We start from the raw sequence: 56,222 nt of genomic DNA, 5'->3' as shown, positions 1-56,222 counted from the left end.
TCCTCCAGGTCGCAGTGCCCCTCCTCCAGGGTCAGCGCCCCGGCCTCCGCCCGCGCATGGTCGAGGATCTCGTTGATCAGCTCCAGCACATGCTGGCCGCTGTCGCGGACATTGGCGGCATATTGCCGGTAGGACGGGGTGCCGACCGGCCCCTCCGCCTCGCGGGCGATCAGGTCGGCGAAGCCGATGACGGCGTTCAGCGGCGTGCGCAGCTCGTGGCTCAGCCCGGCCAGGAACTCGCCCTTGGCCCGGTTGGCGGCCTCGGCGGCCTGCCGGGCGCTCTCCGCCATGTCGCGGGCTTGGTTCAGCGCGGCGGCGAGCCGGGCGCTCTCGTCGCGTTCGGCGCTGGTCCGCTCCACCGCGTTCCGCGCCTCGGCCAAGGCGACCTGCGCCTTGCGCTCGCGGTCGAGATAGCGCATTCCCCAGGCCAGCATCCCGAGGACCGCCAGCAGGCCGACCAGGGTCTCCACCACCGTGTGCAGGGTGCGGGTGCGCCACACGGCCATCGCCTCGTCCCGGTCGATGCCGGCCAGCACCACCAGGCCATAGTCGCGCACGGTCCGGTAGGCGGCGATGCGCAGCACCCCGTCCAGCGGCGACAGCGACAGGAACTGCCCCTCCGGCGCTTCGCGCAGCCGGGACTGGAACAGCGTTCCGGCTACGGCCGTGCGGCCGGCCGAGGCTTCGGGCTCCGGGCGGCGGGCAACCACCTCGCCGTTCGGCCGGTAGACGGCGATCAGCGGATCGAATTCCAGGCCCGGAATGCTGTAGAAGTCGGTCAGGTGGTTCACCCGGATCGACACGGACGCCACCCCGACGAAGCGCCCCTCGTCGTCATGCAGTGGGCGGGAAACCGGAAAGACCAGCGGATAGGCCCCGGTGCGGACCGGCTGCGCCGCGCCGATGTGCAGGCGCGTCCCGCCGCGCAGGGCCTCCAGACCGGTCCGGTCGGCAAAATCGGCGATGCGGTTGGGGAAGCTGGCCGATTCGAGCACGGCGCGGCCGTCGGCGTCGTAAATCCAGATGGCATCGGCGCCCTCGACCTGGGCGGCCTGTTCGCGCAGACGGGCCCAATGCTTCAGGTCGCGCAGCTTCTCCAGGCCGCGGGCCTCCGCCACCATGGCCGCTGCCTGGTCGAGCGCCACGTCCGCCGTCCGCACCGTGCGGCGGACATGGTCGTCGACCAGCCGGGCCATGTCCTGCACCAGGGCGAAGCGGCGCTGCTGGGTGTCCTGGTAATCGTAATAGACCCTGTGGGCCGCGTTGCCCGCCAATGCGGCCAGCACGACCACCACCACCAGCGCGCCCCGTAGGAAGCGTCCCACAAATCCCCCTTTTGTGTGCCGATGCGCGATGCGGCCCGCCCGAAACTTTACATCCAAACTATCACGAAACCGGGGGAGCGGCTGTGCTATTCGAGCGGGAGGGGGCTTGGGGTTTGCCCCGATGGCCGGACAGTTTCAGGGGGCTTGCGGGGCCGGAAACGCCCGCCTCATTCAAAAAAATCGCGCCGCCCCTCCTCTTGCGCGGCCTGTCCCATGGACCCAAATGGGCGGGCGTCTGAACCATTGGGGAGGTCGAACGATGGGTCTGTTCGATATGTTCAAGGGCAACGCGCCGCTGGAGATGAATCCGCGCCGTGCGCTGGTGGTGTCGCTGGTCTACTGCATGGGGTCGGATGGCGAGATCGACCCGGAGGAGGTCGGCCATCTGGTTTCCGTCCTCGGCCGCCGCGCCTCGCGGGAGGAGCTGGACGGCTGCCTCAAATATGCGCGCAGCACCCCGCCGGACAGCTTCCTGGCCGAAGTCGCGCCGAAGCTGAACCAGCAGCAGCGGCTGTGCATCCTCTTGAACATGATCGACAGCGCCATGGCCGACGGCGAGGCGGAGCAGGGCGAGCGCGACCTGATCATCCGCTTCCAGCAGGCCTTCGGCTTCGACGACGCCACGTTGCGCCCCTATTTCGAGGCACTGACCGCGAAGAACGCCCGGTTCGTGCTGGATGGCTGACGGGGACCGCCCCCTCTCCGATGGGGAGGGGGCGCCAGTCCTTTACAGCCAGCCCTTTACAGCCAGTCCCTTACAGCCAATCGGGCACCCGCTCGGCCGCCAGCATCTCCTCCACCGTCGGGCGGGGGCGGATGACGGAGAAGCGGTCGCCGTTGACCAGAACCTCCGGCACCAGCGGCCGGGTGTTGTAGGTCGAGGCCATCACCGCGCCATAGGCGCCGGCCGACAGGAAGGCGACGAGGTCGTCGTCGGCCAGCGGCGGCAGCGGGCGCTGAACGGCGAAGGTGTCGCCGCTCTCGCACACCGGGCCGACCACGTCGTAGGGCTCGGCAGCTGCGTCGGCAGCGGGTTCCGCGACGGGCACGATGCCGTGATAAGCGTCGTACAGCGACGGGCGGATCAGGTCGTTCATCGCCGCGTCGACGATGGCGAAGCGGCGGTGCAGCCCCTGCTTCACATAGATGACGCGGCTGACCAGGATGCCGGCGTTGCCGACCAGCGAGCGGCCCGGCTCCAGCGTGATCCGGCAGCCGAGATTGCCGGTGATCGAGCGCACCATCGCGGCATAGTCGGCCAGATCGGGCGGCGCCTCGTTCTTGTAGGTGATGCCGAGCCCGCCGCCGAGATCCAGGCGCTGGATGTCGTGGCCGTCCTCGCGCAACTGGTGCAGCAGCGCCGCCACCCGCTCATAGGCCGCCCGGAAGGGGGCGAGGTCGGTCAGCTGCGAGCCGATATGGACGGCGATGGCGACCGGCTTGATGCCCGGCAGGGCGGCCGCGCGGCGGTAGATCTCACGCGCGTGGTCGTAGTCGATGCCGAACTTGTTCTCTTTCTTGCCGGTGGCGATCTTGGCGTGGGTCTTGGCGTCGACGTCCGGGTTGACGCGGAAGGCGATGGGAGCCTCCACGCCCATGGACGAGGCGATCTGGCTCAGCGCCTCCAGCTCCGGCACCGATTCCACGTTGATCTGGTGGATGCCGGCCTCAAGGGCGGCGCGCAGGTCGTCGCGGGTCTTGCCGACGCCGGAGAAGACGATGCGCTCGGGCGGGATGCCGCCGGCCAGCGCGCGCTTCATCTCGCCGACCGACACCACGTCGCCGCCGGCCCCCAGCTTCGCCAGCGTGCGGATGACGGCGAGGTTGGAGTTGGCCTTCAGCGCATAGCAGACGCCGGCATCCTGGCCGGCGAAGGCGCCGGCATAGGCGTTGTAGTGCGACTCCAGCGCCGCGGTGGAATAGAGGTAGAAGGGTGTGCCCACCTCCCGCGCCACATCCTCCAGCGACACGGATTCGGCGTGCAGAACGCCGTTGCGGTAGGCGAAGACGCTCATGGGTGAGCCGTTCGGGGCACCGGTGCGGGCGGTCATGGGAACTGGACTCCGGAACCGGCCGGCTTACCGGGCTTCGGGTCCAGCGAGGGGTTGGGATAGGTGCGGGGGAAGGGATCGACCTGCCCTTCGGGAACCGGGCTGTCGACGGCCTTCGGCTTCTTGCCGCAGCCGGCCAGCGCCAGGGCGCCGGCCAGGGCGAGGACGGTCAGGGAGACGGAGCGGGGAAGACGGCTGTTCACAGGAAACGCTCCCGGGCGGCCTTCACCGCCTCCTGCACGCGGACGGGGGCCGGGCCGCCGAAGCTGGTGCGGCTGTTCAGCGACGCCTCGATGCTCAGCGCCGGATAGACGGCTTCGGTGATGCGCGGCTCGATGGCCTGGAGTTCGGCCAGCGTCAGGTCGGTCAGGCCGACGCGCCGGTCCTCCGCCGCCTTCACGGCGCGGCCGGTGACGTGGTGCGCCTCGCGGAAGGGCATGTCCAGCTCCCGCACCAGCCAGTCGGCGAGGTCGGTGGCGTTCAGGAAGCCGCGGTCGGCCGCCTCGCGCATCGCCGGCACGTTGGGCTGCATGTCGCGCACCATGCCTTCCATGGCGGCGATGCAGAGCGCCAGCGTGTCGTCGGCCTCGAACACCGGCTCCTTGTCCTCCTGCATGTCCTTGGAATAGGCCAGCGGCAGGCCCTTCATGGCGATCAGCAGGCTGTTCAAACTGCCGATGACGCGCCCGGCCTTGGCGCGCACCAGCTCCGCCGCGTCGGGGTTCTTCTTCTGCGGCATGATCGACGAGCCGGTGGTGAAGGCGTCCGACAGCTTGATGAAGCGGAACTGCGCCGAGCACCAGATCACGATCTCCTCGGCGAAGCGCGACAGGTGCATGCCGCAGATCGACGCCGCCGACAGATATTCCAGCGCGAAGTCGCGGTCGGACACCGCGTCCAGCGAATTGGCGGTCGGCCGGTTGAAGCCCAGCGCCTCCGCCGTCATGAAGCGGTCGATGGGGTAGGGCGTGCCGGCCAGCGCCGCCGAGCCGAGCGGGCATTCGTTCAGCCGGCAGCGGGCGTCGCGGAACCGGCTGCGGTCGCGCCCGAACATCTCGACATAGGCCAGCAGGTGATGGGCGAAGCTGATCGGCTGCGCCGCCTGGAGATGGGTGAAGCCGGGCATCACCGTGCCGGTGTGCTGCTCCGCCAGGTCGATCAGCGCGGTCTGCAGCGCGGTCAGGCCGGCGATGGTGCGGTCGATGGCGTCGCGCACCCACAGCTTGAAATCGGTCGCCACCTGGTCGTTGCGCGAGCGGCCGGTGTGCAGGCGCTTGGCCGGTTCGCCGATCAGTTCGGCCAGCCGGGCCTCCACATTCATGTGGATGTCCTCCAGCTCCACCTTGAAGGTGAAGCTGCCGGCGTCAATCTCTGCCTTTACGCGGTCGAGCCCGTCGATGATGGCGTCGGCGTCGGCCTGGGATATGATGCCCTGCTTGGCCAGCATCGCGGCATGGGCCTTCGACCCGGCGATGTCCTGGTCGGCGAGCCGCTTGTCGAAGCCGATGGAGGCGTTGATCTTCTCCATGATGGCGGCGGGACCGCGGGCGAATCGCCCGCCCCACATCTGGCTGGCGGCGGGTGCGGCAGAGCCGGTGGAGGCGCCGGTCGGGGCGGCGGAAGTCGGCGTGGTCTGATCGGCGCTCATGGGGACGGATACCGGGGCATTCGGGTGAAGGGGAGCGAGGAAGCGTGAGTATGCGGACTTTGACGGCGGTCGCAACGGTTTGTGTGTGCATGGCCGGGGCCGGCCTGTGGTGGAGCGCCGGTGCGGCGCCTGCTGCGCCGGAGGTGGTGCGGCTGGGCGCGTCCGACGCGGTCACGCCCGCCGCCTCGACCGGCGCCGACAAGCTGGAGAAGTTCAAGGGGGCGGAGCCCAAGCCGATGCCGCCCTTGTCCTTCGTCGATGCCGAGGGGCGGCGGGTCGATCTGGCCGATTTCAAGGACCGGGTGATCCTGCTGAACCTGTGGGCGACCTGGTGCGGGCCGTGCGTGAAGGAGATGCCGTCGCTCGACCGGCTCCAGGCCCAGCTGGGCGGCGACGCCTTCCAGGTGGTGGCGCTGTCGCTGGACCGCGGCGGGCGGACGGCGGTCGAGCCCTTCTACAAGAAGACGGGGGTGGAGCATCTGACGGTGTTCCTCGATCCGGGTTCGGAGTCGATGAAGGCGCTGTCGCTGCGCGGCCTGCCCACCACCATCCTGGTCGATCCCGAGGGCCGTGAGCTTGGCCGCGTCGAAGGGGCGGTGGAGTGGGATTCGCCGGAGGTCGTCGCCTTTCTGCGCCAGTTCCTGGGCCGCGGCGGCGGCACTGGCGGCGGGCCGGCCCGCGACCGCGGGGTGATGAAGACCCGAGGCTGACGATGCGGCGGCCATGGGGTAGAGTGGGGAGATAACCTCCGCCTGTCCCGAGCCGCCCAATGACGCAGTCCGCCTCTTCCGGTCCCAAGCGCTACACCATCGAGCCCGGCATCGTGATGATGTTGCAGGGCGAGCGCGCCGACCGGGCATGGCTGATCGAATCCGGGGAGCTGGAGGTGCTGCTGACCGCCGCGGACGGCAGCATCCGGCGGCTGGGGGTGGTCGGCAAGGGGGCGGTGGTCGGCGAGATGGCGCTGATCGACGATGGCGAGCGCAGTGCCACCGTGCGGTCGCTGACCGAGGTGACGTGCGTCGAGGTGACGCGAGAGGTGTTCCGCGGCCTGCTGAAGCGCAGCCCGCCGCTGGCGTCCTACCTGTTGCAGAGCCTGATCGCCGCCATCCGCCGCGACTATGGCCTGCCGCCGACCGAGCGGGTCGGCAATGCGGTGGATTTCCGCTCCACCAATTCGTTCCAGAAGGTGGCCGACCGCCGGATGATCCGCGAAGGGCACGTCTTCTTCAGCCCCAACGAGCCGCTGAACGCCGCCTATCTGATCCAGTCCGGCCGTGTCGCGTTCCGCCCCGGCCGGGGCACGCAGGACGAGGAGATCGCCAGCTTCGGGCCGGGCAGCCTGTTCGGCGAGATCTATCTGCTGACCGGCCGCAAGCCCGACGTCACCGCGGTGGCGGTGAGCGGCGGGGTTTGCGAGGTGATCGACAAGCGCAGCTTCGAGGATGCGGTGATGGCGATGCCGCCGATCCTGAAATCGCTGGCGCGGATTTACATCGCGCAGCTGACGAAGAAAGCGCAATAGCGGCAATTCCGTCGAGGACCGCTTTGCCGAGGTCCGGCACTGGACATCCGTCTCAGGTGGCGGACGTCGCCGGACACACGATGCCGACCTCCGTGGAGTCTTATGGTGGCGGCAAGGCCCGATTGTGCGATGCGTGCAAAACCGGGATCAGGGAGTCCAGACCGGTGGCGCACCGATCACCGTACGGATGGCGCTGCTCACCACCCGGAATTTCGCGGAGGGTTGCGCCAAGGCGCGCAGCAGGTGGATGCCCGTATCCGACATATTCCAAGATTCGGCTCCGGATATGGCCCCGGATTCGGCGTCGAGAGTCAGGCGCAGGAGAGCGCCGGCACGAACGTCGGCACCGACGACCCAATCCGGCAGAAAAGCAATGCCGATTCCGGAGAGAGCCGCGCCCCGCATCGCCTCGAAGTCGTCGCAGCGGAAGACCACGCCGGCATCCTGCCGATGCCCTGCCGGATGGCCGAGCACGTCCGTCCAGCCGAGCAGATCGGCGCCATGCAGCTTGTCGATCAGCCGGTGACCGGCGAGCGAGGGGCGGTCGGCCGGCGTCCCGTTGCGCGACAGGTAGTCCGGCGAGGCGACGAGGAGCCTTTTCTGTCCGACGAGACGGGTGGCGATGAGCGTGCTGTCCGCCAGCTCTCCGATGCGGATCACCGCGTCGAGACGTTCGAGGACCGGGTCTGCCAGCCGTTCGGTCAGATCGAGTTCGACGGTCAGCCGGGGATGGTCCCGCATCGCCGCCTCCACCGCCGGGATCACATAGCGCTTGCCGAAGGTGGGAAAGCAGGCGAGGCGGAAGACGCCGGTCACCGTTCCGTCGAAGGCGGCGATCTCCGCGTGGGTGTCGGCCAAATCGTCCAGAAGCCGTTGCGCGCGTTCGAAAAGCCGCTCACCGGCATCGGTCATCGCCAGGGCGCGGGTCGAGCGCACAAAGAGCGGGACGCCGACGCTGTGTTCCAGCGCGTCGATCTGGCGGGCGATGGCGGACGGCGTGAGGCCGCGCCGCCGCGCCGCGTTGGAGAAGCTGCCGCCCCTGACCACATCGACGAAGACCGTCAGATGCTCTGCGAAGCGCGGATCGATCATCTTTGCGTTCCGAGCAAAAAGGTTTCGATGTCTGGCTGCATTCTCGCCCCTGCGGAGGCTGCGTAAGGTCCATTCCACCAGCCGGGCGCCGGAGCCCGACTGAGGTGAAATGGAGAGTACAATGAAAGTCCTGGATCGCATCCTGTCCCAATCCGCCTATTCGGCCGAAATCGACGTGCCGCTGGACCAGGTGGACATCGAGGAATGGCTGTTTTCACTGCCGGAGGCCGAATATCAGCGCTGCTGCGCACCCGACCATATCGCCGCTGGCATCACCACGACCGACGACGGTCGCCGGATGTCGATCAATGTCGAGATGATCGGGACCGGGCTGGTGGTCCAGCATTACGTCGCCGAGGAAGCCGGCCCGGCCTATGTGCGGATGAATTCGATCTCCGACGTCTTCACGGCGAATGGCCGCACGCAGGTCAATGTCGTCTGGGAATTGATGGCCGAAGCCATCGACAATGGCCGGACCCGCTACACCAACCGGGTGACCGCGCATCCCACGGATGTCTTCATGGAGTTTCTGGAGGCGCATCAACTGTCCTACGAAGCCGCCGCCGCCGCCCGTCAAGCCGCCGGTGGCGACCACAACCGGCGCGAGACGCCGCTTTTCGCGGCCAGCATTGCGCGGCGTGCAAAGTTGCGGGCGCTGGAGGGTGTGAAGTGAAGGCGGCGGTCTTCGAGGACTTCGGCCGGGCGGATGTTCTCCGCCTCGCCGAAGTGCCTGTCCCGGAGATCCGGCCGACGGATCTGCTGGTGCGGGTGCGTGCCGCCGGTGTGAACCGGGCCGATCTTCTGCAGCGGCAGGGGGTCTATGGGACGGAGACGTACGGCGACAGCCCGCTTCTCGGTCTCGAACTGGCCGGCGAGGTGGTGGAAGTCGGCGGGGCGGTGACGGGGTTCCGCCGCGGCGACCGGGTGATGGCGATCACCGGCGGCGGTGCCTATGCGGAGGTCGCGCGCGTCGATCAGGCGCTGGCTGTCCACATGCCCGATCATCTCGGCTTCATCGAGGCGGCGGCAGTGATGGAATCCTTCGTCACCGCCTATGAGGTCGTTGGACATCTGGCGGGTCTCGGCACCGGGCAGACCGTACTCGTCCACGCCGCGGCGGGTGGTGTCGGCTCCGCCATGGTGCAGGTCGCCCGCGCCTTGGGGGGCCGTGTCCTGGCGACGGCCGGTGCCGGTCGCCTCGGCGATGTCCTCTCGCTGGGGGCTGAGGCGGTCGTCGACTACCGGTCAGGGGATTTCGAGGCGGAGGCCCGGTGGTTCACGGCAGGCCGGGGTCTCGACGCGGTGGTCGATTTCATCGGCGGTGACACGCTCGCCGGCAACCTGCGCAGCCTGCGGCCGGGCGGGATCCTGGTGCAGGTCGGGCTGATGGGAGGCGGAGGCGATGCGCCAATTCCTCTCGGCCTGCTTCTTCACAACCATCTACGGCTGGTGGGAACGGTGATGAAGTCGCGGCAGCCGGACGAAAAGCGCGCGATGGTTCAGCGCTTTGCCGACCGTATGCTGCCGCTCGTCGCCTCCGGCACCCTGCGTGCCGTGGTTTCGCAGGTGTTTCCCCTGGCAGACGTCGTGCAGGCGCACGAGGCGATGGAGCGCGGCGGCGGTTTCGGAAAGATTGTGCTTACAGTGCCTTGAGGTGGGCCTACACAGGCGCACCTCCTCCAGTGTTGGCATCTGCCAGTCGATATTGGTCGCGATTGGTCAGGCCGGATCGATGACGATCACCCGGAAATCGTTGACGTTGGTCCGCGTCGGGCCGGTGATGACCAGATCGCCGAGCGCCTTGAAGAAGCTGTAGCCGTCGTTGTTGGCGAGGAAGGCCTTGGCGTCCAGCCCCATCGCCTCGGCGCGGGCCAGCGTGTCGGGGCGCAGGACGGCGCCGGCATTGTCCTCCGTCCCGTCGATGCCGTCGGTGTCGAAGGCCGCCGCCCGGATGCCGGGATGGCCGTCGAGCGCCACGGCCAGCGCCAGCAGGAATTCGACGTTGCGGCCGCCGCGGCCTTGGCCGCGCACCGTCACCGTGGTCTCGCCGCCGGACAGGATCACGGCGGGCACCGGGGCCGGCTGGCCGTGGCGGGCGGCCTGCCGGGCGATGCCGGCATGGACCTTGGCGACCTCGCGCGATTCGCCCTCGATGGCGTCGCCCAGGATGACGGGGGTGTAGCCGCGGTCGCGGGCCAGCGCCGCCGCCGCCTCCAGCGCGTCCTGCGGGGTGGCGATGATGGTGGTCTCGGCGCCGGCAAGCCGCGGGTCGCCGGGCTTCGGCGTCTCGTCCTCGGCAGCCTCCAGGAAGGCGGCCACGGCGGGCGGCGGGGCGATGCCGTATTTCGCCAGGATGGCGCGGGCGTCGGCGAAGCTGGTCGGGTCGGGCACGGTCGGGCCGCTGGCGATCACCGACGGATCGTCGCCCGGCACGTCGGAGACCAGCAGCGAGACGACGCGCGCCGGGTGGGCCATGGCGGCGAGCCGGCCGCCCTTCACCGCCGACAGGTGCTTGCGCACGCAGTTCATCTCGCCGATGTCGGCGCCGCTCTTCAGCAGCGCCTTGGCGACGGCGCGCTTGTCCTCCAGCGTGATGCCGGGGGCCGGCAGCGCCAGCAGGGCGGAGCCGCCGCCGGAGATCAGGCAGAGCACGAGGTCGTCGGCGGTCAGCCCCTGCACCATGTCGACGATGCGCCGTGCCGCCTCCTGCCCCGCGGCGTCGGGCACCGGGTGGCTGGCCTGCACCACCTCGATCCGCTCGGTCGGCAAATCGTGGTCGTAGCGGGTGACGACGAGGCCGGTCAGCGGCCCCGGCCAGTGGTCTTCCACCGTCTTCGCCATCGCCGCCGCCGCCTTGCCGGCACCGATGACCACCGTGCGGCCCTTCGGCGGCTGCGGCAGGGCTGCCGGCAGCCGGGTCTCGGCGGTCACCGCGGTGAGCGCCGCCTGGAACAGGTCGTGGAGCAGGGCGTCTGAAGCGGGGGCGGCAGCGGGGGCGGTGGCGGTCATGGTCGCTCGGGCGTCGTGGGTGGCTGGGCGCTTAGAATGCACGCGAATGGTTGGCAGGCCAATGGTTTGGGTGGGGCGCCATCATGTGACGGCGCCCCTGACCCCTCACTTCGACCCGACTTCGTGCCCGGCGAGCAGTTCCAGCGCGCGGAGCATGCCGGAATGGTCCCAGGCCGCCCCGCCCTGCGCGGCGCAGGCGTTGAACAGCTGCTGGCAGCTGGCGGTGTGCGGCAACGACAGGTTCAGCGCCTTGGCGCCGCTCAGCGCCAGGTTCAGATCCTTCTGGTGCAGCTCGATGCGGAAGCCGGGGGTGAAGTTGCGGTTGATCATCCGCTCGCCATGGACCTCCAGGATGCGCGAGGAGGCGAAGCCGCCCATCAGCGCCTGACGGACCTTGGCCGGATCGGCCCCGGCCTTGGACGCGAACAGCAGGGCCTCGGCCACTGCCTCGATGGTCAGCGCGACGATGATCTGGTTGGCGACCTTGGTGGTCTGGCCGTCGCCGTTGCCGCCGACCAGCGTGATGTTCTTGCCCATCTTCTCGAACAGCGGCTTGACCGTGTCGAAGGCCTCCTGCGGGCCGCCGACCATGATGGTAAGCGAGGCGGCCTTGGCCCCGACCTCGCCGCCCGACACCGGCGCGTCTAGGTAGGAGCAGCCGAGATCGTTGATGCGCTTGGCGTATTCCTTGGTCTCGATGGGCGAGATCGAGGACATGTCGACCACGATCTTGCCAGCCGACAGGCCGGCGGCGATGCCGTTCTCGCCGAACAGGGCGGCGCCGACATGGGGGGTATCCGGCACCATGGTGATGATGACCTCGGCCGCCGCCGCGACCTCCGCACCGCTCGGGCAGGGGATGGCGCCCTTATCGGTCAGCTCGGCCGGAACCGGCTTGATGTCGTGGACGTAGAGCGTGTGACCGGCGTCCAGCAGATGCCCCGCCATCGGGGTGCCCATGATGCCGAGACCGATGAAACCGACCTTCATGACGATAGTCCTTCTCTTTGAATGGATGAGGGTGCTTCAGGCGTGCGCCGGTTCGGTCCTGTAGGGGGCGAACCAGCCGAGCCCCTCGTCCGTCGTCGTCTTCGGCTTGTATTCGCAGCCGACCCAGCCGCTGTAGCCGATGGCGTCCAGATGCTTGAACAGGAAGGGATAATTGATCTCGCCGGTGCCGGGTTCGAAGCGGCCGGGATTGTCGGCCAGCTGGACATGGGCGATGCGGGCGAGGTTGGCCTCGATGGTGCGGGCCAGATCGCCCTCCATGATCTGCATGTGGTAGATGTCGTACTGCACGAAGAGATTGTCGGAGCCGACCTTGGCGATCAGGTCCAGCGCTTGGCGGGTGCGGGTCAGGTAGAAGCCGGGGATGTCGCGGGTGTTGATCGGCTCGATCAGCAGGCGGATGCCAGCGCCGGCCAGCGCGTCGGCGGCATAGGCGAGGTTGGCGGTCAGCGTGCTTTCGGCGGTGGCGGCGTCGGCGCCTTGCGGCAGGATGCCGACGAGGCAGTTGACCTGTTTGCAGCCCAGCGTGCCGGCATAGTCGATGGCGCGGGCGACGCCGTCGCGGAACTCCTGCACGCGGTCGGGCAGGATGGCGATGCCGCGCTCGCCGCCGCCCCAGTTGCCGGCCGGCAGGTTGTGCAGGACCTGGGTCAGCCCATGCTGGCGCAGCTTCTCCGCCAGCGCGTCGGCGGCGAAATCATAGGGAAACAGATACTCGACCCCACGGAAGCCGGCATCGGCCGCCGCGGCGAATCGGTCGAGGAAGGGATGCTCGTTGTAGAGCATCGTCAGGTTGGCGGCGAACTGCACCATGACCGAACTCCCGGTTACGCAAATCGGCCGCCGAGGATGGAGGGGCGGCCCTTGGGTTGGGAGCTTGACCGCCGCGCAGGCCCCTGAGCCAGTTCGCCGAACGGCTTTTTCACACAGCGGAAAGCGGGGTGCGCGAACGATCGGGCCCTGATCGGCCGTCCAGGGGCGTCGGCGGATGCCGCGGAACCTGATTGACGCATACGTCACCCTGAACTAGGATTTGCACTGCCAATCATCAGCCTGCCCAGCGCCGCCAGAAGCGCGGGTTCGATAACCGGAGGACGTGCCCCTTGACCATGCCCGGCTCCCAGCCCTACACGCATCTGCTGGCCCCGCTCGACCTCGGCTTCACGGTGCTGAAGAACCGGGTGCTGATGGGGTCGATGCACACCGGGCTTGAGGACCGGCGCCGCCATTTCCCGCGGCTGGCCGCCTATTTCGCCGAGCGGGCGCGCGGCGGGGTCGGGCTGATGGTGACCGGCGGCTTCTCGCCGAACGTGGAGGGCTGGCTGTCGCCATTCGGCTCCACCCTTGCGCGGCATGGCGCGGCGCGGGCGCACCGGGTCATCACCGACGCGGTGCATGCCGAAGACGGCAAGATCGCGCTGCAGATCCTGCATGCCGGCCGCTATGCCTACAGCCCACTGTCGGTGGCGCCGTCGCGCATCAAGTCGCCGATCACCCCCTTCACCCCGCGCGCCCTGACCGCCAGAGGGGTGGAGCGCCAGATCCGCGCCTATGTCCGCTGCGCCGAGCTGGCGCGCGAGGCCGGCTATGACGGGGTGGAGGTGATGGGGTCGGAAGGCTACCTGATCAACCAGTTCCTGGTGACCCACACCAACCAGCGCACCGATAAATGGGGCGGGCCTTACGAGAACCGCATGCGCTTCCCGGTGGAGATCGTGTCGCGCATGCGCGAGGCGGTCGGGCGCGACTTCATCATCATCTACCGCCTGTCGATGCTGGACCTGATCCCCGACGGCAGCACATGGGAGGAGGTGGTGCAGCTGGCCCAGGCCATCGAGCGGGCCGGAGCCACCATCATCAACACCGGCATCGGCTGGCACGAGGCGCGGGTGCCGACCATCGCCACCAGCGTGCCGCGCGCCAACTTCGCCTGGGTGACGAGGAAGCTGAAGGACGCGGTGTCGATCCCGCTCTGCACCACCAACCGCATCAACACGCCGGAGGTCGGCGACGCGGTGATCGGCGACGGGCTGGCCGACATGGTGTCGATGGCGCGGCCCTTCCTGGCCGACCCGGACTTCGTCGCCAAGGCGGCGGCGGGCAGGGCGGAGGCGATCAACACCTGCATCGCCTGCAACCAGGCCTGCCTGGACCACATCTTCTCCGGCAAGACGGCGAGCTGTCTGGTCAACCCGCGCGCCTGCCACGAGACGGAGCTGGTGATCACCCCGGCCACCAAACGCAAGCGCGTCGCCGTGGTTGGTGCCGGACCGGCCGGGCTGGCCTGCGCCACCACCGCGGCGGAGCGCGGGCACGAGGTGCACCTGTTCGACGCGGCGGACGAGGTCGGTGGCCAGTTCAACATGGCGAAGCTGATCCCCGGCAAGGAGGAGTTCCACGAGACGCTGCGCTATTTCCGCCACCGGCTGGCGGAGACGGGTGTGGCGCTGCATCTGGGGCGGCGGGTGGGCGCCGACGCGCTGGCCGGCGGCGGCTTCGACGCGGTGGTGCTGGCGACCGGGGTGGTGCCGCGCGACCCGAAGATCCCGGGCCAGGACCATCCGAAGGTGCTGACCTACATCGACGTGCTGCGCGGCGCCAAGCCGGTCGGCCGCCGCGTTGCCGTGGTGGGAGCCGGCGGCATCGGCTTCGACGTCAGCGAATTCCTGGTCCAGGAGCCGCCGTCGCCCAGCCTGGACCCGGCGCTGTGGCGGGCCGAATGGGGGGTTGCCGATCCCGCCGAGGCTCGCGGCGGTGTCGCCGGCATCCGCCCGCATTTGACGCCGCCGGCCCGCGAGGTCGTGCTGCTCCAGCGCAAGGCGAGCAAGCCCGGCGCGGGCTTGGGCAAGACCACCGGCTGGATCCACCGGGCGCAGCTGAAGATGAAGAACATCCAGGCGCTGTCCGGCGTGAATTACGAGCGCATCGACGACGAGGGGCTGACCGTCAGCTTCGGCGAGAAGCGCGAGCGGGTGCAGACGCTGGCGGTGGACAGCATCGTCCTGTGCACCGGGCAGGAGCCGCTGCGTGAGCTGCACGCCCCGCTGGAGGCCGCCGGCATCGCCGTCCACCTGATCGGCGGCGCCGACGTCGCGGCCGAACTGGACGCCAAGCGGGCCATCGCCCAGGGGACGAAGCTCGCGGCGGAGCTGTAGGAGGGGCGGCTCAAGCCTGTTCGGCCGTCATTCCCGCGAGGGGGGATTTACCGCCGTCCCTTCATGGGTCAACAGCCAGCGCTTGCGCTCCACCCCGCCGCCATAGCCGGTCAGCGTGCCATCCGATCCGATCACCCGGTGGCAGGGCACCACGATGCCGACCGGGTTGGCGCCGTTGGCATGTCCCGCCGCCCGCACCGCCGCCGGACGCCCGGCCAGCGCCGCCAGGTCGCGGTAGGTTATGGTCCTGCCGCAGGGAATCCCGCGCAGCGCCGCCCACACTGCGCGCTGGAACGGCGTCCCGCCGGTGCGCACCGGCAGCCGGTCGATGACGGCAAGATCGCCCGCGAAATAGGCATCCATCGCCTGCGTCAACCCGCCCGGATCGCCGGCCGGCCGCAGTTCGTAGCCGCCGGGATGGTGCAGGCGCAGCAGCCTGTGCAGCCGGTCCTCATGGTCGGTCCAGTCGATGGCGCGCAGGGCGCCGTCCCCGTCCGCCACCACGATCAACTCGCCGATGGGCGTCGCGGTGCGGTCGATCAGCAGGCTTGAGAAAGCGGACATCGCGGCATCCCCTATCCCGATTGCACCCTATCTCACTTGCACAGGTGCGCTGCCGAAATTGAAGGCAGCGCTCCGGCGATGCAACCCTTTGATACAGCGCAATTTCCTGTTTCCGCACCCGCGAATTCCCATGCGTTTCTTGCGTGGCGCCGACAAAAGAGGCGCCAAAAGGCTGAGTTGCGTGCAATCCGCATGGCTGGCATGATGAAGTCATGCCTGTCCATACCGTCAGTTTTTGACCGAACAGTCAGCTTTTCCGCCGCCCGTCTCCGTTGGCAGTGCTGGTTGGTTCTCTTGGCACGCGGGTTGCTGATGCTTCGGTAGACACGCCGCTCTGCGACCGAAGGGAAGCCATCCGCCATGACCCTGATCGCTACGCTTGCCACCACCGAAGACCAGTTGGCTTCGCCCTACGCCGACCTGACCCCGGCGATGACGCCGGTGCAGGCGCTGGCCGAGTCGAACCGCTGCCTGTTCTGCTATGACGCGCCCTGCATCAAGGCCTGCCCGACCGGGATCGACATCCCGGCCTTCATCCGCTCCATCGCCACCGGCAACCTGAAGGGCGCCGCGACGACGATCCTGTCGGAGAACATCATGGGTGGCACCTGCGGCCGCGTCTGCCCGACCGAGACGTTGTGCGAGCAGTCTTGCGTCCGCAACCGGGCGGAGGACCGCCCCGTCGCCATCGGCCGGCTGCAACGCCACGCCACCGACCCTCTCATCGACGGCGAGCCGGCCCACCCCTTCGCCCGCGCCGCCGCGACCGGCAAGCGCGTCGCCGTGGTCGGTGCCGGCCCGGCCGGGCTGTCCTGTGCCCACCGCCTCGCCACGCTCGGCCATGAGGTGACGGTGTTCGAGGCGAAGGCGAAATCCGGCGGCCTCAACGAGTACGGCCTTGCCCCCTACAAGATGGCCGACGATTTCGCCCAGCGCGAGGTCGCCTTCATCCTCGGCGTGGGCGGCATCGCGGTGGAGCATGGCCGCAGGCTGGGCGCCGACCTGTCGCTCGACAGCCTGCGCGCCGACTTCGATGCCGTCTTCCTGGGCGTCGGCCTGGGGTCCAACAACCGTCTCGGCATCCCCGGCGAGGAGCGCGCGGGTGTGGAGGACGCCACCGCCTTCATCGAGCGGGTGCGTCAGGCCCTTCCCGGCCAGCCGCCGGCGGTGGGGCGCAGCGTCGTGGTGATCGGCGGCGGCAACACCGCGGTGGACGCCGCGATCCAGGCCAAGCGCCTGGGTGCCGAGGACGTCACCCTGGTCTACCGCCGCGGCCGTGCCCAGATGGGTGCCACCGCCTGGGAACAGGAGTTGGCCCAGACCGAAGGCGTCGTGCTGAAGACCTTCGCCGCCCCTTCGGCAATCGGCGACACCGACATCACCTTCGAACGCACCCGCCTCAGCGACGGTAAGCTGTCCGGCACCGGCGAGACCTTCACCCTCCAGGCCGACATGGTGCTGAAGGCGGTCGGGCAGAAACTGTCGGCCGAGGTGCTCGACGGGCTGCAGATCACCGGCGGCAAGATCGCCATCGACGACACCTACCGTACCACCCTCGCCAAGGTCTGGGCCGGCGGCGACTGCGTCGCCACGGGCGAAGACCTGACGGTCCAGTCCGTGCAGGACGGCAAGCTCGCCGCCCTTGCCATCCACAGCCACCTGACCGCCTGAGGAAAGGGAGCCACATCATGGCCGATCTTCGCAGCACCATCGCCGGCATCCGCTCCCCCAACCCCTTCTGGCTGGCGTCTGCCCCGCCGACCGACAAGGCCTACAACGTCGTCCGCGCCTTCAAGGCGGGCTGGGGCGGTGTCGTCTGGAAGACGCTGGGCGAGGATCCGCCGGTGGTCAACGTCTCCAGCCGCTATGGCGCGCATCTCGACACCGACCGCCGGATGATCGGCTTCAACAACATCGAGCTGATCTCCGACCGGCCGCTGGAGGTCAATCTTCAGGAGATCATCGAGGTCAAGCGCGACTGGCCCGACCGCGCCATGGTCGTCTCGCTGATGGCCCGCATCGAGGAGGAGGCCTGGGCCAACCTCGCCCGCCGCATCGCTGAGACGGGGGCAGCCGACGGGCTGGAACTCAACCTCGGCTGCCCGCACGGCATGTGCGAGCGCGGCATGGGCTCCGCCATCGGGCAGGTGCCGGAGATGGTGGAGCAGGTCACCCGCTGGGTGAAGAACGCCGTCAACCTGCCGGTGATCGTCAAGCTGACCCCCAACATCACCAACATCCTGTGGTCGGCCGAGGCGGCCAGGCGCGGCGGCGCTGATGCCGTGTCGCTGATCAACACCGTCAACTCCATCGTCGCGGTCGATCTCGACGCCATGGCGCCGACCCCGGTGGTCGACGGCAAGGGCAGCCATGGCGGCTATTGCGGCCCGGCGGTGAAGCCCATCGCGCTCAACATGGTGGCGGAGATCGCCCGCAACCCGGACACGCGCGGCCTGCCGGTCAGCGGCATCGGCGGCGTCGCCACATGGCGCGACGCGGCGGAGTTCCTGGCGCTGGGCGCCACCAACGTGCAGGTCTGCACCGCCGCCATGACCTACGGCTTCAAGATCGTCGAGGACATGATCGGCGGCCTGTCCAACTGGATGGACGAGAAGGGATACCGGACGCTGGACGAGCTGAGCGGCCGTGCCGTGCGCAACGTCGTCAACTGGAACGACCTGAACATGAACTTCTCGACCAAGGCGGTGATCGACCCCGCCTTGTGCATCGATTGCGGCCGCTGCCACATCGTCTGCGAGGACACCTCGCACCAGGCGATCCGCATCGATGCAGGCGAGGGCCGCCGCGTCTTCACCGTGGTCAACGAGGAGTGCGTCGGCTGCAACCTGTGCAGCCATGTCTGCCCGGTGCCGGACTGCATCACCATGGTGCCGGAGCACACCGACCTGCCCTATGTCACCTGGCCCAACGACGCCCGCAACCCGATGCGCGTCCCCGAAGCCGCCGCCGAATAAAACGCCGCCGAACAAGAACGACGTTCAGGAGAGAGCAACATGTCCACCCCGCAGAATGTCGCCGTGAACGGCTCGCGCCTGTGGCAGAGCCTGATGGACATGGCGCAGATCGGCGCCACGCCCAAGGGCGGCGTGTGCCGGCTGGCGCTGACCGACCTCGACAAACAGGGCCGCGACCTGTTCGTGCGTTGGTGCGAGGAGGCCGGCTGTACGATTTCGGTCGACAGGATGGGCAACATCTTCGCCCGCCGCCCCGGCCGGGACGACAGCCTGCCCCCGGTCATCATGGGCAGCCATCTCGACAGCCAGCCGACCGGCGGCAAGTATGACGGCGTCTATGGCGTGCTGGCCGGGCTGGAGGTGGTGCGCAGCCTGAACGACATGAACTACGTCACCGAGGCCCCGGTGGAGGTCGCGGTCTGGACCAACGAAGAGGGCTCGCGCTTCGCCCCGGCCATGGTGTCGTCCGGCGTCTTCGCCGGGGTGTTCGATCTGGACTACGGCCTGTCGCGCGCCGACCTCGACGGCAAGACGATGGGCGAGGAGCTGGCCCGCATCGGCTATGCCGGCGACCGGGAGGTCGGCGGGCGCAAGGTCGGCGCCTATTTCGAGGCCCACATCGAGCAGGGTCCGATCCTGGAGATCGAGGGCAAGACCATCGGCGTCGTCACCGATTGCCAGGGCCAGCGCTGGTACGAGATCACCTTCACCGGCCAGGAGGCCCATGCCGGCCCGACCCCGATGGTCCGCCGCAAGGACGCCCTGCTGGGCGCCGCCCGCGTGGTCGATGCGGTCAACCGCATCGGCATGAAGTACGGCCCGCTCGCCTGCGCCACGGTCGGGCTGATGCAGATCCACCCCAACAGTCGCAACGTCATCCCCGGCCGCGTCTTCTTCACCGTCGATTTCCGCCATCCGGACGACGCCATCCTTGCCGCCATGGACGGCGAGCTGCGCGCCGAGGTGGAGCGCATCGCCGGCGAGATCGGGCTGGAGACCGACTTCCAGCAGATCTGGTACTACGCCCCGATCAAGTTCGACGAGACCTGCGTCGCCGCCGTCCGCAAGGGGGTGGAGCGCACCGGCCACAGCTTCCGCGACATCGTCTCGGGCGCCGGCCACGACGCCTGCTACCTGTCGAAGGTCGCGCCGACGGCGATGGTCTTCATCCCCTGCATCGACGGCATCAGCCACAACGAGGTCGAGGAGACGACCCCGGAATGGTCGACCGCCGGCTGCGAGGTGCTGCTGCACGCGGTGCTCGACCGCGCGAATGCCATGGCGGAAGTGAGCCCTCTCCCCCCGGGGAGAGGGTTGGGTGAGGGGGACGCATTGCGTGGAGTCGGTGAGCGAACGGAACTTTCCATTCCTTGTTGATCCACGCCGTGCATCCCCCTCACCCTGACCCTCTCCCCGGGGGAGAGGGGATTAGCCCCGGCAATGAACGAGTGGTTATCAAAGCGATGGCGCGAACGGCTGCCGACACCGTAGAATCCTCCCCGTCCCAAGGACGCATCCGGCGCGAGAACGTCGAGCGCATCCTGAAGGCGGCCGAGCGCGTCTTCGCCGAGGCCGGCTTCGCCGGCGCCACCATGGCCGACATCGCCGAACGGGCCGGCCTGCCCAAGGCCAACCTGCATTACTATTTCGGCACCAAGGACGATCTCTACCGCGCGGTGCTCGACAACATCCTGCGGCTGTGGCTTGCGCCCATCGCCTCCTTCACCCCGGACGCCGATCCGGTGGAGACCCTGACCGCCTATGTCAGCGCCAAGATGGAGGCGTCGCGCACGCGGCCGCATGCTTCCAAGGTCTTCGCCAACGAGATTCTGCATGGCGGCACCCAGGTCGAGCATTTCCTGGCCGAAGACCTGAAAGCGCTGGTCGACGCCAAGGCGGCGGTGATCGACGGCTGGGTCGCCGCCGGCCGCATGGCCCCGGTCGATGCCCGCCAGTTCCTGTTCATGATCTGGGCGGTGACCCAGCATTACGCCGACTTCGACGTGCAGATCCGCAAGGTTCTGGGCCGCCGCACCCTGACCCGCCAGGACTTCGCCGCCATGACGGCGGAGGTGCTGCGGCTGGTCCTGCGCGCCGCCGGCCTGCCGGAGCCCGAAATCGCCGAAACGCCCACCGACTCCGTCCCATCCATTTCCTGAGGGAGCGCCCGAGCATGCCCACCATCCTGATCCGTGGCGGCACCGTCGTCACCGCCGAGCAAACCCGCCGCGCCGACGTCCTCTGCCAGGACGGCCTCATCACCGCGGTGGGCGACGCTCTCGACGTGCCGGCGGGGGCCGAGGTGGTGGATGCCGGCGGCTGCTACGTCATGCCCGGCGGCATCGATCCGCACACCCACATGGAACTGCCCTTCATGGGCACGGTGACGACGGAGGATTTCTTCAGCGGCACCGCCGCCGGCTTCGCCGGGGGGACGACGACGATCATCGACTTCGTCATTCCCAACCCGAAGCAGAGCCTGATGGAGGCCTATCACACCTGGCGCGGCTGGGCGGAGAAGGCGGCCGGCGACTACAGCTTCCACGTCGCCGTGACGTGGTGGGACGAGAGCGTGCGGCAGGACATGGGCACGCTGGTCGCCGACCATGGCGTGAACAGCTTCAAGCACTTCATGGCCTACAAGAACGCCATCATGGCCGACGACGAGACGCTGGTGAACAGCTTCCAGCGCTGCCTGGAGCTGGGCGCCATCCCCACCGTCCATGCCGAGAACGGCGAGCTGGTCTTCCAGCTCCAGAAGAAGCTGCTGGCCCAGGGCCTGACCGGGCCTGAGGCGCACCCGCTCTCCCGCCCGCCGGAGGTCGAGGGCGAGGCCGCCAACCGCGCCATCCAGGTGGCGAAGGTGTTCGGCGTGCCGGTCTACATCGTCCATGTCTCGGCCAAGGAGGCGCTGGCCGCCATCGAGCGCGGCCAGAACGACGGCCAGCGCGTGTTCGGCGAGGTGCTGGCCGGCCATCTGCTGATCGACGACGGGGTCTACCGCAGCCCCGACAGGGACTTCGCCGCCGGCCATGTCATGAGCCCGCCCTTCCGCCCGAAGGAGCATCAGGACGCGCTGTGGCGCGGTCTCCAGGCCGGTCACCTGCACACCACCGCCACCGACCATTGCTGTTTCTGCGCGGAGCAGAAGGCGATGGGCCGCAACGACTTCACCAAGATCCCGAACGGCACGGCGGGCATCGAGGACCGCATGACCGCGCTGTGGACGCACGGGGTCAACACCGGCCGGCTGACGATGAACGAGTTCGTCGCGGTGACCTCCGCCAACGCCGCGAAGATCTTCAACCTCTACCCGCGCAAGGGCTCGGTCAGTGTCGGGGCCGATGCCGATCTGGTGGTGTGGGATCCGAAGGCGACCAAGACCATCTCGGCCAAGACCCAGATGCAGAAGGTCGGCCTGAACATCTTCGAGGGCATGACCGTCACCGGCACCCCGGTCTACACGCTGAGCCAGGGCCGCATCGTCCATGCGCTGGGCGAGAGCCGCGCGGTGCGCGGCGCCGGCCGCTACATCAACCGCCCTGCCTTCCCCCCGGTCTACGAGGCGGTGCAGAAGCGCAATGCGTTGAACGTCCCGGTGGCGGTGGAGCGGTAAAGCGGCACCGCACCAGGATCCCCTCTCCCCCCGGGGAGAGGGCTAGGGTGAGGGGGACGCACTGCGGGACCTTTGTGGAAATCCTGCCGCGCTTCCCTCTCACCCCGACCCTCTCCCCGCTTTCGGCGGATCTTCGATCCGCCTGTCGCGTCAGCGCAAACGAAGTTTGCGCATGAGCGGGGGAGAGGGAGTGGTCAGCTTCCCCCGATCACCCCACCGAGCTGGCGAACAGGAAGTTCTCCGCCGTCAGGCTGTTGCGGTCGACGCCCATCAGCTTGATCGAGTTGAACGCACCCAGGTCGATGGACAGGTCGGCGCCGTCCTGCGTCGAGTGGGTCAGCACGCTGTTCAGGCTGGTGAAGCCGCTGATGCTGCGGATGTCGATCACATCGCCGCCGGTGCCGGCCTGGAAGTCGCCGATGACGTCCCAGCCGTCGCTGGCATGCTGGACGAAGGTGTCGCGCCCGGCGCCGCCGATCATGTAGTCGTTGCCGGCATTGCCGGTGATGGTGTCGTTGCCGCTGCCGCCGGCCAGATACTCGCCGGCCGAGGTGCCGGTGATGGTCTGGCCCGGCGTGCCGCCGGTCGAACCACCTGTGCTGCCGCCGCCCGTGCTGCCGCCGATGGCGGTGAAGGAGAAGTTGGCGGCGGTCAGGCTGCTGCGGGTGACGTTGGCGAGGATGGCGCTGTTGTTGCCGTCGAAATTCACGACGGTGTTGGCGCCGTCCTGCACGGTGACGGCCATCACCGAGGCGAAGTCCTTGAAGCCGCCCCAGCCCGCGACGTTCAGCACGTCGCCGCCGCTGCCGGCCTGGAAGTCGCCGACATAGTCCCAGCCGTCGCCCGGCTTGAAGACGAAAATGTCGCTGCCGGCGCCGCCGGTCATGTAGTCGTTGCCGGCGTTGCTGATGATGGTGTCGTTGCCGCTGCCGCCGGTGAGATAGTCGCGGCCGTCGGTGCCGGTCAGCGTCTGGCCGCCCGTGCTGCCCGTCCCACCGCCGGTGTTGCCGCCTCCGGTGTTGCCGCCCCCCGTATCGCCACCGCCGGTCGAGCCGCTCCCCTGGCCCAGCGTGATGGTGTTGCCGGACAGGCTGATGTTGGACGCGGCGAAGCTGCCGGCGATGCGCAGGGTCAGGTCGGAGCCGGCGGTGCCGTCGAGCCCGACATGGACCAGCGTGACGCCGTTCACCGTCTCCGCCTGTACCTTGCCGGCGGTCAGCGTGCTGCCGTTGCCGCTGCCGACCGTCCCCGACAGCGCGGCGCCGACGATGGCGAAGGCGTCGCCGGTTGCCGCACCGGTGATGCTGCCGAAGCCGTTGCCCTGGGCCGCGGTCATCGTCACGGTGTGGCGCTGGCTGCCGGTGAGGGCCAGCGTCTCTACGCTGGTCAGCGTCATGCCGCTGATGTCGATCTTCGGCGAGGCGACGTCGTTGTAATATTCGAGATTGTAGCCGTTGTAGCTGGTCAGGTTGTCCGACCGCAGCTCCAGCGTGTCGGTGCCCGCACCGCCGTCGAAGCTGACCGTCCCGGCGTCATACTGGCTGACCACGATGTAGCGGTCGTTGCCGGCATCGCCATAGATCAGGTCGGCCTGGGTCTGGGCGTAGCTGCCCGAGCTGACGATGCCGGCGAGAATGGTGTCGTCGCCGTCGCCGCCATAGACGGTGTCGCGCTCCCAATCGCCCTTCAGCAGGTCGTTGCCGGCATCGCCGTAGATCAGGTCGGCACCGCCGCCGCCGGCCACCGTGTCGTTGCCCAGTTCGCCATGCAGTTGGTCGTTGTCGGCGCGGCCGTACATCAGGTCGTTGCCGCCGCCGCCGAAGACGCTGTCGTTGCCGTCGCCGGCCTCCAGCGTGTCGTTGCCGGCGCCGCCATGCTCGACGTCGTTGCCGCCATGGCCCCAGAACCACACGGCGGTGTCGCCGGCGGTCAGGCTGTCGGCATATTCGGAGCCGATCCAGCGCTGGATGTTGACGAAGGTGTCGCCCGCCGCCTCGCCGGTGTTGTTGGCGCCGTTGGTCAGGTCGAGCGTCAGGCCGCTGGTGGCGTTCTCGTAGGTGACGATGTTGAAGCCGCTGCCGCCGACATAGTGATCGGCGCCCAGACCGCCGTTCATGGTGTCGCCGGCCGACTGGCCCGTATTGCCGCCGCCGACCAGCGTGTCGTTGCCGATGCCGCCGATCAGGCTGTCGTTGCCGGTGCCGCCGACGATGCTGTCGTTGCCGGCCAGCCCGTTGATGGTGTTGCCGCTGTTGTCGCCGATCAGCGTGTCGTTGCCGCTGGTGGCGGTGCCGCTGTAGCCGAGCCGGTGCGGCCAGGCCTCGGCACCGGCGAACGGGCGGGCCGCCAGGATCGGGCCGGTCACCACGTCGAGGTCCCAGGAGGCACCCTGGTCGGCATGACCCACCGGGTGGCTGGCGGCGGCGACGCGGGCACCGGTGACGGCGGCCAGACGCTCGACGAAGCGGCGGCCGTTGCCTCCGGCGCCGACGTCGCAGGCATGGATCAGGATCTCGCAGCCGGTCGCATCGGGCCAGCGGCGGTCGAACAGGGCGCTGGTGTCGAGCGGCGTCGCTCCCAGCTTCACAACACCGGGCGCGCCATGGGCGATCAGGTGGACCGCCGCCGGGCCTGCCTCGCGGGCGGCCTCCAGGGCGTCGGCCAGCAGGCCCAGGGCGTCCTCGTCCGCGGCGACCCGGACCACCGTCACGTCCGGCGCGTGCCGGCCGATCAGCGCATCGATGTCGGCCAGAGCGGCGTCGGCAAGAATGATCCCGTGCATGAAAACCCCTTTCTGGGGAATTGTTGGAAGTCGTTTGCGCGTTCTGTGATGTACGGGATCATGTCCACCAAACAACGTCCAATAAGCCCATCATTCCTTGGGAAGCATCCACTCCGGCCGGGCGATCTGTTTTCTCCGTCATAGCGAAAGCGGTGCGGTCTCTTCCGATTTCGACGCCATCCGGCCGGTCGGGCTTGTTGCGGCGGCTTGCCACTCTTTTTCCAGATTGGGGGGTATTACTCGAAAACTACCCCCAATTCGGGAGGGGCCGGCGCGGCTGGGCGGGGAAAGCGCACAAAAAACAGGGCCATCGGGAAAACCCGATGGCCCAGTCCAGGAGAGAAGTCGTTCAGGGGTGCGGGAGCGCCGCCTGTTTCCCGGTCCGCCTCAGTGCATCAGCATGCGCGGCAGCCACAGCGAGAAGGCCGGGACATAGGTGACCAGCAGAAGTGCGACGAAGAGCGCCCCGTAGAAGGGCGTGATGGAGCGCATCACCTCGCCCACCGACACGCCGCCGATGGCGCAGCCGATGAACTGGGTGGTGCCGACCGGCGGGGTGTTCAGGCCCAGCGCGCAGTTGATCAGCATGACGATGCCGAACTGGACCGGGTCCATGCCGTACTGCATGGCGATCGGCAGGAAGATCGGCGTGCAGATCAGGATGGTGCTGGCCATGTCCATGAAGGTGCCCAGCAGGAACAGGATGATGTTGATCAGCAGGAAGATCATCAGCGGGTTGGTCGACACGCCGGCCAGCAGCTCGCCGGTCATGTCCGCCACCTCGTAGAGACCCATGAGGTACTGGAACATGGTCGACACGCCGATCAGCAGCAGCACCACGCCGGTGGTCTTCACCGTCTTGGCGGCGGCGGCCAGGAACTTCTCCCAGCTCAGCGTGCGGTAGACGAAGGTGGTCAGCAGCAGCGCGTAGATCACGGCCACCGAGGCCAACTCGGTCGCGGTGAACACGCCGGTGGTGATGCCGGCCAGGATGATGACGACGATCAGCAGGCCCGGCGCCGCGGCGGCGAAGGAATGCGCCAGGATGTCCCAGCCGGGGAAGGTCCCCTTGGGATAGCCGCGCTTCACCGCGACGTAATAGGCCGCACCCAGGTTGCAGACCATCAGCAGCAGCGCCGGCATCAGGCCCGCGGCGATCAGCGCGCCGATGGACGCCTTTCCGCCGGCGGCCAGCGCGTAGATGATCATGTTGTGGCTGGTCGGCATCAGCGCGCCGACGAGTGCGGCGTGGGTGGTGACGTTGACCGCGTAATCGGCGTGGTAGCCTTCCCGCTTCATCATCGGGATCATCACGGCGCCCATGGCCGACACGTCGGCGACCGGCGATCCGGCGACGCCGCCGAACAGCGTGCAGGCCACCACGTTGGACATGCCGAGCCCGCCGCGGATGTGGCCGACCATGCTCTTGGCCGCGGTGACGATCTTGTCGGCGACGCCGCCGTGCAGCATCAGTTCGCCGGAGAAGACGAAGAAGGGAATGGCCAGGAACGAGAAGACGTTCATGCCCGACATCATCTGCTGGAAGACCACCGCGACCGGCAGGCCTTCATAGAGGATGGTGCAGAGCGCCGACAGGCCGATGGCGAAGGCGACCGGAATGCCGAGGATGAGGAAGCCGAAGAAGGTGATGGACAGGATGGTCAGTTCCATGACGGCTTGACCTCCTCGCCGCGCACGATGGCGACGATATGCTCGATGGAGAAGAGAACGATCAGCACGCCCGACAGCACCAGCGGCACATAGCGCACGGCTTCGGAGACATGCAGGTTCGGGATGGTGTAGGAGGCGACGGAGCTGCCCAGGATCCAGCCATTGTAGGCCATGCAGGCGCCGAAGATGCCGACCAGGGCGTAGATCAGCACGTCCATCTTGCGGCGTGCGCTGTCCGACAGCATCACCAGCAGCGATTCCAGCCCGATATGGCCGGCATCGCGGACGCCGACGGCGGCGCCGATCAGCGTGACGTAGAGCACCAGCACGATGGCCAGGCTTTCCGCCCAGGTCGGCGAGCTGTTCAGCACATAGCGGCCGAACACCTGATAGAAGACGACGCACACGATCATCATCAGGCCGATGATGGCGGCATACATGCCGGTTTTGGCCAGCGCCGCGTTCATGCGGGTCAACCAGCCAGCCGCATGCGGCGGGCTGACGTCCATTGCTTGCAGCTCGATATCCATGCTGCGGCTCCCCACTCCTGAGACCCCGGCGGAGCGCGGTCCGTCCCGGACGGGACGAAGCCGCGCGCCGCCTTGTTCTTGGCGTTACAGAAAGGTCGTTACTTGGTTTCCTGGACGCGCTGGACGAGGCTCTGCAGCTTCGGCGTGTTCGCGAACTGGGTGTAGACCGGCTTCATGGCGTCGATGAATTCCTGCTTGTTCGGAACCTCGACGATCTGGGCGCCGGCCTGGGTCACGATCTCCTTGGACTTCAGCTCGCGCTCGTCCCACAGCTTGCGCATGTAGGGCACGGAGTCCTTGGCGGCCTTGCGGACCGTGGCCTGATCGTCCTTCGACAGGCGGTCCCAGGCGACTTTGGAGAAGACCAGCACTTCCGGCGCCATCGCGTGTTCGGTCAGGGTGAAGTACTTGGCCGCCTCGAAGTGGCGGGAGGATTCGTAGGACGGGTAGTTGTTCTCGGCGGCATCGACGATGCCGGTCTTCAGCGCGGTGTAGACCTCGCCGAAGGGCATCGGCGTGGCGTTGGCGCCCAGCGCCTGGATCATGGCGACGAACAGGTCGGACTGCTGGACGCGGATCTTGGCGCCCTTCATGTCGGCCAGAGTCTTGTAGGGCTTGGCGGCCGAATACATGCTGCGCGAGCCGCTGTCGTAGAAGGCGAGGCCGATCATGCCCTGGCTTTCCATCGCCGCCAGGATCTCGTCGCCGATCGGGCCGTCCAGGACGCGGCGCATGTGGCCGGTGTCGCGGAAGATGAAGGGCAGTGCCGTGACCATCGTCTCCGGCACCACGTTGTTCAGCGGCGCCACGTTGATGCGCATCATCTCCAGCGCACCGATCTTCAGCTGCTCGATGGTGTCCTTTTCGGTGCCGAGCGCGCCGTTCGGGAACACCTTGATGCCGAGCTTGCCGTTGCTGCGCTCAGCCACCAGCTTGCCGACATAGCGGACCGCCTCGACGGTCGGGTAGTCGGTCGGGTGGATGTCGGCGGACCGGAAGTCGCGCGCGTCGGCCGGCGCAGACAGCATCGGGGTGGCCAGGATGCCGCAGACGGCACAGGCGGCCAGCAGCGCGGTGCGGACCGAAGTCAGCGAAAACTTCATAGGTTCTCCTCCTGATGGTGGGGACGAAGCCTGTTGCGGCCCGTCCTTTCTTGTTCTGGCGTTGCCCGTTGGCCTGAAGGCGACGGGCCGCCCTGCACACTCGACAGCACGTACCGTGGACCGGTGACAGACGAAGCGTGGAAGGTGGGACTTGCGGCGGCCGGATTTCGCAGCGCTGCGACAGCGCGGCGCGCGACCGGGCACCATGCATGGCCGACACCGGCCCTGCCCCCCATCCTCCTTCAGCCCCCCGGCTAACCTTGCGCCGCCCCCTGTTCACTGTACTTAGGATATTAGTATATCAATCTGCGCGCAACCCTGAAAGTTCAAAGCGGCAACAACCGTTCGGACTTTATTGCGATCAGGATTGCGGGGAGAGGGACAAAGTGACTGGCGGGGCGGGTTTCGGCCAGACCACGGATCGCCGCAGGGGGGCGGGTGCGACATTCGGCCCCAGCGTCCGCCGCAGCCAGCCCCCCAGTACTCGGATGCGGCGCCGAACTCCTTCAGTCGGTCAGGCGTGACCGTTCACCAGGGGCCACACCTCCAGGGCGCCGCGATAGATCATGTGCAGGGCGACATAGAGGATGATGGCGAGGCCGACATAGGCCAGCCAGCGGTGCTTGTGCAGGATGCGGGCGATGAAGCTGGCGGCGAGGCCCATCAGGGCGATCGACAGGGTCAGGCCGATGACCAGCACCCCCAGATGCTCGCGCGCCGCACCGGCGACGGCCAGCACATTGTCGAGCGACATCGACACGTCGGCGACGACGATCTGCCAGACCGCCTGACCCAGCGTCTTGCGCGGGCCGGCCGCCGCGGCGTCATCGTTCTCCAGCAACTCGACCGCCTCGTCCTCCTCATTGGACTGGCGCAGCTCGCGCCACATCTTCCAGCAGACCCACAGCAGCAGCACGCCGCCGGCCAGCAGCAGCCCGATGATCTGGAGAAGCTGGGTGGTGACGGCGGCGAAGCCGATGCGCAGCACGGTGGCGGCCAGGATGCCGATCAGGATCGCCTTGCCGCGCTGGTCCTTCGGCAGGCCGGCGGCGGCCAGACCGATGACGATGGCGTTGTCGCCGGCCAGCACCAGATCGATCATGATGACCTGGAGCAGCGCGAACAGCGCGTCGGTGGTGAAGAGTTCCGTCATTTGGGCACGAGTCCTCGCATCACGATCAGTGTGGGAGGAGAGGCCGCACGGGGTCTTCCGATGACCGGCCGGGCCGCGCCGATGGCGTCGGACGGGAAGCGCCGGTCAAGGGCAAAAGGCGCGGGCCGCTCCTGATGTTCCCAGTCCGACATCGCAACCGGTGAAGGTTGCCAGAGGGGCCCGGCCTGGTTCTGGCGCTTTACGCCAAAGCTGTGGATTGCGCAAGGCCGCGCTTGCGGCCGGTGGGCGTTCCGGTTGGACTGCCGATCAGGGCGTGCCGACCTCCACGCTCGCGCCACGGCCCGATGCTTCAAGCCCAGACGCCTCCAGCATCGCCTCGATCAGCCGGTGGACCTTCAGCGCCTCGCGCCCGTCCACCCGCGGCCGGCGTCCTTCGTCCAGCGCGTCGAGGAAGTCGGACAGCACCGCGCGGTGATGCTGGTGGGAGAAGGCCATCGGGTCGGCGCCGCCGCCCAGCGTGGCGCCGTCCGCCCCGGCGGCGATGCGCTCGCCATCGACCAGCTGCACCTCCAGCCGGTCGCCGGCCAGAACGGCGGAGCCCCCGGTCCCGGCGATCTCGATCCGCTCCGGATAGCCCGGATGGACGGCGGTGGTGGCGTTCACGGTCGCCAGCATGCCGTTGCCGTAGCGCAGGGCCGTGGCGACCACATCCTCCGTGTCCATGCCCACACTTGGGTCCGATTTGCGCAGGACGCTGGTGGCGGCGAATCCGGCAACTTGATCCGGCAGGCCGACGAGGCCGACGAAGGCGTCCAGCGTGTGGATCGCCTGGGTCAGCAGCACGCCGCCGCCGTCGCGCGCCTTCATGCCGCGGCCGGGCTGGGCGTAATAGGCGTTGTCGCGCCACCAGCGCACCGAGACCGCCGCGGTCAGCGGCCGGCCCAGCGTGCCGTCGCGCATCAGTGCCGCCAGCCGCTCGACCGAGGCGCGGAAGCGGTGCTGCAACACCACGCCCAGCGTCAGCCCGGCTCCCTCCATGGCGGAGACCACCGCCCGCGCCCCCTCCGGCGTCGCGTCCAGCGGCTTTTCCAGCAGCACATGCTTGCCGGCGGCGGCACAGCGCGCCACCAGAGCGGCATGGCTGTCGGGAGGGGTCAGCAGCAGGACGGCCGACAGCGCCGGGTCCTCCAGCAGGGTTTCCAGCCGGTCGACCACCGGCAGGCCGTGGTGGGCGGCGAAGGCGGCGCGGCGGTCGGCCGACGGGCTGAAGCAGCCCGCCACCTCCACCCGGTCGGCCAGATCGATCAGGCTCTGCGCGTGCGGCGCCGACGCCATGCCGAGGCCGACGACACCGATGCGGCGACGGGAACCGGTCATCGAAGCGCTCCGTCCAGGGTGGTCGCGGCAGCGATGTCGGCGGTCAGGCTGCCGGAGAAATAGAGCGGGGCGGCGTTGCGCACGTCGTCCACCGTGATCTGCAGATTGTCCAGATGGCGCACCAGGCTCTGTTCGGCCCGGTCGGGATCGTGGCCGGCGATGGCCTCGACGATGCCCTCATGCTCGGCGATGACCGTGCGCATGCGGCCGGGGACCGGCAGGGTCAGGCGGCGGCAGCGGTCGAGCTGGACCTTGGCCTGCTGGATGATGCCCCAGAAGCCGGGATATCCCGCCATCTCGGTGATCTGGGCATGGAAGGCCTCGTCGGCCTGATGGAAGCCGTCGGCGTCGCCCACCGCATCGACCTCGCGCTGGTGCTCCAGGCAGGCGCGCAAGGCGGCGATCTGGCTGCGGCTGGCGCGTTCGGCGGCGAAGCGTACGGTCGCCCGCTCCAGCACCTTGCGGATCACGCCGGCTTCCGGCAGGGCGCCCAGCGGGATGCGGGCGACGAAGGTGCCGGATTGCGGGAAGATCTCGATCAGCCCCTCGTCGGCCAGCCGCAGCACCGCCTCGCGCACCGGCGTGCGGCTGACGCCATAGGCCTCGGCGATCTGCTTTTCGGCGATGGGCTCGCCCGGCTTGCGTTTCAGCGACACGATCTCCGCCCGCAGGTCGCGGTGGATGGCGTCGGCGGCGGTCGGACCGCGCCGCATGTCCCGGCGCGCCGGCGGGCGGACCAGCAGCGCGGCGGCCTTGGCCGGCATGACCGGCGTGGCGGGTGGCGTGGCCGGTGGCGTTGTCGATGGCGGTGTCGCCGCGATGGAACCGGTTTTGGCCGGCGGGTTGCCCGTTGGCATGGCGTCCAGCCTCCTCAGAAGCGCATGCCTCAGAATACTAATATATTAGCTAGCGCGGCAAGCGATTTCGCTCATCCCCCGTTCGGATCCGGGTGTGACAAAGGCGCCCCCCATTCCCGTCATGGCTGTGGGGCACCCTGGCTGCGGGGCGGTGGGGAACGGAGCAGGAGTGCCGAAGGAAACGTCCCGGCCGTCAACTCCGCCAGGGCGGGGGATGACGGCCGGGACGGGCGGGTCCGGCTTCGACGGCAATCGGACCCGTCGGTCAGGCGCCGAAGCCGCCGTCGATGGTCTGGAACGAGCCGGTGATCATCGCGGCATGCGGGCCGGCGACATAGGCGGTCAGTTCGGCGACCTCGTCGGCGTCGATGTGGCGCTTGATCGCCATGAAGCTGTGCATGGCGGGCGCCATCGGGCCGTCGGCCGGGTTCATGTCGCTGTGGGTCGGACCCGGCTGGATGGCGTTGACGGTGATGCCGCGGTCGCCGAAATCGCGGGCGAGGCCGCGCACCATGCCCTGGACCGCCGCCTTGGTCAGGGCGTAGGCGGCCCCGCCGGCAAACGGCATGCGGTCGCCGTTGACCGAGCCGATGACGATGATGCGCCCGCCGTCGTTCATCCGCCGGGCCGCCTCGACCGCCGCGTGGTAGGGCGCGCGGACATTGATGTCGATCATCCGGTCGACCGCGTCGGGATCGAAGGTCAGCGGATCGCCGAGGATCGCCGTGCCGGCATTGACCACCAGCACGTCCAGCGCGCCGCGGCCGGCCACCGTTGCGATCAGGGCGTCGCGGTCGGCGCTGTCGGTTTGGATGGCCTCCGCGCCGGTTTCGGCGGCAAGCGCCTCGGCGGCGTCCTTCGACCCGGCATAGGTGAAGGCGACCGCGCCGCCGGCCTTGGCGAAGCGGCGGACGATGGCCTTGCCGATGCCGCGGCTGCCGCCGAGGACCAGGATCTTGCGGCCGGTGAACTCACCCATGATGTGCTCCTTGAGAAAATGTAGTGAGCGCTATATAAATCCAGGCGGGGGATTTCCGCAAGGAGAAAATATAGTGGTCGCTACAGAAAAATCCGGAGCCCGTGGACGGCGGCGGTCCTTCGATGTGGACGAGGCGGTCGAGACGGCGATGAGGCTGTTCCACGCCCGCGGCTACGACGCCGTGGGCGTCGCCGAGCTGGGAGCCGAATTGGGAATCAAGCCGCCGAGCTTCTATGCCGCCTTCGGCAGCAAGGCGGGGCTGTTCGAGCGGGCGCTTCGGCGCTATGCGGCGGGGGAGGCCAACATCTTCGCCCGCGCGCAGGCCGAGGGCGGCAGCATGGCCGAGGTGATCGAGCGCACGCTGCTGCTGGCGGCGCGGCTCTATCCGAAGCGTGATGGGGTGGCGGGCTGTCTGGTGCTGGACGGGGCGCGCAACAGCGCCGACCCGGAAGCGGCAGCGCTGGCCGAGACGATGAGAAAGGCCGGCGTGGCGGCGATCCGCGACTTCATCGCCGCGGAGGCACCGGAGCGGGCCGACGCGCTGGCGGACTTCGTCGCCATCACGATGAAGGGAATGTCGGCGGCGGCGCGCGACGGCATGGGCGAGGAGGCGCTTACCGTCGTCGCCCGGATGGCGGGCCGCGCCTTCCGCCGCGAACTGGCGGCGGAAGGGTGATGTGTCGGCTTGAAGCCGACAGAAAACCGCGAATCAGGCCGGCATGGCGTCGCGCGGGATGATGGCGCCGCGGTGCTGGATGACGGCGGCGGCCAGCTTGTGGGCGGCGCGGGCGGCGTCGGCCGGACCCTCGCCGCGCAGGCGGGATGCCAGATAACCGGCGCTGAAGCTGTCGCCGGCCGCCGTGGTGTCGACCACCGTGGCGACCTTCTGCGCCGGCACCTCGACCGCCTCGCCATTCTCGATCACCACGCAGCCGGGCTGTTCCAGCTTCAGGACGATCTCGGTGACGCCGGCCTTGCGGACGCGAGCCAGCACGGCGTCGGCATCGGCGTCACCATAGAGGTCGCGCAGGTCGGTGACGCCGGGCAGCGCGATGTCTGTCAGTGCCAGCATGCGGTCGAAGGCGGCCCGCGCGGTGTCGAGGTCCGGCCACAGGCGCGGACGCCAGTTGGTGTCGAAGGCGACCTTGCCGCCCTGCGCCCGCACCCGCTCCAGCACCTCGAACAGGCGCTCGCGGCCCTGCTCGCCCAGGATGGCGATGCTGATGCCGGACAGATAGACGATGCCGTAGCCTTCCAGCGCCTTGGACAGCTCCGTCGTCTGGGGCAGGGCGAACAGTTCGCGCGCCGGGGCATTGTCGCGCCAGTAGAGGAAGCGGCGCTCGCCGCTGGCGTCGGTCTCGATCAGGTAGAGGCCGGGCAGGCGGTTCGGCACGCGCAGGACATGGCCGGTGCCGACGCCTTCCGCCGCCCAGGCCGCCACCATGTCGTCGCTGATGCTGTCGTCGCCGAGCGCGGTGACATAGTCGACCGGCGTGCCCAGACGCGCCAGATAGACCGCGGTGTTCAGCGTGTCGCCGCCGAACCCCATGGTCAGCGACCCGTCCGGCCGCCGGAACATCTCGATCATGCATTCGCCGAGGGCGGCGACGCGGTTGGGCGTGTCGGTCATGCTTCTTCTCCGCAAGCCGGGGATGGCCCCGGCAAATCCCATTTCAGGCAACAGAACGGCGTTCCCGCGCCCGCATCCGCTCGCGGTGCGCGGTGTAGAGTCCGCTGGCGATGATCACGCCGGTGCCGACGAAGGTCCAATGGTCGGGCACCGCGCCGAAGACGAGGAACCCCAGCGCCGTGGACCAGATCAGCTGTACGTAGGTGAAGGGCGCCAGCACCGATGCCTCGCCCTGGCGGTAGGCCAGGATCAGCAGCCATTGCGCCGCCGTGTAGACCAGCCCGATGAAGACCCCCAGCAGCATCTCCCACGGCGTCGGCCATGCCGCATGCAGCGGCAGCAGCGCCGTCAGGGCGATCAGGCCGGTGAGCGCGCTCCACACCATGGTGGTCAGCGGGTTCTCCTGCACCGTCATCTTGCGCGTCGCCACCAGCCCCAGCGCCCAGCTGAAGGCGGTCAGGATCGGCAGCAGCGAGGCCGGTTGGAACCCCTCCGCCCCTGGCCGGATGACGATGATGACGCCGGCCAGCCCGACCAGCAGCGCCGCCCAGCGGCGGACGCCGACCGTCTCGGCCAGCAGCAGGATCGACAGCACGGTGACGAAGACGGGAGAGACGAAGCTGATCGCCGCGGCCTCGGCCAGCGGCAGATGCTGCATCGCCATGATGAAGAACAGCGCCGAGCCCAGCATGCCCAGCCCGCGCACCACCTGAAGCCCCGGCCGCGTCGTCTTCAGCACGCTCAGCGAACCGCCGCGGAGCGCCAGCGGCATCACCAATGCTGTGAAGACGACATAGCGCATCCAGGCGATCTCGGCCGGCGGCAGGGTCCGGCCGAGATATTTCGCCGTGGCGTCGGAGCAGGACAGGCAGGCCACCCCCAGCACCACCAGCAGGATCGCCCGCATCGGCTCCGTGCCCTTGGACCCCGGCCCGGCCTGCGGATTGACGGTAGGCTGGATCGGGGTCTGCGGCGCGTTCACCGGCGAGGGTCCGGCATCACTGCGGGGGCCGGGGAGAGGGGTGGAACTGTCGGGCATGGCGCCGGCTCGTCATCGGTCATGGTTAAGGGGGCGGACCCCTTACATAACCGCTCCCATCTGCCAAGGAGCAAATTCGTCGGCACCGACGCCGAGTTCCTCGCTCTTGGTCTTGCGGCCCGACGCGGTGTCGAGCACCAGCTGGAAGATCGCGCGGCCGACCTCCTCGATGGAGGCGTCGCCGGTGGCGATGGCGCCGCAGTCGATGTCCATGTCGTCCGGCATGCGGCGGAACAAAGTGCTGTTGGTCGCCAGCTTCAGGCTGGGCGTCGGCTTGCAGCCGAACACCGAGCCGCGGCCGGTGGTGAAGCACAGCACGTTGGCGCCGCCCGCCACCTGTCCGGTCGCCGACACCGGATCGTAGCCGGGCGTGTCCATGAAGACGAAGCCCTTGTCGGTGATCGGCTCGGCATAGCGGTAGACGGCGGTCATCGGGGTGGTGCCGCCCTTGGCGACCGCGCCCAGCGACTTCTCCAGGATGGTGGTCAGGCCGCCCTTCTTGTTGCCGGGCGACGGGTTGTTGTTCATCTCGCCGCCGGTGCGGCTGGTGTACTCCTCCCACCAGCCGATGCGCTCGACCAACGCCTCGCCGACCTCGCGGCGGACGGCGCGGCGGGTCAGCAGATGCTCGGCGCCATAGACCTCCGGCGTCTCGCTCAGCACGGCGGTGCCGCCGTTGCGGACCAGCAGGTCGACGGCATAGCCCAGCGCCGGGTTGGCGGTGATGCCCGAATAGCCGTCGGAGCCGCCGCATTGCAGCGCCAGCGTCAAATGACTGGCCGGCAGGGTCTGGCGGGTGACGTCGTTGATCTCCGGCAGCAGCGCCTCGATCCGGCGGATGCCCTCGCGGGCCGCCGCGGCGGTGCCGCCCATGTCCTGGATGCCGATGGGGATGACGCGGGCGCCCTCCTCAAGGCCGGTGGCCTCCATCAGCTTGTCGATCTGGTTCACCTCGCAGCCGAGGCCGAGCAGGATCACCGCGGCGAAGTTCGGGTGGCGGGCATAGCCGGCGATGGTCCGGCGCAGCGTGTCCATCACCTCGCCGCTGCCGGCCATGCCGCAGCCGTAGCCGTGGGTGAGCGCCACGACGCCGTCGATGTTTGGATAGGCGGCGAGTGCTGCCCCGCGGAAATGGTCGGCGATCATCCTTGCTGCGGTGGCGGAGCAGTTCACCGAGGTCAGCACGCCGATGTAGTTGCGGGTGGCGACGCGGCCGTCCGGGCGAAGGATGCCCTGGAAGGTGGCGCGCTCGGCCTCCGGGATCGGCTCGACCGGGTGGACATCGGCGCCGAAGGCATAGTCGCGCTCGAAATCGCTGCCCATGCCCATGTTGTGGACGTGGACATGGTCGCCCGGCTGGATCGCCGCGGTGGCGAAGCCGATGACCTGATTGTACTTGCGCACCGGCTCGCCCAGCGCGATGGCGCGCACCGCGACCTTGTGCCCGGCCGGCACCGGCCCGGTGGTCGCGACTTCGGTGCCGGGCAGAGCGGTGCCGGGCTCCAGGTCGGCGCCGGCGACGACGACGTTGTCGGCGGGGTGCAGGCGGATGGTCAGCGATGCCATGGGAAGATGTCCTTGAGGCGCGAAGGAGACGTGATGTCCCCTCTCCCCCGCTCACGCGCAAACTTCGTTTGCGCTGACGCGACAGGCGGACCTCCGGTCCGCCGAAAGCGGGGAGAGGGTTAGGGTGAGGGGGGAGCGTGGCGGGACCTTTGGGAAAATCCTGCGGTGCATCCCCCTCACCCCGACCCTCTCCCCGGGGGGAGAGGGGGATTGGGCCGTTACAGCTTGTAGGCGTTCTTGGCGAGGCGGTAGGCGAGGTCGACGGCCAGGTCCGCGGCCTCGTCTTCTTCCATCCGGTGCTCGGCGACCAGACGGGCGAGGAAGCTGCAATCGACGCGGCGCGACACGTCGTGGCGGGCCGGGATCGAGCAGAAGGCGCGGGTGTCGTCGTTGAAGCCGACCGTGTTGTAGAAGCCGGCGGTCTCGGTGATCATCTCGCGGTAGCGGCGCATGCCCTCGGGGCTGTCGTGGAACCACCAGGCCGGGCCGACGCGCAGCGCCGGATAATGGCCGGCCAGCGGCGCCAGCTCGCGGGAATAGCTGTCCTCATCCAGCGTGAACAGGATGATGGTCAGGTCGCGCTCGTTGCCGAAGCGGTCGAGCAGCGGCTTCAGCGCCCGCACATACTCGGTGCCGCTCGGGATGTCCGCACCCTTGTCGCGGCCGAAGCGCTGGAACACGAGGTCGTTGTGATTGCGGAAGCTGCCGGGGTGGATCTGCATGACCAGACCGTCCTCCAGGCTCATCCGCGCCATTTCGGTCAGCATCTGGGCGCGGAACAGCTCGGACTCCTCGGCCGTCGCACCGCCGCGCCGCACGATGTCGAACAGCTTCTCGGCCTCGCCGCGCGCCAGATCGGCGGTCGCCGCCGTCGGGTGGCCGTGGTCGGTCGAGGTGGCGCCGAAGCTCTTGAAATACTGGCGACGGTCGGCCAGCGCGGCGAGGTAGCCGTCCCAGGTCGCGGTGTCCTTGCCGGTGATGCGGGCCAGCTCGGCGAGGTTGTCGCGGAAGCCCTCGAACTCCGGATCGACGACCGGATCCGGACGGAAGGCGGTGATGACTCGGCCCTTCCAGCCGCTCTCGCGGATCGCCTTGTGGTGGACCAGCGGGTCGAGCGGCGATTCGGTGGTCGCCAGCACTTCGAGGTTGAAGCGCTCGAACAGGGCGCGCGGGCGGTATTCCGGCTTGCGCAGGCACTCTTCGATCTGGTCGTAGATGCGGTCGGCGCTGGCGGCACTCAGGCGCTCGGTGACGCCGAACACCGTCTCGAAGGCGTGGGTCAGCCACATCGAGGTCGGGGTGCCGCGGAACAGGTGCCAGTTGCTGGCGAGCAGGCGCCAGATGGCGCGCGAATCGGTCGAGGTTTCTCCGCCGTCCTTGCGCGGAACGCCCAGCTGCTCCAGCGGAATTCCCTGGCTGTAGAGCATGCGGAATGCATAATGGTCGGGCTTGACGAACAGGCTCGCCGGATCGGGGAACGCCTCATTCTGCGCGAACCAGGACGGATCGGTGTGGCCGTGCGGGCTGACGATCGGCAGGGCGGCGACTTCGCCGTACAGGCGGCGCGCGATGGCACGTTGCGTCGGGTCGCTCGGGAAAAGACGGTCGGGGTGAAGCATCGGAAGCCTCTACGCTGCAAGAGAAGGGCAAAAGCAGGGTGGGGAAAAGGCGGGGTCCGTGCGGGGGACCGTCCCTACCGGCTGGTCGTATAATATTAATATATCAGATCTGATTGCAAGCCCAATCGTTCCGCCGATGGGGCTTCGGAGCCGGTGAAGGCTGCGCCCAGTCGCCGCACCCGGCCTATAAGGAAAACCGGCGATGGGTTTGACGTTGACGAAGAGGGGCAGGTAGATTGCTGGGGATGAGGAACATCTCGCGGGTGGCGGACCGTCGCCCCACGACATCTGTATGTTTGCCGGAATGGAGCCATCGGTGAAGAAGGTCGCGACGACAGAAGATGAAGGCGGCCTGACCTCCGCAGCCGTGCGCCGCAGCGCGGCCCCGGCCCCGGCGGTGCGCCCGCCGCGCCGCGCCGCCACCGTCGCATCGCGCATCTACCGCGACCTGCGCGGCGAGATCGTCTCGCTGAAGCGCAAGCCCGGCGACGCCATCGCCGAGAAGCAGATCGCCGAGTCCTATGGCGTCAGCCGCACGCCGGTGCGCGAGGCGGTGCTGAAGCTGGCCGACGAGGGGCTGATCGAGATTTTCCCGCAGTCCGGCACCTTCGTGTCGCGCATCCCGCTGGACGCCCTGCCGGAAGCCTTCGCCATCCGCAAGGCGCTGGAGGAGGCGACGGTGCGCTATGCGGCGGCACGCGCCAGCCGCAGCCAGATCGCGGCATTGCGCGCCAATCTGGAATTGCAGCGCGAGATGCAGGAAACCGCCAATTACGAAGGCTTCCATCAGGCCGACGAGGCGTTCCATGCGCTGATCGCGGAGATCGCCGGCTATCCCGGCTTCTGGACGCTGATCCAGCAGACCAAGGTGCAGATCGACCGCTACCGCCTGCTGACCCTGCCGGTGCGCGGCCGCATCGCCGAGGTGATCGCCGAGCACACGGCCATCCTCGACGCGATGGCGGCGAACGACCCCGCTGCCGCCATCAAGGCGCTGGACGACCATCTGGACGATCTGCAGATCTCGGTCGCCGACATCCGCCGCGACTACCCGCGCTATTTCACGGCGCCGGGCGACCCAATTTGAAAAGGCCGATCTGAGGGGGCCGATTTGAAAGGGCCGGGGCGCCGGGCCGGTCTGAAAACCGGCCTGCGCCCTGATCGGGGGAGTTACTTTGCGTCGGTTTCGGCAGCGTAGGCCATCGGCTCGCCCAGGAAATCCTCGCGGATCGGGGTGAAGATGTCGAGCAGCACGCCCGGCTCCAGCGCCACCACGCCATGCAGGACGTTGGACGGCACCATGTAGCCGTCGCCGGTGTTCAGCCGCTTGGTGCGGCCGTCGATGGTGACGTCGAAGGATCCCTTCTCCACCACGGCGCACTGGACATGGGGATGGCGATGCTGCGCGCCGATGGCGCCGGCCTCGAACTCCACCCGCACCATCATCATCGTGTCGTTGTAGCCGAGGATCTTGCGGCGTACGCCGTCGCCCAGATCCTGCCACGGGATGTCGCCCGCGGTCAGGAACACATCGGTCGCCGTTGCGGTGGTCATCGTCCGGTTTCCTCCCCCAATGGAAAAGCCCTCCTCCGCCCGTGAGGGGCGGGGAGGGCTGCTTTTGCGGTCAGCGCGCCAGCCAGCCGCCGTCGACCGGCAGGATGGTGCCGTGGATGTAGTCGGCGGCATCCGAGGCCAGGAACACCGCCGGGCCGCCGATGTCGGACGGCACGCTCCAGCGGCCGGCCGGGATGCGGCCGAGGATCTCGGCGCTGCGGTTCTCGTCGGCGCGCAGAGCCGCGGTGTTGTTGGTGGCGACATAGCCCGGCGCAATGGCATTCACGTTGATGCCCTTGCCGGCCCATTCGCAGGCGAGAAGCTTGGTGATGCCGGCGACGCCGCTCTTGGAGGCGGTGTAGGACGGCACGCGGATGCCGCCCTGGAAGGACAGCATCGAGGCGATGTTGATGATCTTGCCCTTGCGGCCGGCACCGATGGCATAGCGGCCGAAGGCCTGGCAGAGGAAGAACACCGTCTTGATGTTGAGGTTCATCACGGCGTCCCAGTCGGCCTCGCTGAAGTCGACGGCGTCGGCGCGGCGGATCATGCCGGCGTTGTTGACGAGGATGTCCAGCCCGCCGAGCGTGGCGACCGTCTGCTCCACCAGCCCCTGCACCGGGGCGATGGAGGTCAGGTCGGCGTGGATGCCGAGGAACTTGCGGCCGGTCGCCTCGACCAGACCCTTGGTCTCGTCCAGCGACACCACGTCGACGGCGGCGATGTCGGCGCCGGCCTCGGCCATCGCCACGGCGATGCCCTGGCCGATGCCGGTGTTGGCGCCGGTGACCAGCGCCACTTTGCCGGTCAGGTCGAACGAAATGCTCATGGTCGGTTCCCGTTCTTATGAGTTGGTTTCAAATCGGCGGGCGCGTCAGCGCAGGCGGTCCATGGCGACGAAGTCCATGTCCGTGAAGTCCTGGTTGTCGCCGCCCATCGCCCAGATGAAGGTGTAGTTGCGGGTGCCGACGCCGGAATGGATCGACCAGGGCGGCGAGATCACCGCCTGCTCGTTGGCGACTACGATGTGGCGGGTCTGCTCCGGCTCGCCCATCAGGTGGACGACGCGCGCCTCTTCCGGCAGGTCGAAGTAGAAATAGACCTCGCAGCGCCGGTCATGGGTGTGACACGGCATCGTGTTCCACATGTTGTTCGGCTTCAGCACCGTCATGCCCAGCACCAGCTGCGCGGTGCGGACCACGTCCGGGTGGATCATCTGGTAGATGGTGCGCTCGTTCGACTGGGCCGGGTCGCCGAGATGCACGGCCTTGGCCTGGCCGATCGAGATCTTCATCGTCTCGAACCGGGCATGGGCGGGCGTGCTGTTCAGGTAGAACTTGGCCGGCTCGCGGCGGTCCAGGCTTTCAAAGACGACGTCCTTGCTGCCCATCGCGACATAGAGCGCGTCGCGCGGCGCCAGCTCATAGACGGCGCCGTCGACGGTGACGCGGCCGGCGCCGCCGACATTGACCACGCCCAGCTCGCGCCGGTCAAGGAAGTTGGGCGAGCCGATCTCCTTGGAGGAGTCCAGCTTCAGCGGGCCGGCGACCGGCATGGCGCCGCCGACGACGAAACGGTCGATGTGGCTGTAGGTGAAGACGGTCTCGTCCGCCTCGAACAGGGTCGGGACCAGGAAATGGTCGCGCAGCGTCTCGGTGTCGAAGCCGCGGACCGCGTCGGGATGGGAGGCGTGCCGGACGGAGATTTTCATGGGAAAGGTCCTTTTAAAATCTGTGCAGCCGGCGTCCCGGCGGGTCTGGCGCCATCATACTAATATACTAGTAAGCCGGGCAAGCTCTAATGATGGAGTGCCGGACATTTCAGGCGGCGGAGGGTGCGACAAAGTCGCTGGTCCGAAGGGGGAGTGCGGTAGGGTCGGAGGGGCCGCGTTGCGTCGGCCTCAAAGGTAATATATTAGTGAACGGTCTTCGCCCGGAGTGTCCAGTCATGTCCAGTCAGCAGCCCCGCAAGCGCATCGCCCTCGTCGCCCATGACGCCCGCAAGGCGAACCTCATCGCCTGGATCGGCGCCAACATCGAAGCATTGGACGGCCACGCCTTCTGGGCGACCGGCACCACCGGGCAGAAGGTGCGCGCCGCCCATCCCGGCCTGGACATCACCCCGCTGAAGAGCGGCCCGCTGGGCGGCGACCAGCAGATCGGCGCGATGATCGCGGAGGGGCGGATCGACCTGCTGGTCTTCTTCGTCGATCCGATGACCGCCCAGCCGCACGATGTCGACGTGAAGGCGCTGACCCGGCTGGCGACGCTCTACAACATCCCGATGGCCTGCAACGAGGCCACCGCCGACATGATCGTCTCCTCCGCCCATTTCGCCAGCGGCTATGCCCCGCGCGCCGCCAGCTTCACGGCCTATGAGACGCGCAAGCTGTGAGCGCGTCCCGCCCGCTCATTCCGTGAAATATTGCGGATAGTTCCGCCGGACCTCGGCGATGCCCAGCTGCAGGTCGGTCAGATGGTGGCGCAGCTCGCCCACCGCGCGGTCGGGGTCGCGGGCGGCGACGGCCTCGACGATGGCGCCGTGTTCGGCCAGCGCCTTGTCCATCCGGCCGGCCGCCGGCAGGGTCAAATGGCGGTAGCGGTCGACCTGCCGCTTCACCTGCTGGGTCACCGCCCAGAAGCCGGGATAGCCGGAGATCTCCGCCAGCAGGGCGTGGAATGCCTCGTCGGCCTCGTGGAAGCCGTCGAAATTGCCGGACTCCTTCATCTCGCGCTGGAGTTCCAGATTGGCGCGCAGCCGCGCCACCTGGCTGCCGCTCGCCTGTTCGGCGGCGTAGCGCACGGTGGCCTCCTCCAGCGCGCGGCGGATGGCGATGGCCTCCGGCAGGCCGCTGATGGGAATGCGGGCGACGAAGGTGCCGGACTGCGGGAACACCTCCACCAGCCCTTCGTCGGCCAGCTTCAGCATCGCCTCGCGCACCGGCGTGCGGCTGACGCCATAGGTTTCCGCCACCTCCTTCTCGATCACCGGCTCGCCCGGCTTGCGCCGCAGCGAGACGATGTCGTCGCGCAGGTCGCGGTAGATGGTGCCCGAGACCGTGGCGCCGCGGTGGGCAGGCCTTGCGGTGGCACTGGCGGGCCGGCGGCGGCGGCGGCGCACCGGTGCGGCCACGGCCACCATGTTCGTATCGCCCGCGTTGGAATCCATAATCGTCCCATTCATGTCGTCGGCGGTCATGCCTTCGACCGCAGCCACTAATATATCGCTGCGTTTCCGCGGGCGGGAAGCTTTTTGCCGCGGAAATTCGGGGATGGTAACGGGGTGGGGGGAGTGGCGGCGCAGGCGGCACCCACTCCCCCGCGATCGGTGCTCTTACAGCTTCGCCGCCGCGTCGAACACCGCATGGCTGTAGGCGCCTTCCGGCTTCTTCGAGATCACCGGGGCCGACGCGCCCGACATCAGGATGCCGACGGTGCGGTCGAAATCGGCCGGGTCGAGATAGCCGGTGCCCTTGGCGCCGCCCTCGATCAGCTTGGCGATCTCCTGCATCATGGTGGTCTGGTGTTCCTCGGTCTGGGCGCCGGTGGTGTCGTTCTCCAGCACGATCTTCACCGCCTCGGCCTGGTTCTTGGCGGCGTACTCCCAGCCCTTGCCCGAGGCCTTGACGAACTTCGCCAGCTTCTCGACGATCTTCGGGTCGGACAGCGACTTCTCGGTGGCGTAGAGGCCGTCCTCCAGCGTCGCGACGCCCTGCTCCTGGTACTTGAAGACGGTCAGCTCGTCGGCCTTCATGCCGGCCTCGATCAGCTGCCAATATTCGTTGTAGGTCATGGTGGAGATGCAGGCCGCCTGCTTCTGCAGCAGCGGATCGACGTTGAAGCCCTGCTTCAGCACCTTCACGTCCGGGCTGGAGCCGGAGGTGGAGTAGCCCAGCTTGCTCATCCAGGCCAGGAACGGATATTCGTTGCCGGAGAACCAGACGCCCAGCGTGTTGCCCTTGAAGTCCTTCGGATCCTTGATGTTGGCGTCCTTGCGGCAGGTCAGCATCATGCCGGACTTCTGGAACATCTGGGCGATGTTGACCAGCGGCACGCCCTTCTCGCGGCTGGCCAGCGCCGACGGCATCCAGTCGACGATCACGTCGGCGCCGCCGGCGGCGATGATCTGGGTCGGGTTGATGTCGGGGCCGCCGGCCTTGATGGTGACGTCCAGCCCGGCGTCCTTGTAGAAGCCCTTGGCCGCGGCGACGTAATAGCCGGCGAACTGGGCCTGGGTGACCCATTTCAGCTGGAGCGTCAGCGCATCGGCGGCGGCGGCCGGCGCCCCCCAACCGGCGAGGCCGGTGAGCGCGGTTGCGGCGAGCAGGACGGCGGAGGCAAGGGTCTTCATCGCGTTCGATCCTCTTCTGGCTGGGTTTTGTTTTGGCTTGAGGCGGTCAGCGTTTGCGGAAGGACGGGTGCCAGGCGGTGACATGCCGCTCCGCCAGTGCCAGCGCACCGTAGAGCAGAGATCCGGTCAGGGCGGCGACGGCGATCGTCGCCCAGACCACGTCCAAGTTCATCCGGGCGACCTGGGTGGAGATGCGGAAGCCCATCCCCACCACCGGCGTCCCGAAGAACTCGGCGACGATGGCCCCGATCAGAGCCAGGGTTGAGTTGATCTTCAGTCCGTTGAACAAAAAGGGCAAGGCACAGGGAAGCCGCAGCATCGCCAGCGTGCGCCAGTAGCCGGCACCATAGGAGCGCATCAGGTCGAGCTGGATGCGTTCCGCGCTCTGCAAGCCGGCCAAAGTGTTGATCAGCATGGGGAAGACGGTCATCACCACGATGACGGCGGCCTTGGACTGCCAGTCGAAACCGAACCACATCACCATGATGGGCGCGATGCCCACCACCGGCACGGCGCTGGCCAGATTGCCGAGCGGCAGCAGCCCGCGCGCCAGGAAGGGCACCCGGTCGGCCAGGATCGCCACGAGGAATCCGGCGCCGCAGCCGATCAGATAGCCGCGCAGGACCGAAATCAGCACCGTCTGGCGGAAATCGTCCCACAAATCGGCGGCGTTGGCGGCGAAGGCGGTTGCCACGAGGCTCGGCGGCGGCAACAGGATGGTCGGCACCTGGAAGCCGCGGGTCAGGATCTCCCACAGCATGACCAGCGCCAGCCCGAACAAGGCGGGGCCGGCCAGCCGCACCGGCCCGGCGATGCCCGCCAGCAGAGCCAGCACCCGCCAGAGCAGCAGTGTGGCGCCGGCCACATAGATCCACAGCCCACCGGCCTGGGCGAGGGCGTTGCCCTGGTTCAGCAGGAGCAGCGGGGCGGCATAGGCGGCGGCGACTCCGGCCAGCAGGAGCAGGGCCTCGCCCAGTGCCGAGCCGGGCAGGCGGCGGGCGAGGATCGTCGCGACGGTCAGGGCGAAGAGGGCCAGGGCCACGGGAAGCTGCGGCAGATAAAGGGCGGCACCGTCCTGTGCGGCGAAGGGCAGCAGCGGGGCGGCCAGCATCACCAGCGGCCACGGTGCCATGATGGGGCGGGGCATGGTGGAGCGGCTCATCGTGCACCTCCCCGGCCGCCCGGCACCAGCGCCCGTTCGGCGAGGCCGACGACGGCGACCAGCGTGACACTCAGCACTGCCGCCATCACCAGCGCGCTCCAGATCTGCACGGTCTGGCCGTAGTAGGAGCCGGACAGCAGCCGCGCGCCCAACCCCGCCTGCCCGCCGGTCGGCAGCTCGGCGACGATGGCGCCGACGACGCTGGCGGCCACCGCGATCTTCAGGCTGGTGAACAGGTAGGGCAGGGAGGCCGGCAGGCGCAGCAGGCGGAAGGTCTGGGCGGTGCCGGCGCAGTAGGTCCGCATCAGGTCCAGCGTCAGCGGATCGGCGGAGCGCAGCCCCTTCACCATGCCGATGGTGATCGGGAAGAAGCACAGATACATGGCGATGATCGCCTTGGGCAGCAGGCCGGTGAAGCCCAGATTGCCGAGGATCACCACGATCATCGGCGCAATCGCCAGGATCGGCACGGTCTGCGAGGCGATGACCCAGGGCAGCAGGCTCGATTCCAGCGTGCGTGCCTGGACGATGCCGGCCGCCAGCGCCACCCCCAGAACCACCCCCATGCCGAAGCCGGCCAGGGCGGCCCCGGCGGTGACGCCGGTGTGGTAGAGCAGGTTGCGGATGCTGGTCACCGGATAGCCGGTCAGGGACGTGTAGAGGTCGAGCGCCACCTGATCCGGCGTCGGCAGGATCGGGCGCTTCATCGCCAGCGTGGCGCGGATCAGGTCGGCGGTGGTCCAGTCGTGGCCGGCGCGGTTCAACGCATCGGTCGCCATCGGCGCGTTCAGCCAGACGGCACCTGCGTACCACAGCACCAGCACGGCCAGTGCCATCACGACTACGGGCAAAGTGCTTTTAGTCGTCATAGCTGTGGCCCTCCATCAGCCCTTCGCGGACGCGGTGGGCGATGCGCTGGAACTCCGGGCTTTCGCGGATGTCGAGCGTGCGCTCGCGCGGCAGGTCGCGGTCGCAGTCGATGACATCGAGGATGCGGCCGGGGCGCGGGCTCATCACCACGATGCGGGTGGAGAGGAACACCGCCTCGGCGATGGAGTGGGTGACGAAGATGCAGGTCTTGCGGGTGCCGAGCCACAGGCGGGTTAGCTGCAAATTCAGATGGTCGCGGGTGATCTCGTCGAGCGCGCCGAACGGCTCGTCCATCAAAAGCAGGTCAGGGTTGAAGGCGAGCGCGCGGGCGATGGACACCCGCTGCTGCATGCCACCGGACAGCTGCCAGGGGAATTTGCGCTCGAAGCCGGACAGGCCGACGAGGTCGAGCTGCTCGCGGGCGCGCTGCTGCCGGTCTGCCCTGGGCAGCCCCATGATCTCCAGCGGCAGCATGACGTTGCGTTCCACCGTCCGCCACGGGTAGAGCGCCGGGGCCTGGAAGACGTAACCGTAGGCGCGCTTCAGCCGTGCCTGTTCCGGCGTCATGCCATTGACCGTCACCTCGCCGGAGGTCGGCTGTTCGAGGTCGGCGACCACCCGCATCAGCGTGGTCTTGCCGCAGCCGCTGGGGCCGATCAGCGAGATGAAATCGCCCTTGGATATCGACAGGCTGACGTCGCTCAGCGCGTAGACCGGATGGTCGGCAGCCTGATAGGTCAGGGTCAGGTTGCGGACATCGACGATGGTGCGCGGCGCCGCGTCTGCGGCCGGCGGAACCAGAGTGAGCGGTGCGGGCTGGGCGGCTGGCACGGCGGTCGTCCCTTCGCGTTGTCGACTTTCGGCGGGAACGAGAGCAAGAAGCGAGCCAGAGGGAGACGGAGTTGAGTATTCAGTGGGTAGGGCTTTGTTTTCACAAAGAGAAAACTTGTCTATCGAGACAGGAACTGACGGTGTGGACAGTGTTCGGGCAGGTGTGCTTTTCGCAAGGCGCACAATTTTCGGGCTGAGGCTGTGTGGGTGGTGAATTTTCGGGCAGGGATGAGGATGTCCCCGTCTCCCCCCGGGGAGAGGGGATTAAGGGGCGGGACAGGGAAACAACGCCACCCTTGCCAGTCCTGCCCCGTCCCCGCTAACTGTTCAAACGGCCGACAAACGCACGGGTCCCATGCTCGACAGTTTCCTGCTCGCCTTCACCGCCTTGTTCTCCATCGTCAATCCGCTGGCGATGGCGCTGATCTTCAGCCAGGTGACGGCGGACAGCAGTCCGCGCGACCGGGCGAAGCTGGCCGGGCTGGTCAGCCTCTATTCGGCCATCGTCATGCTGACCGCGCTGTGGGCAGGTGCCTATGTGCTGAACTTCTTCGGCGTGTCGATGGCGGCGCTGCGGATTGCCGGCGGCTTCGTGGTCGCGGAACGGGCCTGGGCGCTGCTGACCGCACCGGAACGCCACGAGGCGCGCAAGCAGGAACAGGCCGCACCCACCGGCGACAACGACCGGCTGGCGGAGTCGGCCTTCTTCCCGATGACGATCCCCTTCACCACCGGGCCGGGCACCATCTCGGTGGCCATCGCGCTGGGCTCCACCCGCCCGACGCGCGGGGCCGGCGGGCTGATGGAGTTCTTCCTGGGCATGTCGGGGGCGGCGCTGGCGATTGCCGCGCTGATCTGGCTGTCCTACCGCTCCGCCGACCGCATCGTCGCCTTCCTGGGTCCGACGCGGGTGCGGGTGCTGACGCGGCTGTTCGCCTTCCTGCTGTTCTGCGTCGGCGTCCAGATCCTGCTGACCGGCGTTCTGGACGCCTTCCCGCTGCTGTCGCAGAAGGGCTGAGCCTCAGCTTTTGGGCCGCAGATCCTGCACCCGCTTGGCCTTGCCGATGGATCGGGCGATGCCGCCGGGCTCGACCACCTCGACGCGGGTGCTGATGCCGATCAGCGACTTGATCGAGTGCTGGAGATGCCTGGCATGGCCGTCCCATTCCGACGGGTGGATGTCGTCATGCATCTCCACACGGACGGCGAGGTTGTCCATATGGCCGTCGCGGCTGACCACCAGCTCATAATGCGGGGCCAGCGCCGGGATCTTGCAGATCAGCTCCTCGACCTGGGTCGGGAAGACGTTCACGCCGCGGATGATGAGCATGTCGTCGGACCGGCCGGTGATCTTGTCCATCCGCCGCATGCCGCGCGAAGTCGGCGGCAGCAGCCGGGTCAGGTCGCGGGTGCGGTAGCGGATGACCGGCATGCCCTGCTTGGTGAGCGTGGTGAAGACCAGCTCGCCGTAGGAGCCGTCCGGCAGAACCTCGCCTGAGTTGGGATCGATGATCTCGGGATAGAAATGATCTTCCCAGATCACCGGGCCGTCCTTGGTCTCGACGCATTCGGACGCCACGCCCGGCCCCATCACCTCGGACAGGCCGTAGATGTCCACCGCATGGATGTTGAAGGTGCGCTCGATCTCCTCGCGCAAGGCACCGGTCCAGGGCTCGGCGCCGAAGATGCCGACGCGCAGGCTGGTGCCGCGCGGGTCGATGCCCTGGCGGCGCATCTCGTCGGCGATGTTCAGCATGTAGGACGGCGTGACCATGATGATGGTCGGCTTGAAGTCCTGGATCAGCTGGACCTGCTTCTCGGTCTGGCCGCCCGACATCGGCACCACGGCGCAGCCCAGCCGCTCCGCCCCGTAATGGGCGCCGAGGCCGCCGGTGAACAGGCCGTAGCCGTAGGCGATGTGCACGATGTCGTTGCGCGTGCCGCCGGCCGCGCGGATGGAACGGGCGACGACCTCCGACCAGACGTCGATGTCGCCCTTGGTGTAGCCGACCACCGTCGGCCGTCCAGTGGTGCCGCTGGAGGCATGGACGCGGACGATGTCCTCCATCGGCACGGCGAACATGCCGTAGGGGTAGGCGCGGCGCAGGTCGTCCTTCACGGTGAAGGGGAACAGCGCCAGATCCTTCAACTCCTTGAAGTCGTCGGGATGGACGCCCTTCGCCTCGCATTTGGCGCGGAAGGATTCGACGTTCGCGTAGGAATGGCGGAGCGACCATGCCAGCCGCTCCGTCTGCATCGCCACGATCTCGTCGCGGCTGGCGAACTCGTAGCGGTCCATGCCGGCCCTGCTGCCCTGGCCCGCGGCGGTATCGGTCATGATGGACATGGTGCGTTTCTCCCCTTCGTTCCGGTTCCCGGCGCTTGGCGGCCGGTGAAGCCCAATTCCCTTCAGACCCGCTCCACCATCATGGCGATGCCCTGGCCGACGCCGATGCACATGGTGCAGAGCGCGCGGGTCGCCTTGCGGTCCTCCAGCTCCATCACCGCGCTGGCGACCAGCCGGGTGCCGCTGGCGCCGAGCGGATGGCCGAGCGCGATGGCGCCGCCATTGGGGTTCACATGCTCGGCATCGTCGGGCAGGCCCAGCAGGCGCAGCACGGCGAGACCCTGCGCGGCGAAGGCCTCGTTCAGTTCGATCACGTCGATGTCGCCGATGGAGAGGCCGAGGCGGGCCAGCAGCTTCTGCGTCGCCGGGGCCGGGCCGATGCCCATCACGCGCGGCGCCACGCCGGCCACCGCGGTGCCGACGACGCGGGCGCGCGGGGTCAGGCCATAGCGCTTCACGGCGTCGGCCGAGGCGACGATCACCGCGGCGGCGCCGTCATTGACGCCGGACGCATTGCCGGCGGTGACGCTGCCGCCCTCCTTGCGGAAGGGGGTTGAGAGCTTGGCCAGCGCTTCCAGCGTGGTGTCGGGGCGCAGATGCTCGTCGGCGGAGATTATCGTCGGCTCGCCCTTGCGGCGGGGGATGGCGACCGGGACGATCTCGCGGGCGAGGCGGCCGGATTCCTGGGCACGGCCGGCGCGCTGCTGGCTGCGGACGGCGAAGGCGTCCTGGTCGGCGCGGGAGATGGCGTAGTCGGCGGCGACGTTCTCCGCCGTCTCCGGCATGCTGTCGATGCCGAACCTTGCCTTCATCAACGGATTGACGAAACGCCAGCCGATGGTGGTGTCGAAGATCTCGGCCTGACGGGAGAAGGCGCTGTCGGACTTGCCCATGACGAAGGGAGCGCGGGTCATGCTCTCGACGCCACCGGCGACGATCAGGTCCGCCTCGCCCGCCTTGATGGCGCGGGCGGCCATGCCGATGCTGTCCATCCCGGAGCCGCAGAGGCGGTTGACCGTGGTCCCGGGCACCGTCTCGGGCAATCCCGCCAGCAGCGCCGCCATGCGGGCGACGTTGCGGTTGTCCTCGCCGGCCTGGTTGGCGCAGCCGAGGATCACGTCGTCGACGGCGGACCATTCGACGCCGGGGTTGCGCTCCATCAGCGCCTTCAGCGGCACCGCGGCGAGGTCGTCCGGGCGCACCGGGGCCAGCCCGCCGCCGTAGCGGCCGAAGGGGGTGCGGACGGCGTCGCAGAGGAAGGCTTCACGCATGGGAGGCTCCGGGAACGGGGATCACGCTGCCGGCGAGGCGCGCCGACTGGCCGCGGAACAGGCCGACGATTGTGCCGTCCTGGCTGGTGACGGTGACGTCGTAGACGCCGGAACGGCCGCGCTTGTGCACTTCGCGGCATTCAGCGGTCAGCAGGTCGCCCAGCTTGGCCGGGGCGGGGAAGGTGATGGAGCAGCCCGCCGCCACCGTCACCTCGTTCGCCGCGTTGCAGGCATAGGCGAAGGCGGTGTCGGCCAGCGTGAAGGTCATGCCGCCATGGCCGATGTCGTGGCCGTTTACCATGTCCTTGCGCACGGTCATGCTCATGCGGGCATAGCCGGGGGCGATCTCCAGCAGTTCGATGCCGTGGGCCTGGGCGCAATGGTCGCGCTCGTACATGCCGCGGCCGACCGCTTCGGCCAATTTCTGAAGATCGGCGGATTGGGGGTCGGTGTGGGACTCAGCCATGGAAGCGGTTTCCTCCGGAAATCCTGCGGCGCAACAGCGCCGACGCGCGGTAGCGGTCCTCGCCGTAGGTGCGGGCCAGGGCGTCGAGAACGGCCAACACATGGGGCAGGCCGATGCGGTCGGCCCAGGCCAGCGGGCCCAGCGGGTAGTTCACGCCCTTGGTCATCGCGATGTCGATGTCGGCGGCGCTGGCGACGCCCTGCATCGCCGCGTCGGCCGCCTCGCTGGCGAGCATGGCGACGGTGCGCATCACCACCAGACCAGGGGCGTCGTCAATCACCGACACCGCCTTGCCCAGCGCCTGGAACAGCCCGGCGGCGACGGCGAGCGCGTCCGCCGGCGTGCCGTCGGCGGGGGCCAGCGCCACGCGGGTGGCCTTGGCGTAGTCCAGCGCCAGATCGAACAGCACCAAGGGCGCGAGCCCGTCGTCGGCGGCGCGGGCGGTGGCGGTGCGGCCGTCGGTGAGTGCCAGCGTGACGCCGTCCACCAGCATCAAACCGGAGCCGGGAGTCTCTTCGACGGAGATGCCGGTCTCGCGCAGAAGCCCGACCAGCGAAGCGGCGGGGCCGAGGTCGCCTTGCACCAGCACGCGGTCAGGTCTCACGCCCGGTTCGGCGTTGCGCGGCACCGGCTTGGCGGCGCCGGGGCTGTGGTCGTAGAAGCCGCGGCCGGTCTTGCGGCCGAGGCGGCCGGCCTCGACCAGCTCCTGCTGGATCAGCGAGGGCTGGAAGCGCGGATCGCCGAAATAGGCGGCGTGGACCGAGCGGGTGACGGCGAAGTTCACGTCATGGCCGATCAGGTCCATCAGCTCGAACGGCCCCATGCGGAAGCCGCCGGCCTCGCGCATCACGGCGTCGATGGTGGCGGGATCGGCGGCCTGCTCCTGCAACAGCCGCAGCCCTTCGGCGTAGAAGGGGCGGGCGACCCGGTTGACGATGAAGCCGGGGGTGGAGCGGCAGCGTACCGGGCTCTTGCCCCAGGCCTTCGCCGTGTCGAACAGCGTGCCCAGCACCGCCGCATCGGTGGCGAGGCCGCTGACGATCTCCACCAGCGCCATCAAGGGGGCGGGGTTGAAGAAATGCAGGCCCGCCAGCCGCTCCGGCCGTTGCACCCCGGCGCCGATGGCGGTGACCGACAGCGACGAGGTGTTGGTGGCGAGGATGGCGCTTTCGCCGACGATGCCCTCAAGCTCGGCGAACAGGCGGCGCTTGACGTCGAGATCCTCGACGATGGCCTCCACCACCAGACCGGCGGGGGCGAGGTCGGACAGGCCGTCCACCGCACGCAGCCGGCTGACCGTGGCGTCGCGTTCCGCCGCGGTGCGCTTGCCCTTCTCGACCAGCAAGGTCAGCGCCTTGGCGATGGACCCGACGGCGGCCTGGGCGGCGCCGGGGCGGGTGTCGACCAGCAGGACCGGGTGGCCGGCCTGCGCCGCGACCTGGGCGATGCCCTGGCCCATGGCGCCGGCCCCGACCACCGCGACGGTGACGGAGGGTTCGAGCGCCGCCATCACCGCCCCTCGAATTTCGGCGCGCGCTTGCCCACGAAGGCGGCGACGCCCTCGCGATAGTCTTGGGTGCGGCCGGCTTCGCGCTGGAGGTCGCGTTCCAGGTCGAGCTGGCTGTCCAGGTCGTTGTCCAGCGAGACGTTCAGCGCCCGCTTGATCAGCGTAAGGCCGTGTGTCGGCTGGGTGGCGAGCTGGCGGGCGAGCGCTCCGGCCTCCTCCGCCAGTTTGTCGTCATCGACCGCCTTCCAGATCATGCCCCAGGCTGCCGCCTGTTCGGCCGAAACCTTGTCGCCCAGCATGGCGAGGCCCATGGCGCGGGCGTGGCCGACCAGACGCGGCAGGGTCCAGGTCCCGCCGCTGTCGGGGATCAGCCCGATCTTGCAGAAGGCCTGGATGAAGCTGGCCGACCGCGCCGCCAGCACGATGTCACAGGCGAGCGCGATGTTGGCGCCGGCCCCGGCGGCGACGCCATTGACAGCACAGATCACCGGCATCGGCAGCTCGCGGAGTGTGCGGACCAGCGGGTTGTAGTTGGTCTCGATGGACGCGCCGAGGTCCGGCGCCTCCTGACCCGGAGCGACGGCGCGGTCGGACAGATCCTGCCCGGCGCAGAAGCCGCGGCCGGCCCCGGTCAGCAGCAGGCAGCGGACGGTCTTGTCCTCGCGCACGGCGGCCAGCGCGCCGCGCAGCTCCTCATGCATTGCCGCGGTGAAGCTGTTCAGCCGGTCGGGCCGGTTCAGCGTGACGGTGGCGACGCCATCGGCGATGTCGAGAAGGATCGTTTTCTCGCTCATTGCGCAGCCTCCAGAACCGGGACGCGGCTCTGCACCACGCGGAAGCGGTTGGCGACGAAGGCGAGGTCGCACAGCGCGGCATTGGCCGCCGGGTTGGCGCCGGTGCCGTGGAAGTCGCTGAAGGCCGCCGACTGGTTGACGAAGACGCCGCCGGTCAGGTTGACCGACAGGGCGACGCCGGCCTCGACGAACAGGTCGGTCGCCTGTTCGATCAGCTGCGGGTCGGTGCTGTAGAGGCCGGTGGTCAGCGCCCCCTTGGTCCGGGTCAGGCGGGCGGCGCGCTCCAGGCTGTCGGCGGTGCTGTCGGTCTTCACGATGATGGAGATCGGGCCGAACAGCTCATGGCCGTACTTGTCCTCGTCGGCCGCATCCATGGTCAGGATCAGCGGCGTGCGGATGCGGGCGTCCGGGAACTTCGGATGGGAAATGGCGCGCGACGGCAGCACGACGGTGCCGAGCTTGGCGGCCTCGTCGATGCGGGCGAGCGTTGCGTCGGACTGGATGGCGCCCAGCACCTCCACCGCGCGTTCCGGGTCGGAGAGGAACTTGTCGACGCCGCCGGCCAGCGCGGAAACCACCTGATCGAAGCTCATGCGGTCGGCACCGGCCTGGATGCCGTCCTTGGGCACGAAGATGACCTGGGTCGTCGTGCACATCTGGCCCGAATAGAGGCTGAGCGTGAAGGCGAGGTTGCGCACCATGCCCTTGGGGTCGTCGGTGCCGTCGATGACCACACTGTTGACGCCGGCCTTCTCGGTATAGACCTGGGCGTGGCGGGCGTTCTGCTCCAGCCAGTCTCCGAAACCGGTCGAGCCGGTGTAGTCGATCACCGCCACCTCCGGCCGCAGCGCCAGATCCTTGGCGATTGTGTCGCCGATGGCGAGCGTGACGAGGTTGGGGTCGAGCCCGCACTCCACCAGCACCTCGCGCGCGATCCGCACGGTGATGGCGAGCGGCAGGATGGCGGTGGGGCCGGGCTTCACGATCACCGCGTTGCCGGTGACGAGGCTGGCGAACAGGCCGGGATAGCCGTTCCAGGTCGGGAAGGTGGCGCAGCCGATGACCAGCCCGACGCCGCGGCCGACCACCTCGAAACGCTTGTCCATCACCAGCGGCGGGTTCTTGCCCTGCGGCTTCTCCCAGCGCGCCGCCGGGGCTTGGTCGCTCATCGCCTTCCAGCCATAGGCGACGGCCTCCAGCCCGCGATCCTGGGCATGGGGAGCGCCGGCCTGGAAGGCCATCATGAAGGCCTGCCCGGTGGTGTGCATCACCGCGTTGGCGATCTCGAAGCTGCGCGCGTTCAGCCTTTTCAGGATTTCCAGGCAGACGCCGGCCCGGCCGTTCGGACCCGCCTTGCGCCAGCCCGGCATCGCCGCCTTGGCCGCCGTTACCAGCGCCTCGACGTCCGACACCGGATAGCTGATGCCGAGGTCGAAGCCGAAGGGCGAGCGCTCGCCCCCCGCCGTTGCGGTCACGCCCGGCTGATCCAGCTCGAAGGGCTTGTCACGGTAGGCCGCGAAGGCCGCCTCGCCATCCGCCGCCGCCGTCTCGCCATAGGCGCGCGGGCTCGGCATTTCGGGGAAGGCCGACCAGTAGGCGCGGCTGCGGCAGGCCTCGACGGCCTTCTGCAACGTCGCCTCGTGCGTCTCGAACAAGCTCTGCGGGGTGGTGGTCATGGCGGGGCGTTTCCTTTTTCTCGTTGTTGGCTGTCTTTGCTCAGGCGGCGTCGAAGTCGATGACGACCCGTTCGGTCAGCGGGCGCGACTGGCAGGTCAGGACATAGCCGGCCTCGACCTCCCACGGCTCCAGCGAGTAGTTCTCGGCCATCTCGACCTTGCCTTCGCGGACCTTGGCGCGGCAGGTGCAGCAGACGCCGGACTTGCAGGAATAGGGCAGGTCGGCGCCATGCCGGTGTGCGGCCTCCAGGATGCTCTCGCCATCATAGGGCAGGGTGAATTCCTTGCGCTTGCCGTCCTGAAGAACGGCGATGGTGGCGGCATCGGTGGGGCTGTCGGTTGGCGCCTTTTTCGCCGCGGGTCGCGCGGCGGTCGTGGTGCCGAACAGCTCGACATGGATGTTGGCAGGCGGCGTGCCGCAGGCGGCAAGGGTGTCGCGCACCTCCTCCACCATCGGCTGGGGGCCGCAGAGGAAGGCGGCGTCGATGTCCTCAGCCTTGAGCGGGCCGGCGCAGAGTTCGCGCACCAGACCGGCGCCGATGCGGCCACCCAGCAGCCCGGCCTCTTCCGGTTCGCGGCTCAGCACATGGTGGATGACCAGCCGGCCGATGTAGCGGTTCTTCAGGTCTTCCAGCTCCTCCCGGAAGATGATCGAGGAGACGGTGCGGTTGCCATAGACCAGCACGAAGCGGCTCTTCGGCTCCTGCGCCAGCACGGTCTTCAGGATCGACATCACCGGGGTGATGCCGCTGCCGGCGGCGAAGGCGACATAGGTGCGGGATGCTGCCGGATCGACGGGGGTGTGGAAGCGCCCCATCGGCGTCATCACCTCCAGCACCGCGCCGGGCGCCAGCGACTGGTTGGCGTGGGTGGAGAACAGCCCGCCATCCACCTTCTTCACCGCCACGCGCAACTCGCCGTCGCCTGCGCCGGAGCAGATGGAATAGGAGCGCCGCACCTCCTCGTCGCCGATGCGGGTCTTGAGGGTCAGGTACTGGCCCTGGACGAAGCGGAAGCGGTCGGCGAGATCGGCCGGCACGTCGAAGGCGATCGACACGGTGTCCGCCGTCTCCCGGCGGCACTCGCGGATGGTCAGCGGGTGGAAGCTGGGGCTGGTCATGGGGTCCGTCCTTGCGGCGCGGAGGGTGCTCCGCCGAAA

At 68.6% G+C, this 56,222-nt stretch carries 50 protein-coding genes and 1 pseudogene (1 of these 51 running past the window's edge); 15 read left to right on the top strand and 36 right to left on the bottom strand.

Annotation, left to right across the window (positions count from 1 at the left end):
* Positions 1–1,121 (bottom strand): annotated as a pseudogene (locus ACWPN8_RS31830) (ATP-binding protein) (its annotated part extends 874 nt beyond the left edge of the window); the annotation flags it as partial.
* Between the two features lie 463 nt (positions 1,122–1,584).
* Here ACWPN8_RS31830 and ACWPN8_RS31825 point away from each other — a divergent pair.
* Complete coding sequence (locus ACWPN8_RS31825) at positions 1,585–2,010, top strand: tellurite resistance TerB family protein (RefSeq protein ID WP_492243710.1); 426 nt, start codon at positions 1,585–1,587, stop codon at positions 2,008–2,010.
* A gap of 70 nt (positions 2,011–2,080) precedes the next feature.
* Here the strand turns inward: ACWPN8_RS31825 and lysA are convergent, their stop codons facing one another.
* The 3 genes from lysA to argH are packed head-to-tail and all read right to left on the bottom strand — an operon-like array spanning position 2,081 to position 5,024.
* Entirely contained in the window at positions 2,081–3,340 is a 1,260-nt protein-coding gene (lysA, locus tag ACWPN8_RS31820; protein WP_109452416.1) for a diaminopimelate decarboxylase, read from the bottom strand.
* 32 nt (positions 3,341–3,372) lie between these two features.
* Positions 3,373–3,579 carry a hypothetical protein gene (locus tag ACWPN8_RS31815; protein WP_109096351.1) on the bottom strand — a complete coding sequence of 69 codons (207 nt, stop codon included), beginning with the start codon at positions 3,577–3,579 and terminating at the stop codon, positions 3,373–3,375.
* Entirely contained in the window at positions 3,576–5,024 is a 1,449-nt protein-coding gene (gene argH, locus ACWPN8_RS31810; RefSeq protein WP_492243709.1) for an argininosuccinate lyase, read from the bottom strand. The genes ACWPN8_RS31815 and argH overlap by 4 nt, the downstream gene beginning before the upstream one ends.
* An 89-nt stretch (positions 5,025–5,113) precedes the next feature.
* On the opposite strand from argH, the gene ACWPN8_RS31805 reads away from it, so the two are divergent.
* Positions 5,114–5,734: a TlpA family protein disulfide reductase gene (locus ACWPN8_RS31805; protein WP_492243708.1), complete on the top strand. Its 621-nt coding sequence runs from the start codon at positions 5,114–5,116 to the stop codon at positions 5,732–5,734.
* Positions 5,735–5,793: 59 nt separating this feature from the next.
* Complete coding sequence (locus ACWPN8_RS31800) at positions 5,794–6,549, top strand: cyclic nucleotide-binding domain-containing protein (protein ID WP_492243707.1); 756 nt, start codon at positions 5,794–5,796, stop codon at positions 6,547–6,549.
* 147 nt (positions 6,550–6,696) lie between these two features.
* On the opposite strand, the gene ACWPN8_RS31795 is transcribed toward ACWPN8_RS31800, so the two are convergent.
* Entirely contained in the window at positions 6,697–7,641 is a 945-nt protein-coding gene (locus ACWPN8_RS31795; RefSeq protein WP_492243706.1) for a LysR family transcriptional regulator, read from the bottom strand.
* 121 nt (positions 7,642–7,762) lie between these two features.
* On the opposite strand from ACWPN8_RS31795, the gene ACWPN8_RS31790 reads away from it, so the two are divergent.
* Together ACWPN8_RS31790 and ACWPN8_RS31785 are read left to right on the top strand one after the other, a co-directional pair.
* Positions 7,763–8,314 carry a hypothetical protein gene (locus ACWPN8_RS31790; protein WP_492243705.1) on the top strand — a complete coding sequence of 184 codons (552 nt, stop codon included), beginning with the start codon at positions 7,763–7,765 and terminating at the stop codon, positions 8,312–8,314.
* Positions 8,311–9,294, top strand: a complete 984-nt coding sequence (locus tag ACWPN8_RS31785; protein ID WP_492243704.1) for an NAD(P)H-quinone oxidoreductase — start codon at positions 8,311–8,313, stop codon at positions 9,292–9,294. Before ACWPN8_RS31790 ends, ACWPN8_RS31785 begins: the two co-directional genes overlap by 4 nt.
* Before the next feature lie 66 nt (positions 9,295–9,360).
* Here the strand turns inward: ACWPN8_RS31785 and ACWPN8_RS31780 are convergent, their stop codons facing one another.
* The 3 genes from ACWPN8_RS31780 to hyi form a co-directional block, all read right to left on the bottom strand.
* Entirely contained in the window at positions 9,361–10,650 is a 1,290-nt protein-coding gene (locus ACWPN8_RS31780) for a glycerate kinase type-2 family protein (RefSeq protein WP_492243703.1), read from the bottom strand.
* A 105-nt stretch (positions 10,651–10,755) separates the two neighbouring features.
* Positions 10,756–11,640, bottom strand: coding sequence for a 2-hydroxy-3-oxopropionate reductase (gene glxR, locus ACWPN8_RS31775; RefSeq protein WP_492243702.1), 885 nt, complete (start codon positions 11,638–11,640; stop codon positions 10,756–10,758).
* A gap of 36 nt (positions 11,641–11,676) precedes the next feature.
* Positions 11,677–12,471 carry a hydroxypyruvate isomerase gene (gene hyi / locus ACWPN8_RS31770; RefSeq protein ID WP_492243701.1) on the bottom strand — a complete coding sequence of 265 codons (795 nt, stop codon included), beginning with the start codon at positions 12,469–12,471 and terminating at the stop codon, positions 11,677–11,679.
* A gap of 296 nt (positions 12,472–12,767) precedes the next feature.
* On the opposite strand from hyi, the gene ACWPN8_RS31765 reads away from it, so the two are divergent.
* The gene (locus tag ACWPN8_RS31765; protein WP_492244002.1) at positions 12,768–14,813 is read left to right on the top strand and encodes an oxidoreductase; all 2,046 of its coding nucleotides are present in this window, start codon (positions 12,768–12,770) and stop codon (positions 14,811–14,813) included.
* 27 nt (positions 14,814–14,840) lie between these two features.
* Here the strand turns inward: ACWPN8_RS31765 and ogt are convergent, their stop codons facing one another.
* Positions 14,841–15,377, bottom strand: coding sequence for a methylated-DNA--[protein]-cysteine S-methyltransferase (gene ogt, locus ACWPN8_RS31760; protein ID WP_492243700.1), 537 nt, complete (start codon positions 15,375–15,377; stop codon positions 14,841–14,843).
* 360 nt (positions 15,378–15,737) lie between these two features.
* Between ogt and ACWPN8_RS31755 the strand changes: the two genes are divergently transcribed.
* The 5 genes from ACWPN8_RS31755 to hydA all read left to right on the top strand — a co-directional run bounded on the left by ACWPN8_RS31755 (position 15,738) and on the right by hydA (position 21,968).
* Positions 15,738–17,048 (top strand): NAD(P)-dependent oxidoreductase, encoded by a 1,311-nt coding sequence (locus tag ACWPN8_RS31755; protein ID WP_492243699.1) that lies wholly within the window; start codon positions 15,738–15,740, stop codon positions 17,046–17,048.
* A gap of 17 nt (positions 17,049–17,065) precedes the next feature.
* Positions 17,066–18,352 carry an NAD-dependent dihydropyrimidine dehydrogenase subunit PreA gene (preA, locus tag ACWPN8_RS31750; protein WP_492243698.1) on the top strand — a complete coding sequence of 429 codons (1,287 nt, stop codon included), beginning with the start codon at positions 17,066–17,068 and terminating at the stop codon, positions 18,350–18,352.
* 39 nt (positions 18,353–18,391) lie between these two features.
* Positions 18,392–19,729 carry a Zn-dependent hydrolase gene (locus ACWPN8_RS31745; RefSeq protein ID WP_492243697.1) on the top strand — a complete coding sequence of 446 codons (1,338 nt, stop codon included), beginning with the start codon at positions 18,392–18,394 and terminating at the stop codon, positions 19,727–19,729.
* Positions 19,730–19,815: 86 nt separating this feature from the next.
* Positions 19,816–20,511, top strand: coding sequence for a TetR/AcrR family transcriptional regulator (locus tag ACWPN8_RS31740; protein ID WP_492243696.1), 696 nt, complete (start codon positions 19,816–19,818; stop codon positions 20,509–20,511).
* 14 nt (positions 20,512–20,525) lie between these two features.
* On the top strand, positions 20,526–21,968 hold the full coding sequence (hydA, locus tag ACWPN8_RS31735) for a dihydropyrimidinase (RefSeq protein WP_492243695.1): 1,443 nt from the start codon (positions 20,526–20,528) through the stop codon (positions 21,966–21,968).
* Between the two features lie 208 nt (positions 21,969–22,176).
* Here hydA and ACWPN8_RS31730 read toward each other — a convergent pair whose 3' ends face one another.
* From ACWPN8_RS31730 to bdcA, 8 genes are all read right to left on the bottom strand, one after another.
* Positions 22,177–24,750, bottom strand: coding sequence for a DUF4347 domain-containing protein (locus tag ACWPN8_RS31730; RefSeq protein ID WP_109096367.1), 2,574 nt, complete (start codon positions 24,748–24,750; stop codon positions 22,177–22,179).
* A 387-nt stretch (positions 24,751–25,137) separates the two neighbouring features.
* Positions 25,138–26,421 carry a TRAP transporter large permease gene (locus ACWPN8_RS31725; protein ID WP_492243694.1) on the bottom strand — a complete coding sequence of 428 codons (1,284 nt, stop codon included), beginning with the start codon at positions 26,419–26,421 and terminating at the stop codon, positions 25,138–25,140.
* The gene (locus ACWPN8_RS31720; RefSeq protein WP_174474888.1) at positions 26,412–26,951 is read right to left on the bottom strand and encodes a TRAP transporter small permease; all 540 of its coding nucleotides are present in this window, start codon (positions 26,949–26,951) and stop codon (positions 26,412–26,414) included. Before ACWPN8_RS31720 ends, ACWPN8_RS31725 begins: the two co-directional genes overlap by 10 nt.
* Positions 26,952–27,049: 98 nt before the next feature.
* Positions 27,050–28,054: a TRAP transporter substrate-binding protein gene (locus ACWPN8_RS31715; protein WP_098735923.1), complete on the bottom strand. Its 1,005-nt coding sequence runs from the start codon at positions 28,052–28,054 to the stop codon at positions 27,050–27,052.
* Between the two features lie 514 nt (positions 28,055–28,568).
* Positions 28,569–29,207, bottom strand: a complete 639-nt coding sequence (locus tag ACWPN8_RS31710) for a TerC family protein (RefSeq protein WP_492243693.1) — start codon at positions 29,205–29,207, stop codon at positions 28,569–28,571.
* A 267-nt stretch (positions 29,208–29,474) separates the two neighbouring features.
* Positions 29,475–30,545: a Gfo/Idh/MocA family protein gene (locus ACWPN8_RS31705; RefSeq protein WP_492243692.1), complete on the bottom strand. Its 1,071-nt coding sequence runs from the start codon at positions 30,543–30,545 to the stop codon at positions 29,475–29,477.
* Complete coding sequence (locus ACWPN8_RS31700; protein WP_492243691.1) at positions 30,542–31,402, bottom strand: GntR family transcriptional regulator; 861 nt, start codon at positions 31,400–31,402, stop codon at positions 30,542–30,544. The genes ACWPN8_RS31705 and ACWPN8_RS31700 overlap by 4 nt, the downstream gene beginning before the upstream one ends.
* A gap of 265 nt (positions 31,403–31,667) precedes the next feature.
* Positions 31,668–32,381 carry an SDR family oxidoreductase gene (gene bdcA, locus ACWPN8_RS31695; protein WP_492243690.1) on the bottom strand — a complete coding sequence of 238 codons (714 nt, stop codon included), beginning with the start codon at positions 32,379–32,381 and terminating at the stop codon, positions 31,668–31,670.
* A 73-nt stretch (positions 32,382–32,454) separates the two neighbouring features.
* On the opposite strand from bdcA, the gene ACWPN8_RS31690 reads away from it, so the two are divergent.
* Complete coding sequence (locus tag ACWPN8_RS31690; protein ID WP_492243689.1) at positions 32,455–33,057, top strand: TetR/AcrR family transcriptional regulator; 603 nt, start codon at positions 32,455–32,457, stop codon at positions 33,055–33,057.
* A 33-nt stretch (positions 33,058–33,090) separates the two neighbouring features.
* On the opposite strand, the gene ACWPN8_RS31685 is transcribed toward ACWPN8_RS31690, so the two are convergent.
* The 4 genes from ACWPN8_RS31685 to uxaC all read right to left on the bottom strand — a co-directional run bounded on the left by ACWPN8_RS31685 (position 33,091) and on the right by uxaC (position 38,235).
* Positions 33,091–34,011: a sugar kinase gene (locus ACWPN8_RS31685; RefSeq protein WP_492243688.1), complete on the bottom strand. Its 921-nt coding sequence runs from the start codon at positions 34,009–34,011 to the stop codon at positions 33,091–33,093.
* Between the two features lie 43 nt (positions 34,012–34,054).
* Complete coding sequence (locus ACWPN8_RS31680; RefSeq protein WP_492243687.1) at positions 34,055–34,993, bottom strand: DMT family transporter; 939 nt, start codon at positions 34,991–34,993, stop codon at positions 34,055–34,057.
* Between the two features lie 99 nt (positions 34,994–35,092).
* Entirely contained in the window at positions 35,093–36,616 is a 1,524-nt protein-coding gene (locus tag ACWPN8_RS31675; RefSeq protein WP_492243686.1) for a UxaA family hydrolase, read from the bottom strand.
* Positions 36,617–36,834: 218 nt separating this feature from the next.
* On the bottom strand, positions 36,835–38,235 hold the full coding sequence (uxaC, locus tag ACWPN8_RS31670) for a glucuronate isomerase (protein ID WP_492243685.1): 1,401 nt from the start codon (positions 38,233–38,235) through the stop codon (positions 36,835–36,837).
* 304 nt (positions 38,236–38,539) lie between these two features.
* On the opposite strand from uxaC, the gene ACWPN8_RS31665 reads away from it, so the two are divergent.
* The gene (locus ACWPN8_RS31665) at positions 38,540–39,322 is read left to right on the top strand and encodes a GntR family transcriptional regulator (RefSeq protein WP_109096379.1); all 783 of its coding nucleotides are present in this window, start codon (positions 38,540–38,542) and stop codon (positions 39,320–39,322) included.
* A gap of 83 nt (positions 39,323–39,405) precedes the next feature.
* Here ACWPN8_RS31665 and ACWPN8_RS31660 read toward each other — a convergent pair whose 3' ends face one another.
* The 3 genes from ACWPN8_RS31660 to kduI all read right to left on the bottom strand — a co-directional run bounded on the left by ACWPN8_RS31660 (position 39,406) and on the right by kduI (position 41,500).
* On the bottom strand, positions 39,406–39,789 hold the full coding sequence (locus tag ACWPN8_RS31660; protein WP_492243684.1) for a cupin domain-containing protein: 384 nt from the start codon (positions 39,787–39,789) through the stop codon (positions 39,406–39,408).
* 70 nt (positions 39,790–39,859) lie between these two features.
* Positions 39,860–40,618, bottom strand: coding sequence for a 2-dehydro-3-deoxy-D-gluconate 5-dehydrogenase KduD (gene kduD, locus ACWPN8_RS31655; RefSeq protein ID WP_109096381.1), 759 nt, complete (start codon positions 40,616–40,618; stop codon positions 39,860–39,862).
* A 45-nt stretch (positions 40,619–40,663) separates the two neighbouring features.
* Positions 40,664–41,500, bottom strand: a complete 837-nt coding sequence (kduI, locus tag ACWPN8_RS31650) for a 5-dehydro-4-deoxy-D-glucuronate isomerase (RefSeq protein ID WP_109096382.1) — start codon at positions 41,498–41,500, stop codon at positions 40,664–40,666.
* 236 nt (positions 41,501–41,736) lie between these two features.
* Between kduI and ACWPN8_RS31645 the strand changes: the two genes are divergently transcribed.
* On the top strand, positions 41,737–42,183 hold the full coding sequence (locus ACWPN8_RS31645; RefSeq protein ID WP_492243683.1) for a methylglyoxal synthase: 447 nt from the start codon (positions 41,737–41,739) through the stop codon (positions 42,181–42,183).
* Between the two features lie 15 nt (positions 42,184–42,198).
* Here the strand turns inward: ACWPN8_RS31645 and ACWPN8_RS31640 are convergent, their stop codons facing one another.
* From ACWPN8_RS31640 to ACWPN8_RS31620, 5 genes are all read right to left on the bottom strand, one after another.
* Positions 42,199–42,957, bottom strand: a complete 759-nt coding sequence (locus ACWPN8_RS31640; protein ID WP_492243682.1) for a GntR family transcriptional regulator — start codon at positions 42,955–42,957, stop codon at positions 42,199–42,201.
* A 165-nt stretch (positions 42,958–43,122) separates the two neighbouring features.
* Entirely contained in the window at positions 43,123–44,139 is a 1,017-nt protein-coding gene (locus tag ACWPN8_RS31635) for an ABC transporter substrate-binding protein (RefSeq protein ID WP_492243681.1), read from the bottom strand.
* A 46-nt stretch (positions 44,140–44,185) separates the two neighbouring features.
* Positions 44,186–45,301 carry an ABC transporter permease gene (locus tag ACWPN8_RS31630; protein WP_492243680.1) on the bottom strand — a complete coding sequence of 372 codons (1,116 nt, stop codon included), beginning with the start codon at positions 45,299–45,301 and terminating at the stop codon, positions 44,186–44,188.
* The gene (locus ACWPN8_RS31625) at positions 45,298–46,170 is read right to left on the bottom strand and encodes an ABC transporter permease (protein WP_492243679.1); all 873 of its coding nucleotides are present in this window, start codon (positions 46,168–46,170) and stop codon (positions 45,298–45,300) included. Before ACWPN8_RS31625 ends, ACWPN8_RS31630 begins: the two co-directional genes overlap by 4 nt.
* Positions 46,160–47,002: an ATP-binding cassette domain-containing protein gene (locus ACWPN8_RS31620; RefSeq protein WP_109096387.1), complete on the bottom strand. Its 843-nt coding sequence runs from the start codon at positions 47,000–47,002 to the stop codon at positions 46,160–46,162. The genes ACWPN8_RS31625 and ACWPN8_RS31620 overlap by 11 nt, the downstream gene beginning before the upstream one ends.
* A gap of 355 nt (positions 47,003–47,357) precedes the next feature.
* Here ACWPN8_RS31620 and ACWPN8_RS31615 point away from each other — a divergent pair, with 355 nt between their 5' ends.
* Positions 47,358–48,020: a MarC family protein gene (locus ACWPN8_RS31615; RefSeq protein ID WP_098735943.1), complete on the top strand. Its 663-nt coding sequence runs from the start codon at positions 47,358–47,360 to the stop codon at positions 48,018–48,020.
* 3 nt (positions 48,021–48,023) lie between these two features.
* On the opposite strand, the gene paaK is transcribed toward ACWPN8_RS31615, so the two are convergent.
* The 7 genes from paaK to paaE form a co-directional block, all read right to left on the bottom strand.
* Positions 48,024–49,349 (bottom strand): phenylacetate--CoA ligase PaaK, encoded by a 1,326-nt coding sequence (paaK, locus tag ACWPN8_RS31610; protein ID WP_492243678.1) that lies wholly within the window; start codon positions 49,347–49,349, stop codon positions 48,024–48,026.
* Positions 49,350–49,411: 62 nt separating this feature from the next.
* Complete coding sequence (gene pcaF, locus ACWPN8_RS31605; protein WP_492243677.1) at positions 49,412–50,620, bottom strand: 3-oxoadipyl-CoA thiolase; 1,209 nt, start codon at positions 50,618–50,620, stop codon at positions 49,412–49,414.
* The gene (paaI, locus tag ACWPN8_RS31600) at positions 50,613–51,086 is read right to left on the bottom strand and encodes a hydroxyphenylacetyl-CoA thioesterase PaaI (protein ID WP_109096389.1); all 474 of its coding nucleotides are present in this window, start codon (positions 51,084–51,086) and stop codon (positions 50,613–50,615) included. The genes pcaF and paaI overlap by 8 nt, the downstream gene beginning before the upstream one ends.
* On the bottom strand, positions 51,079–52,596 hold the full coding sequence (gene paaH, locus ACWPN8_RS31595; RefSeq protein WP_492243676.1) for a 3-hydroxyacyl-CoA dehydrogenase PaaH: 1,518 nt from the start codon (positions 52,594–52,596) through the stop codon (positions 51,079–51,081). The genes paaI and paaH overlap by 8 nt, the downstream gene beginning before the upstream one ends.
* Positions 52,596–53,387: a 2-(1,2-epoxy-1,2-dihydrophenyl)acetyl-CoA isomerase PaaG gene (gene paaG, locus ACWPN8_RS31590; RefSeq protein ID WP_492243675.1), complete on the bottom strand. Its 792-nt coding sequence runs from the start codon at positions 53,385–53,387 to the stop codon at positions 52,596–52,598. Before paaG ends, paaH begins: the two co-directional genes overlap by 1 nt.
* Positions 53,384–55,063: a phenylacetic acid degradation protein PaaN gene (gene paaN / locus ACWPN8_RS31585; protein ID WP_492243674.1), complete on the bottom strand. Its 1,680-nt coding sequence runs from the start codon at positions 55,061–55,063 to the stop codon at positions 53,384–53,386. Before paaN ends, paaG begins: the two co-directional genes overlap by 4 nt.
* A 40-nt stretch (positions 55,064–55,103) precedes the next feature.
* Positions 55,104–56,183: a 1,2-phenylacetyl-CoA epoxidase subunit PaaE gene (gene paaE / locus ACWPN8_RS31580; protein ID WP_109096393.1), complete on the bottom strand. Its 1,080-nt coding sequence runs from the start codon at positions 56,181–56,183 to the stop codon at positions 55,104–55,106.
* Positions 56,184–56,222 lie beyond the last annotated feature (39 nt).

This window comes from Azospirillum sp. UENF 112521 (assembly GCF_058780665.1).
The sequence above is the reverse complement of the archived record's forward strand: the minus strand, read 5'-3'. Positions and strand labels throughout refer to the sequence as shown.

Coding starts and splice junctions, on each gene's coding strand:
- ACWPN8_RS31805 (WP_492243708.1), top strand. CDS start 5,114: ATGGCCGGGGCCGGCCTGTGGTGGAGCGCCGGTGCGGCGCCTGCTGCG.
- hyi (WP_492243701.1), bottom strand. CDS start 12,471: ATGGTGCAGTTCGCCGCCAACCTGACGATGCTCTACAACGAGCATCCC.
- ACWPN8_RS31645 (WP_492243683.1), top strand. CDS start 41,737: ATGTCCAGTCAGCAGCCCCGCAAGCGCATCGCCCTCGTCGCCCATGAC.
- paaK (WP_492243678.1), bottom strand. CDS start 49,349: ATGTCCATCATGACCGATACCGCCGCGGGCCAGGGCAGCAGGGCCGGC.
- ACWPN8_RS31630 (WP_492243680.1), bottom strand. CDS start 45,301: ATGAGCCGCTCCACCATGCCCCGCCCCATCATGGCACCGTGGCCGCTG.
- ACWPN8_RS31740 (WP_492243696.1), top strand. CDS start 19,816: ATGGCGCGAACGGCTGCCGACACCGTAGAATCCTCCCCGTCCCAAGGA.
- paaI (WP_109096389.1), bottom strand. CDS start 51,086: ATGGCTGAGTCCCACACCGACCCCCAATCCGCCGATCTTCAGAAATTG.
- ACWPN8_RS31700 (WP_492243691.1), bottom strand. CDS start 31,402: ATGCCAACGGGCAACCCGCCGGCCAAAACCGGTTCCATCGCGGCGACA.
- ACWPN8_RS31715 (WP_098735923.1), bottom strand. CDS start 28,054: ATGAAGTTTTCGCTGACTTCGGTCCGCACCGCGCTGCTGGCCGCCTGT.
- lysA (WP_109452416.1), bottom strand. CDS start 3,340: ATGAGCGTCTTCGCCTACCGCAACGGCGTTCTGCACGCCGAATCCGTG.
- ACWPN8_RS31725 (WP_492243694.1), bottom strand. CDS start 26,421: ATGGAACTGACCATCCTGTCCATCACCTTCTTCGGCTTCCTCATCCTC.
- bdcA (WP_492243690.1), bottom strand. CDS start 32,381: ATGGGTGAGTTCACCGGCCGCAAGATCCTGGTCCTCGGCGGCAGCCGC.
- pcaF (WP_492243677.1), bottom strand. CDS start 50,620: ATGCGTGAAGCCTTCCTCTGCGACGCCGTCCGCACCCCCTTCGGCCGC.
- kduI (WP_109096382.1), bottom strand. CDS start 41,500: ATGAAAATCTCCGTCCGGCACGCCTCCCATCCCGACGCGGTCCGCGGC.
- kduD (WP_109096381.1), bottom strand. CDS start 40,618: ATGAGCATTTCGTTCGACCTGACCGGCAAAGTGGCGCTGGTCACCGGC.
- ACWPN8_RS31720 (WP_174474888.1), bottom strand. CDS start 26,951: ATGGATATCGAGCTGCAAGCAATGGACGTCAGCCCGCCGCATGCGGCT.
- ACWPN8_RS31765 (WP_492244002.1), top strand. CDS start 12,768: ATGCCCGGCTCCCAGCCCTACACGCATCTGCTGGCCCCGCTCGACCTC.
- ACWPN8_RS31825 (WP_492243710.1), top strand. CDS start 1,585: ATGGGTCTGTTCGATATGTTCAAGGGCAACGCGCCGCTGGAGATGAAT.
- uxaC (WP_492243685.1), bottom strand. CDS start 38,235: ATGCTTCACCCCGACCGTCTTTTCCCGAGCGACCCGACGCAACGTGCC.
- ACWPN8_RS31800 (WP_492243707.1), top strand. CDS start 5,794: ATGACGCAGTCCGCCTCTTCCGGTCCCAAGCGCTACACCATCGAGCCC.
- paaG (WP_492243675.1), bottom strand. CDS start 53,387: ATGAGCGAGAAAACGATCCTTCTCGACATCGCCGATGGCGTCGCCACC.
- ACWPN8_RS31790 (WP_492243705.1), top strand. CDS start 7,763: ATGAAAGTCCTGGATCGCATCCTGTCCCAATCCGCCTATTCGGCCGAA.
- ACWPN8_RS31755 (WP_492243699.1), top strand. CDS start 15,738: ATGACCCTGATCGCTACGCTTGCCACCACCGAAGACCAGTTGGCTTCG.
- paaE (WP_109096393.1), bottom strand. CDS start 56,183: ATGACCAGCCCCAGCTTCCACCCGCTGACCATCCGCGAGTGCCGCCGG.
- ACWPN8_RS31635 (WP_492243681.1), bottom strand. CDS start 44,139: ATGAAGACCCTTGCCTCCGCCGTCCTGCTCGCCGCAACCGCGCTCACC.
- ACWPN8_RS31665 (WP_109096379.1), top strand. CDS start 38,540: ATGGAGCCATCGGTGAAGAAGGTCGCGACGACAGAAGATGAAGGCGGC.
- ACWPN8_RS31730 (WP_109096367.1), bottom strand. CDS start 24,750: ATGCACGGGATCATTCTTGCCGACGCCGCTCTGGCCGACATCGATGCG.
- preA (WP_492243698.1), top strand. CDS start 17,066: ATGGCCGATCTTCGCAGCACCATCGCCGGCATCCGCTCCCCCAACCCC.
- paaN (WP_492243674.1), bottom strand. CDS start 55,063: ATGACCACCACCCCGCAGAGCTTGTTCGAGACGCACGAGGCGACGTTG.
- ACWPN8_RS31660 (WP_492243684.1), bottom strand. CDS start 39,789: ATGACCACCGCAACGGCGACCGATGTGTTCCTGACCGCGGGCGACATC.
- ACWPN8_RS31625 (WP_492243679.1), bottom strand. CDS start 46,170: ATGACGACTAAAAGCACTTTGCCCGTAGTCGTGATGGCACTGGCCGTG.
- glxR (WP_492243702.1), bottom strand. CDS start 11,640: ATGAAGGTCGGTTTCATCGGTCTCGGCATCATGGGCACCCCGATGGCG.
- ACWPN8_RS31710 (WP_492243693.1), bottom strand. CDS start 29,207: ATGACGGAACTCTTCACCACCGACGCGCTGTTCGCGCTGCTCCAGGTC.
- hydA (WP_492243695.1), top strand. CDS start 20,526: ATGCCCACCATCCTGATCCGTGGCGGCACCGTCGTCACCGCCGAGCAA.
- ACWPN8_RS31685 (WP_492243688.1), bottom strand. CDS start 34,011: ATGACCGACACGCCCAACCGCGTCGCCGCCCTCGGCGAATGCATGATC.
- paaH (WP_492243676.1), bottom strand. CDS start 52,596: ATGGCGGCGCTCGAACCCTCCGTCACCGTCGCGGTGGTCGGGGCCGGC.
- argH (WP_492243709.1), bottom strand. CDS start 5,024: ATGAGCGCCGATCAGACCACGCCGACTTCCGCCGCCCCGACCGGCGCC.
- ACWPN8_RS31745 (WP_492243697.1), top strand. CDS start 18,392: ATGTCCACCCCGCAGAATGTCGCCGTGAACGGCTCGCGCCTGTGGCAG.
- ACWPN8_RS31615 (WP_098735943.1), top strand. CDS start 47,358: ATGCTCGACAGTTTCCTGCTCGCCTTCACCGCCTTGTTCTCCATCGTC.
- ogt (WP_492243700.1), bottom strand. CDS start 15,377: ATGTCCGCTTTCTCAAGCCTGCTGATCGACCGCACCGCGACGCCCATC.
- ACWPN8_RS31705 (WP_492243692.1), bottom strand. CDS start 30,545: ATGACCGGTTCCCGTCGCCGCATCGGTGTCGTCGGCCTCGGCATGGCG.
- ACWPN8_RS31780 (WP_492243703.1), bottom strand. CDS start 10,650: ATGACCGCCACCGCCCCCGCTGCCGCCCCCGCTTCAGACGCCCTGCTC.
- ACWPN8_RS31675 (WP_492243686.1), bottom strand. CDS start 36,616: ATGGCATCGCTGACCATCCGCCTGCACCCCGCCGACAACGTCGTCGTC.
- ACWPN8_RS31795 (WP_492243706.1), bottom strand. CDS start 7,641: ATGATCGATCCGCGCTTCGCAGAGCATCTGACGGTCTTCGTCGATGTG.
- ACWPN8_RS31640 (WP_492243682.1), bottom strand. CDS start 42,957: ATGGATTCCAACGCGGGCGATACGAACATGGTGGCCGTGGCCGCACCG.